The sequence below is a fragment of the Peribacillus sp. NPDC097198 genome, from assembly GCF_044762055.1.
Classification (GTDB): Bacteria; Bacillota; Bacilli; order Bacillales; family DSM-1321; genus Peribacillus.
This window is the reverse complement of record NZ_JBIWDO010000011.1, coordinates 57,672-111,515: the sequence shown is the minus strand read 5'-3', so window position 1 is coordinate 111,515 and position 53,844 is coordinate 57,672. Positions and strand designations below refer to the sequence as shown.

Sequence of the window (53,844 nt, the reverse complement as noted above, 5' to 3'; positions counted from 1 at the left end):
AACCCTCATAAATTAAACCCTGGAGAAAAGAATATGCTTTTTCTAAATTCGGGACATTTTCAAATCCATAATTCCAGTCACTAGTATTATCTAAAGAAAATCTAGATATTATTTGATTTTCTTTAATTGAAAATGTAGGACCTATATTTTGATCATTATTAATATAACTATACCTACGAAGACTACTATCGTTTAGCATTGACCAGCCGATATTAGAGCAATTTATAAGCATATCATAAAAAGCTCCAACTGAATTAAATAAAGTATTCTCTCCTCCACTTAAACCTTGAGACTCACAAAACAATAAAGAAGTTTTTATAAATCCAATCGGTTCCAAAGTACCATCTGAATGGAGTTCTTGTTCTGAAGAAGTATTAAAAGCTTTATGACTTTGATCATGTTTATTTTTAGTTATGAGGTTAAATCCTTTTTTTGAGTAAAATGATTTATTATTGTAAGTACTAGGAATGTAGGCAGCTCCCAATCCTAAAGAGTCAGTAAATTGCTTTAAGGTTTCCTGGTTTACCTCCATATCCATTAACTCAAAGATTGCAAAACCATTATTTGAATAATCATGAATTAATTGATTTAAAGTAGAAGCATTGAAAATATCATAGACTTTCACTATATTTATATCTTTATTAGAGTATTTTTTTGTATATATATTTTCATGTGTTAACTTTTTAATAGTCACATCCATCTACAAATCTCTCCTTATTTGATACATAATTGTTTTCTACGTTACTTATTTTTATGTTTGCTATGTCTAAAAGATCTTTTTAAGAGTTTACATGATACACGTTATAAACACTCACCAAGAATAAGGTGCTGTCCCAGGTGTCATGAAAATGACTTTTGGGACAGCACCTTTATAATAATACAATTTTTTCTTTAGAACCATTAGTAATATAGTGAAGAGAAGAGAAGGTTACTGCAACCGCCAAGTAGAAATGAACACTTGCTTAACTAAAAATGCTGAATAAGACTGAACACTATTTTCCAGTAATGACGTGTCCTTTATTTGGAGAGGCGGGCATGATAGCCTATTTTGGCTGAGCCAGATAAACTTTTGGTGCATCTGGCTTCATGCTGATCATCTTGCCCGTAGAGGCTCCGTGTTAAGTGATAATGTGCATGTTCTAATTTCCAGTAAAGTTTTCATCTCAAATTAGCAAAAAGTCTTCGAATTTATCTGACAGTTACAGTTAGTTCACTTACATAGACATTAATATGGCTATTATGACGATGTTTTTTGCAACCACCTCTGTATATTTACAGAGAAAGATACTCGGTTGAAGTTTTAAAAATAGTTATATCATGAACTAATTCATCATCACAAAAGAGCATCCTACGATGCTCTTTTGTGATGATGCTAATTGTTAACTAATGCTAGTTCTTCAAAAGCTTTAATAGCTGCCTCGGCAACTTGAATATCATTTGGTACGCTACTGCCACTTACGCCGACAGCACCAATGACTTTTCCATCTTTAACGAGTGGGATTCCTCCACCAAAAACGACTATTCTTCCATTATTGGTTGTATTTAAGCCAAATAGTTCAGCATTAGGCGTAGTGGCATTAGCTAATGCTGATGTTGGCATTTTTAATGCTACAGAAGTCCAAGCTTTGTTTTGAGCTATACTTATACTGGCTAGCCAAGCGTCATCCATACGATGAACAGCAAGTAAATTTCCACCTTCATCTACAATAGAGATTACCATAGATAGATTAAGGTTATTTGCTTTTTGTTCTGCTGCGGCAATTAAATGCTTTGCTAATTTTAAATTTAATTTTTTCATGAGAATCCTCCTATTAATTCTTAAAATATAATGGATTGTTACACTAGTTCTTGATCAATCTTAAGGATGCTTTGTAACATTAGGTTACCGGCTTTTTCAATGTCATCAGCATGACTATATTCTTCTGGACAATGACTTTTTCCATCAATACTTTTAACGAAAATCATGACTGACTTTGCAATTGCTGACATATGTGCAGCATCATGTACGGCCATGCTCGAGAAAGTCATATATGGTTCAGACATTTCCTGTGCTGTTTTCTGGAGAATCTTAACAAGGTCGTAATCTAAAACAACGGGTTTTTGATTCAGGAAAACTTCCTGATAAACGTTTACTTTTCTTTTTTTAGCGATGGATTGCCAAATCTCTTGAATTGTTTTTATTGCTTTCTCTATTTGTTCTTCTGAACTTCCTCTTATTTCAAAGATAAAGTTAACTATTCCAGGGATAATGTTCGCTGTATTTGGAAATACATTCAATGTTCCGACTGTTCCGACTACACCATTGTCAATGTTATTACAATAACGTTCAATTGAAAGAATCATTTCTGCTGTAGCTGTTAGTGCATCTTTCCGATCTTCCATCATTGTTGTTCCAGAGTGATTGGATTCTCCAATCACTTTTACCTTACTTCGATACGTCCCAACCACTTTATCTATTACTGCCACGGCCATGTTGTTTCTTTCTAATCTCTTACCTTGTTCGATATGAAGTTCAATAAAAACCTTTTTACTTCTTCGCATTTCCTCCATTTTTGCAAATTGATTAAGATTCCCGCCAACTTTTTTAAGTTCCGAATGAAGTGAATTTCCTTTTGTGTCATAGATATTCTGTAATTTGTCAGCTGTTAAGCTCCCCACAAATGATCGACTACCAAAAGTGGATAGATTAAAATCGTTTGTTTCTTCTGCAGTAAAAGAGACAATTTCAACATCATGATTAAGCGTAATATTATGGTCAATCAATGTTTGTATTATTTCTTTTGCCATAAGAACACCTAAGGGTCCATCATATTCCCCTCCATTGGGAACAGAATCTAAATGGGAGCCGATAACAATGCTGCCTTTTTTCTTTTGATTTCCTTTTTTTATTCCCCATATATTGGCGGCACCATCTATGTTTACTTCTAATCCAATACTTTCCAATTCTTGGATAAATAAAGTTCGTACATCTTGGTCAGCTATAGAGAAACTAGGTCGTGTCACACCACCTTGAAGGTTTTTTCCATATTGTGCATATTTATGGATGTCAGACAATAATCTATTACTATTTATCTGAACATCTACTTTGTTTGTTAAATTCCTCAAGTGTTTCACCTGCAATTCTCCTAATCTATTTATCACCTATTACACCGTAGGAAGGGGCTTGTTCTGGTTGGATTGCTCTTGTTTTATAGTCTTCGGCTTGATGTTTATAAATATCCCATAGCTTTTTTAAATCATTAAGAGGATGGTCGCTGTCATCGACACGTAAATCTATATAAGCAAAAGGGATATCCGGTAGATAAACAAGAAGGGAGATGGAGCGTTCTTGATCTAACTCACCCCCCATGTCAAAACCAACTTCGAGTGATGCTATTAAGCGATCGGCTAGAGAAAGGTCTGTCCTTTTTATAAAGTAATTCCCCATCGCTGTTGGTATTACCGCAACACTTAAAAGATTTCCAATACATGCTACGTTTTTTGCATAAAATTCTCCGTGAATCCCGAGGGCTTTTTCACCAGTAAACACACTAGCTTCGCCATTAGAGTCTACGACAGCTAGTTGTCTAAACTCTGGAAAATCTGAGGCAATTTTCATTGTTCGAATTGCGGCATGTGCATTATAACCTTGCTCTAAAGTTGAAAGTCCAATGTCCGCTAGACGAGGGTCTGTTACATTTTGGGTTAGTACTATTCCTACATTGGATTTAATCCAAGGACATCTGGCTCCAACAGCTGGACTACTTGAGGTAACGATAGCGCCTAAAGCGTTTGTAGACTCGCAACGTCCTGCAATTGAAAATGTGCTAGTTATTTTCATGGAAAATCCTCCTTCCAATAGAAGCAAGAAATGATTACTTCTCTTTTATTCGTAAGTTCTATAAAATTTTTCTATTTTACTATTCTTTATCGCTAATTACGGCTTCAACATCAATTTCTACCAACATTTCTGGAAGTGCTAGGCCTTGAACGACAAGGCCAGTACTAACTGGATACACACCTTTAAAGTGTTTGGCAATCACACTGTATACTTCTTTTCGATAAGAACGATCTGTTACATAGGTAGTTAGTTTACAAACATCTTCCATCTTTCCGCCAGCTTCTTCAAGAAGCTGCTTTATACAACGACAGGCGTTTTCTGTTTGTTCTACAACATCATTTTCCCCATGAAAATTACCTTCTAAATCAAAAGCTGTTTGACCTCTCATATAAATATGATTTCCAGCACGGACGACCATACTAAATTCATTTGTTACATGGTGAGATTCTTCACCCATGTTGGAAGGATAAAATTTATTTGTCTCGAATTTATGGTATCGTTTAATTTCCATTAGATATTCTCCTTTCTATTTTCAGAGGCTATAAGTTTTTATAGGATAATGCGTAAAGTATCCCATCCAAGCAAATCTTGAGCTTGAGAATATCGACCTTCATCTAATAGCTGACGGATACGTGATGAAGATATCATTTTATTATCTATACATTTAAGAGGGGGTAGAACTTCCACTCTAAAATAGCGTCGTAAAACGTCATTATTTCCTTTTCGATCTTTACCGAACATAAAGTTAGGTCCTTCCCATATTTCAATTGGATGAAGTCGTTTTACTTCTTCAATAAATATGGGAACTTCCTGTCTAGTAAAAGCCTCGTTAAATTTTCCGATTATGACATGCTCAGCTCCTAAATGTTCAAGGAGCTGAAGTTTTTCTTCTAACGTAGTTAAAAGTGAACAATCGGTAAAATAGACTTTCGGAGGTGGATCAAAGGTATATACAACAAAGGGAACGCCAAGTTTTTTGGCGCGTTCTTTTGCTGTGTTTAATAGTAATTGGTGCCCTTTATGGATACCATCTAGCGCACCAATAGTAAGAATGGATTCGGGAAGCTTGATATTGCCTGGATCATGAATTTCCACTGGACACCGTCTCCTTTCGGATCCCATTCGATTCCTAGGCGCTAGTCACGGGGATAGAGGGGGTTAAGTCTGCTGCTTTACGAACTAATTCACGTTGTTTCTCCATATCGAAATTAGTGAAAGCTGCTAGTTGTTGTGCGAATGGAGGACTTTGAGCAAATAGTTCAAAGGTTGTTCTGTGACCTGCATAAGAGGAATTTAATAAGTCTCTCGCAAAGTACAATAACTTCCCTCTTTCTTGTGCACCCCAATCGCCCACAGCGTAATATTCATCGATATAATCTTTGATGACGGGATCAGACATAGTATTGTAGTCCGGTGTAACAGCTAATTGGCCGCCTACTAGTTCTCTAGTTAAATGTGCCATGGCAGGGAATTGTGATAAAGCGAATACTCTACCGTTATATAGGAGTGATTGATTTGGCATCATTAATCCGCCAGGACTTTGTTCTGCATTTGCGACAGCTGCTGTTAGAAAAGCATTGATTCCTTCTCTATAGCCAATTAGTTGAGAGAGCTTTTCTTTTACTGCTTGCAATTGTGTGAGCCCTGTTTGTTCTACATTTAATGCAGCTGTCCCAATTAAATAATCAGCTCTTCGCAACATTCTAAGGACGTAGTTAAAAGCTGAGTAACGATGTAGCGTGGAACGGATATAGGCGGCAGATGCTAATGAGCGATGAAATAAGACATTTTCCCAAGGGATTAGGACGTGATCAAAAATGAGTAATGTGTCGATTTCTTCAAATTTTGTAGAGATTGGATAGTCTGTAGGGTTTTTATCTTGACCAAGAGAGGTACGACAAATATGTTTTAATCCAGGAGAGCCCATGTCGCAAATGAAGCCGCATGCAAAAGGTGCCATTGTATCTTCACCGGCATTCCAATCTAATATAGTGGGTTTGACGAATGCTTGATGAGCATAGGCAGCAGCAGTCTCAAATTTAGCCCCTTTGACGATAATCCCTTTATCATTTTCTTCCACGACATGAAGGAGTGTACCGCCATTTTTTCCAGCAAATAATTTACTTCGATCCCCTTTTGGATCTGTATTGGCTGATACATGGAATAAATCTTTTCTTGCTACACGATCGATATGGTATTCGATATTTTTAGCGTAGGTCGGATCAATTTCATTCAATTTATCCTTAGCATCGTATAATGACCACATTTCGCCAATTGTTTCATCACCGACTCGATAAACAACTCCACCAAGGTCATCAAGAATGGTTTCTACATGTGTGCGGATGGCTGATAGATCATCTTTTGTCGTTGGGGCTTTGTACGCCCGTGAAACTATTTCGCCGTCTTTTAATGTAGTGGTTAAGATGTTTTTATGATGTGGCTCATATGCCATGTCATACATTCTGGCTTTTACATCAACAATTGGTTTAAATGCTGGATGTTCAGCTACGTTTGTAACCTTTTCGCCGTCTATGTAGACTTCACGGCCGTCATTTATAGTTTCTTTGTAATCTTTTCCTGTCATTAAAGTCATACTGTCTCCTCCTTCGGTTTAAAAGTTTCTTGTTTTAGATGTGTAAATTCACCAAATTGACCTTTAAGGTAGAGTAATGGATTTTCTGTTATCGACTTAGCTGAATGAACTTTTCCTAAAAAGACAGAATGTGTACCTCCAGACATCTCTTTATGCAGTTGACATTCAATTTGAGCTACTACGTTAGGTAAAAGAGGATTTCCCAAATCGCTATATGAGTATACAAGGTCTTCAAACTTGTCAGTATGGGATTTTGAGAATTTTAATGCTAAGTCTCCTTGTTGCTTTCCTAAAATATGAACATTAAACGATCCGGCCTCCATAATAGCTTTTTGTGTTCCGGTATTTTGATTGACACAAATAAGAAGCATGGGAGGATCCAATGATACGGAACAAACAGCGCTTGCTGTTAGACCGTAATCTTTTTTATTATGTCGTACTGTAATAATAGAAACACCAGTTGCGAAATTACTTATTATGGGTTTAAAAGTTTCGGAAGTAACATTGCCTGTTGCTTGGTTAGCACTCATGTACGTTTTTCACCACTCTTTCCATTTATAATTATTTAAGGAATAATTCTCTAATTGTTCCTTAAATTAAATATATAAAATTCTGAAAATACAGTCAATATAATTCGTGTTAAGTTTATTAATTTTTAAATGTCATAAAAATTAACAAAATTATTTTATATGTTATAAAACATTACAAATATGATTGACAAAGCAGTTTTGAAGAAGTATAAATAATTTAAGAATATTTCCCTTTATGTTCCAATATTGGAATATACAATCTGGAAAATCTGCATCAACAGTACTTATAGCCTATTTGTAAAGGAGGTTGTTTATTTTCCTGTTTTGTAAATAATGTTATTAAATATTACATGTTTAGAGTGACGCTAGTTAATACAGCAGTTTGTGAAGAATTCTACTAAATCTAATGATTTTCAACCTTCTCTGTATTTCAGCTATAGTAAAAAGTGGATTCGTGGTCGGTATATTTCCTTTTACGAATGATTTAATTTAGAGGGGGATGAAAGAATGAATAAATCTTTTCTATTCATAACATTGATTGTATTACTGCTAATTAGTGCCGGTTGTCAATCTAGTAGCTCTTCAACAGAAAAAAAGACTGAAAATTCAGTCAGTCATGAAGAGGAGCTTAGTATCGCTTTCTCAACGTGGGTTGGGTATGCTCCTTTCTATATTGCAGAGGAAAAAGGATTTTTTGAAAAAAATGGTGTGAATGTTAAGATAACGCGGATTGAAAGCTCATCAGATCGTTTGAGTGCATTAGCAGCTAATAGAATACAAGGAATTGGTGGAACGATTGATTCTCAGGTAGTAGCTGCGGCACGTGATATCCCACTGGTGCAAGTAATTAGTACGGAAGAATCAAGTGGTGGTGATGGTATTGTTGCCAAGAAAGAGATTAAAAGTTTTAAAGATTTAAAAGGTAAGAAGGTAGCTGTACAGACAGATGGAGGAGCTAGTTTCTTTTGGTTTAATTATTTGCTGAAACAAGAAGGTATGAGCATGGGTGATATGGATATCCAAAGTATGAGTAGTGGCGATGCGGGTGCAGCGTTTATCGCAAATAAAGTAGATGCAGCTATTACTTGGGAACCGTGGTTAACGAATGTAAAGAATACAGATTTTGGCCATGTGTTAATGACTAGTGCAGAAACACCTGGAATCATTGCTAGTTCCTTTGCTCTTCAGCAAGATTATGTAGAGGAAAATCCAGATCAGGTAAAAGGTTTTGTGAAATCTTGGTTTGATGCCATTGAATACTTCAAGAAAAATGAAGAAGATGCTATTTCGATAATGGCAAAAGCAATGGGACAAACTGATGGGGAATTTAAGGAAGCTTTAAGTGGCGTTACTCTATACGATAAAGAGAAAGCACGCGAATACGTTGGTACAAAAGAAAATCCAGGTCAACTTTACGAATTAACAAAATTGGGCGCTGAATTATGGACAGAACAAAAGATTATTGATAAAGAGCCGAACATTGAAGATTTAATAGATTATTCTTTTATTGAATGAAGGAGGTGGTAGACATGCAAAGGAACAAGATCTTGGACATGGATACTGTCATATTAGAGGAATCTGTGAAGACGAAAAAGAAGAAAAAGAAAAAATTCCGTTATTTTGAACCGCAAAAACCGATACCCAAAAGCTTATATTTTAAATTGACTATGAGTAGCTTCATCTTATTGCTAGGCATCTGGTCTTTATTGACCTATACAAATATTGTAGATGCACTGTTTTTACCAACACCCACAAGCATTATAACCTCTGGTATTACTCTTTTTACACAATTTAACTTTGTAAATGATATCTTCGTAACGTTTAGTCGGGTACTTGTAGGATTTGGATTAGCGTTACTAATTGGTGTCCCCCTTGGCATCTTCGTGGGAAGCTATAAAGTAGTAGAAGCCTTTTTTGAACCTATCATTTCATTTGTGCGTTATATGCCTGTTTCAGCATTTATCCCCCTCTTCATCTTATGGATTGGTGTAGGTGAATTAGAAAAAATATCCGTCATCTTTTTCGGTAGTATCTTTTCCATTGTGTTAATGGTTGCAGTAGAAGTTAGTGGTGTTCGCCGTGAATTATTAGAAGCTGCGTATACACTGGGTTCTTCTAATATAGGTGTTTTACGATCCGTCATATTGCCAGCCTCGATGCCCGGTATTTTAGATGCAATTCGCCTCGTTTTAGGATGGGCATGGTCCTATATCATAGTTGCTGAATTAATTGCGACGGCTTCAGGTATTGGTAGTGTCATCATTGAATCACAAAGGATGTTTCGAATTGGCAATATCATTTTTGGGATATTAACAATTGGTATGCTTGGACTACTATCGGATTTAATCTTGAAATTTTTTGGTAAAAAAATGTTTTCTTGGAATTACGGGAGGTGAGGAGATATATGGAGATTTTAGTGGATGTAAAAGATGTTAGAAAAGTGTATGAAGGAACTGGTAAGAAACCCGATGTCCTCGCTGTAGATACCATTAACTTAAAAATAATCAAAAATGAATTTATTACAATTTTAGGACCTTCTGGTTGTGGGAAATCGACATTGTTACGGATGATTGGAGGGTTAGAAGAACAAACAGAAGGTGCAATCTACTTGCAAGGGGAAGAAATTATTGGACCTTCTGCTAATCGAGGGATGGTGTTTCAGGCGTATTCCTTGTTCCCTTGGCTCAACATAGAAGAAAACATTCAATATGGTTTAAAGATCAAAGGAATGGATCCTCAGGGAAGAAAAGATATTACCAAACGATATATTGAGCTAGTAGGCTTACAAGGTTTCGAGCATCACTATCCAAAACAATTATCAGGAGGGATGCAACAACGTGTGGCTATTGCTCGTGCCCTTGCAAATGATCCCGAAATCTTACTATTAGATGAACCATTTGGGGCACTTGATAATCAAACGAGATTGATTATGCAAGAGCTACTCCTTGAAATATGGGAGAAAACACATAAAACGATTTTATTCATTACACATGATGTAGAAGAAGCTATTTTTCTTGGTAGTCGTGTTATCACAATGACATCAAGACCAGGAAGCATTAAAGCAGATATTCCGATAAATTTAGAGCATCCTCGTTCTTATAAGATTAAAACAGAAGGAGAATTTCTTACTTTGAAAGCACAACTGACAGAATTAATTCGAGATGAAAGTTTGAAAGCAATGGAATTAGAAGTTAAATAATAAGGGGGAATATACATGGTAACGAAAGAGGATTTTATGGTTGAGTTTAATCAAATTAAACAAGAGCTTAAGGAACATGCACACGTGAGGGCTTTGGAATTCTGGACAAGGGAAGATCTTACGCATGAGGAAGTATTTGAAGCTATTAGGGAGAGAGATTGGCTTGAAATGCAGTATGTTATATTCCTCGGAACAGAGATCATTAAATACTGGAACGAGTTTGATAGAGAGATTGTTACAGCTTTATGTAGACATATGCTAGAAGAAGCAAATCATTATGAAATTCTTAGTCGTGTTTTAGAAAAACATGGTTATAAAGCACCTGTTGCAACTTCAGAATTGAACAAAGGGTGGGAGGAAATACATTGGGCAGCCCTTGAGAAAGATGCAGTTTGTGCGATTGCTGTTTGGAACTGCTCAGAGACATCCACGACAACTACACATGATGTCGTTATTGAAAGTTGCAGACGGATTGGTTTGGAGGATTTAGCGAAGTGTTATGAAAAGATAAAAAAGGATGAAAATTTCCATGTGGGATTAGGAGAAACCATCATTGCAAAGTACATGGTTACAGAAGAACAAATTATAAACGCAACGGAAGGAATTCGTAGTTTTCGAGATGAAATGATGAAGTTTTATAATGATATTTATGAAACCAATAATCAAACTGTTTGAGAATTTTTAAATACTAAGTAACTCTAAATGGTTCAATCTGTTGAAACCCTTTAGGTATAAATAATATGAAAAGGAGAAATGTGTATGTCGAATGTTACGTATTTAAATCCCATAAAGTTTGAAAATATGGAAGCGGAACGTAAGCATCGGAAAGAAAGACTTGCAGGTGCTTTTCGACTGTTCTCAAAGTTTGGTTTTAGTGAAGGTGTGGCAGGACATATTACTGTACGAGATCCAGAATATACAGATCATTTTTGGGTAAATCCGTATGGTAAGCATTTCAGTGAGATTACTGTATCTAATTTGATTCTTGTAAATGAAAATGGTGATATTGTGGAAGGAGAAAAATCATTAAATGGAGCAGCATTTGCTATTCACTCTGAAATTCATAAAGCTAGACCAGATGTTATAGCTGCAGCTCATGCACACTCCTTATATGGAAAAACGTGGGCTTCTTTTGGAAGATTATTAGATCCAATCTCTCAAGATGCGTGCCAGTTTTACAACGATCACGCGCTCTTTGATGACTATACAGGATTAGTGTATGAAACGGAAGAAGGGAAGCGCATTGCAGAAACATTAGGCAAGTATAAGGCGCTTATCCTGAGAAGCCATGGCTTACTTACAGTGGGGGAATCTGTTGATTCAGCAGCTTGGTGGTTTATTACAATGGAACGATTATGTCAGTCGCAAATATTAGCAGAATCAGTTCAAAAACCAATATTGATTGATGAAAAAAGTGCTTTAATAGCTGCTGAGCAGACTGGAACAGAGTATGAAGGATGGCTTAATTTCCAACCTTTATGGAACAAAATTGTAAAGGAAGAACCTGATTTATTGTTGTAAAGTAAGTTTCGTGAAAATGGTGTGTTTTTAATTTTTTTGTATATTTTGGTATAATAATTTAAATGAGAAGGCTTCTTTCTAAATGTATTTCAAGTAATATTGATATACATTCAAGAGAGGGTGCCTTTTTTAACTATAATGACTATGTGAATGTTGATATGCATAGTGATTAGAGGAAGGCAGGGAAAGAAAATTGATAACAAGAGCCGGGATAGTTGGTCCATCTAGTACAGTAAAAATGGTAGTAGAACTTGCAGAGGATTATAAGGACCGTTTACAGGTCATTCCTTTTATTTATAAGAATCCTGAAGAAACAACATCCATAATACAACAAAAACAAAGTGAAGTTGATATTTGGGTGCTTGGTGGACCAGTTCTTTATCCTTTTGTAAGAGCAAGTGGGTCTAACCAACCTTTTTTCTTTCTTCAATTGGATGGTGCGAGTTTGACAAAGGCAATGATTGAAATCGGTTATAGTGATCAGCGACATTTGCAAAATATGAGTATAGATATTATACCTAAACGTGATGTATATGAGACTTTTGAAGATCTTAATTTGTCGAGTCAATCTATTTATTCTCAGGAATTTCATGAGGGTATTTCTATAGAAGAGCTACTTGATTTTCATAAAAAATTATATAACGAAAATAAAGTAGATACTTGTTTAACATGTTTGTATGCTATATTTGAAAATTTACAATCGGAAGATATACCTTCATATTGGATCACACCTACACGTACTAATATTCGTGAAACATTAACAAATGCGATTCAATATTGGGAAACAAAGTATTTTAAGGAATCTCAAATTTCCGTTATTTTGATTAAGATTACTGATGGAGAAGAAAATGATAAACTTACATTATCTTATAATCAGTATCGATTGAATTTACAATTACAGTCAGTCATTGTTAATTTTTCTGAATCTCTTTCAGGTTCAATTGTAAACCTTGGAATGGGTAGCTTTATCATTTTTTCAACGAGAGGCTCTTTACAGGAGTCATCAGAACATGTAGTAGACTTATTGGATAAGGTCTCATTAGTAACCGACTATCCTACACATATTGGTATTGGATATGGTGATACAGCCTTAGCAGCAGAGAAGCACGCAAGAATAGCCTTACTTAATGCGCAAACGTATGCTTCTTTTTGTGCATTTCTTGTTGACGATCAAGGAATGATAGAGGGACCCCTTCAGGAACAGGAAAGCATCTCTTTTAGTTATAGAATAGAAGACCGAGAAATGAGTGGAAAACTTAAACTGTGTGGGGTGACAATTACTACATTTAATAAGATATTGTCAGTTCAAAAAAGAACCGGTAATCATTCTATAACAGCATCACTTCTTTCAGAATGGCTAAAAATGACGCCAAGAAATGCACGACGTATACTTAATAATTTGGTAGAACAAGATATGGCTGAAATAATTGGAGAAGAAGCTCCCATATCAAAAGGACGACCACGGAAGATATATAGGATTAATAGTATGTAAACTATAATTTTCAAAACTACTAGGCTACTTGAAGAAGTTGACCTTTATATTCTCTTCTTACCGCTTTCATATATAAGAGTGCCCCGGCAAGTCGCCGGGGGGGGGGATATGTCTGGAAAAAATATAAATAAAAGTAATGAATTGGAGATAGAAAAGCTGCTTATCCCGTATGATGCGACAATTCCATGGTTTACGCTATCTTTAGGTTGGGATATTTTTAAAGAATAGCAGAGACATTCATATAGTAGTTACTTATAAATGCAAATGTCGTTTGTTTAGACTCATATGGGTACAAATTCAGATTGCTGGCTGTTTCTTGGCAGGCCGATGTCAGCCATGGTAAGTAACCCTGGTTTTCGAATCGCATCAATTTGTTTAGCTGTATTAATAACCATGGAGGCAGTAGCAGTATCACCGAATACTCCATTTGGTATGATTAATCTTTGTGTTTCGTTTCCTTCAATTATAATCTCATCCTCTTGGTTAATTCCTACAGACATGTTCAAGTCCAAGCAGATTTCCTTTCCGGTAGAGGTCAAAGCTCTTGATACTTGGTGTAGCCCACTAACCGCCCCTTTTTTTAGAGACGTAAGTGGAACGGTTATATCTTCGGTGGCAATTGTTGGCTCAATGGTATTATTTATACTGGTAAGTTCCCAATCTAGCCCATATGCAATTAATCTAACAGATTCTTCAAGCCCAACATGCCCGATCTTATCCTGTTCAGCCAGTGCCTCAAATTCTCCTTTTGTCATACCGATTCCAACTTTTCTTTGTAAGGGGAGGCGGCGTTTCGAAACATCCACTTTACGATTGACAAGGACTCTGTTTACCGTTGTAACAACCGTTGAAAAACAGATTGCCATGGTATCCATGATGAAACCTGGATTAATGCCAGTCCCGATGACACTGAGCCCTTTGCTCTTTGCATATATATCTATCTCCTTTGCCAGCTCAGGATAGCGCTGCCACGGGAAAGAAAGCTGTTCACAGGTAGAAACCACTGAGAACCCATGATCTAAAAGTTCCTTGATTTGTGGCCAAACGTGGTTTGCATTGGAACCGGTCGCATGAAGGGCAATTGGATGCTCTACACTGGTTTTTACTTCATGAATACTGGAGACCACATGTACATCCATTTTATTTTCATTTATGATCAGCCCAATATCCTTTCCAACCTTTTGGGGATCAATATCTACAGCACCAATAATCGATTGAGGATTTGTAAGATATGCACTACGCAGAATTTCCATGCCGATAGGACCCAAGCCAAATACGGAAAATTTCGAAATACCACTTACCATTTATTTATCATCCTTTCAAATGTTGTATAACCAAATGCTAACATTGAAGGGAACATAACAAAAATAGTAAATTTTTATATACATATAAACCTTGATTATAAAAGGGACAAGTTGTACTTACTTTAGTTCTTTATCCTTATAACTCACAACGAAGCATTGGATTGGAGGGTATGTATGATTTGATTTATCAAGAAAGGTGTATGTTCGCTACTTTTCCAAACAGCTGATATTGAGCTAGACAGATTCATATTTTCGATGTTTAAGGCCTTCACCTTTTTAGCCCCTAACAAATCAATCATATCTTTGGGCATGAGGGCAACACCTAAATTATTCGAAACTAGGTTTGCAATCGTTAATAGCTCAGATCCTTCACATAATTTTTTTGGAGAAAACCCAGCAATCGAACATGCCTTTTCCAAAAGAAATTGAAGAGAGTGGGCTTGTACTGCATGATAATGAATAAAGGGTTCATTCTTTACCTCAGTTAAATGTATGGATTCTTTTTGAGCTAACCGGTGTTCAAAAGAAACGACTAATTGCAATGGAGATTTGTTGAATTCAATCATATTTAGCCCTTCATTTGTCAGTATATTGGCATGTATGGGTGTTCGGATAAAACCAATTTGATATTTTTGCTGTTTGACTAGCTTGACTGCTCTTGCGGAGGTTGTCTCTTGAAGATCCACTTCTACTTCAGGAAATTCAATACGTATCTTTTTCAATAAATTTGGTATATAAATACTTGCTGCTGATGGTATTGTGGCAATTTTTATTTTTGGTTTGGGGACAATTTTGTTTTCAACGATATTGCTAACTGTTTTTTCGATGTCATCGAAGGAAGGAGCGAGCTTCTTGTAGATATATTCCCCTTCTTCAGTCAATGTGATTTTTCTTGTTGTGCGATTTAGAAGCTTAAAACCTAATTGTTTTTCAAGTGATGAGATTTGTTGGCTTAAGCCAGGTTGGGAGATATGAAGGACCTTGGAGGCTTTGCTGAAACTAAGGTGGTTTGAAACCTCAATAAAATAACGTAGGGATAGGAAATTGATAAAATCACTCCTTTTGTTTAAGTGGTATCAGAATAACTGGATACAGCCAATAAGAAGGTATTTTATAATCAATAGTTATAAGTTTATAACAATAATATATTTCTCAAATGCAAGAGTCAATATTATCTTTAAAGAAGGATGTAAAAAAACTGAAAATTTAGTAAAATATAAAGTTGGTTAAAAAACGCGCGTTTATGACTGTAAGGATATGGGTTAAATTCCCATATGTAAAATGAAGGAAATTAGAGTTGGTCACAGAATACTATTAATATCGTCGCATTTAAAGATGATGAAATTGAAAAAGGAGGGATTTTTGTGAAGGGATGTAAAAGCCTTTTTTTATTCGGAATGATCATGTCCTTACTACTTATTACTGCTTGCAGTAAGGGGAATGAAGGGGCCTCTGGAGACGAAAGACAAAACTTGAGTCTATTAACAGGTGGGACTGGTGGTACATATTACCCACTCGGTGGTCAGATCGGAAATATCATCACGGATAATACCAATGCGAATATTACACCACAAACCTCCGGGGCTTCTGCAGAAAACATGGAAACCTTAAGAGCTGGAGAAGCTGAGATAGCTTTCTCGCAAACGGATATTGCTGCATATGCAGTTGAGGCCAAAGAAATGTTCAAGGGGAACCCAATTGATAATATCCAGGCAATTAGCTCTTTATATCCAGAAACTGTACAGCTTGTAACAACAGCTAAAAGTGGGATTAAATCAGTGGAAGATTTAAAAGGAAAGAAAGTATCGGTCGGTGCCCCTGGATCAGGTGCATATATTAATGCCATGCAAATTCTAGCACTTCATGGGTTAACGGCTAAAGATATAAAAGCCCAAAACCTCTCCTTCGACGAGTCAACGGACGGAATACAAGCTGGGAATATTGATGCAGCATTTATAACAGCAGGTACTCCAACTGGTGCAGTAGAGGCACTTTCTGTTCAAAATGATATTGTTGTCCTACCAATTGCGGATGAAAAGATTAAAGAGTTGGTTAAGAAATATCCTTATTATGCGGAAGATACCATTCCGAGCGGCACGTATAAGATTAAATCAGATGTAAAGACCGTTGCCGTGAAAGCCATGTTGGTTGTAAGAAAAGACATGGATAAAGACTTGGTGTACGAAATGACTAAGGCTATTTATGACAATACAGACAAAATCACGCATGCAAAAGGAAAATTAATTACGGCAGAGACGGCACTTGAAGGATTAGGGGAAATGGAGTTGCATCCTGGTGCAGCTAAATATTTCGAAGAAAAGGGAATTACCAAATAAATGCTACGATAATCGATAGTTCGCTATCGATTTCGTTGTTTCTTGAAGTTTGGAGGTTTCGATGAGCAGCAATTTTTTTAAGAGATTCGTGTTTTTTATTATCCCTCTATTTCTGTTCAGTGCTTTACTTGGTTTCATACCATATAAACAAGTCCTTGCGTTTTCCTATCAAGATCAAGAAGAGTTGTTGGCTTATTTACCTTTGAAAAGAGAAAAGACGTTTCAAATAGAGTATACACATTCCATTCACCTCTCGGACGTTCTTGAAACCTATCAGCTATCAAGGGACTCCATTAAGCAAACCGAGCTGGCATATGAAGACTTTGCTGTAGGCATGCCTTCTAATGCAGAGGGAGAGGAAGTCTTTGAAGAAAAAGACGGTGTATATCATATCAAAAATATGAATCGAACATTTGAATATATTGATTTAAGAATAGGGCAGGTTGGAGCCAATCATCGCTTAATCTATAGAAAACAAACTGTATTATTATCACGATTTATTAAGCCGGGAACATGGATCAGAATTTCAACGAAAAAAATTTCCTTTTGGGAGCAATTGGATGGGGTGAATATCAATGGATGATGATAAAGGAAAAGTGCAGTACTTAACGGAGGAAGAGCAGCAGAAACTTTTAGAGAAATACGATCCTGAAGCAGGGACGAGGAAATTAAAAGGCATATTGGGGTATATTGCTTTTTTTGGTCTCTTAGCATTTTCTTTATTCCAATTGTATACAGCCATCTTTGGGGTTTTTACAGCACAAATTCAACGGACGATTCATTTAGGTTTCGCGCTATCTTTAATCTTTTTATTATTTCCTGCAAATCGGAAGAAACGCCAAAAAGGCAAGCTTCAAATAGCATGGTACGATATGATTCTAGCAGTATTAAGTATCGGAGTCGGAGCGTACTGGCCCTTGTTTTTCGACGATTTGGTCATGAATGTCGGTCGTTTAGGTACGTTGGATTTCACGGTTGGTTTACTGGCCATTTTACTGGTGTTAGAGGCAACGAGGCGTGCAGTAGGGATACCTATAACGACAATAGCGGTGCTATTCATTTTATATGGTCTATTTGGTCAATATATGCCTGGTTTCCTTTCGCATCGCGGTCTAACTTTTGAACGGATGGTCCAAACGATGTTTTTCTCTACAGAGGGGATTTTAGGAACACCGCTGGCGATTTCATCTACCTTCATTTTCCTATTTTTACTATTTGGTGCCTTCCTTATACGAACCGGGGTTGGTCAATATTTCAATGATCTCTCAACTGCGATTGCAGGTAGAAGAGTCGGCGGACCTGCGAAGGTTGCCATTTTTTCAAGTGCATTACAAGGAACAATCAGCGGTAGCTCGGTAGCGAATGTTGTCACTTCAGGGTCATTTACGATTCCCATGATGAAAAATCTGGGTTACAAAAAGGAATTTGCTGGGGCAGTAGAGGCATCTGCTTCAACAGGTGGACAATTAATGCCACCGATAATGGGAGCGGCAGCGTTTCTAATGGTGGAGTTTATTGGGAATGGCATCACGTATTGGGATATAGCAAAAGCAGCCACCATTCCAGCCATTCTTTACTTTACAGGGATTTGGATCATGACCCATTTTGAAGCAAAAAGGCTTGGATTAAGGGGATTGACGAAAGAAGAAATGCCGAACAAGAGAGAAGTGATAAGAAAAGTTTATTTATTGATACCAATCGTTGCTATCGTTCTCCTACTGATGTCGAATATAACAGTTACACATGCCGCATTGTATTCCATTCTTATCTCGATTATTGTAGGGTTCATTAACAAAGATGTACGGATGAAATTTAGTGATATCATTCATGCCCTAGTAGATGGGGCTCGAACGGCATTGGCAGTAGCGGCTGCAACGGCTAGTGCGGGTATTATCGTAGGGATTGTCACAAAGACAGGGCTAGGTCTAAAGCTGGCGAATGGATTAATCGATTTGGCTGGTGGCTACTTAATACCAACACTTATGCTTACAATGGTCGCGGCCTTAGTATTGGGAATGGGGTCACCGACAACTGCTAACTATGTAATTACCTCTACCATTGCGGCACCTGCCATCATTTTACTGGGTGTACCGGATTTATCCGCGCATCTATTCGTTTTCTATTTTGGGATTATTGCAGATATAACACCACCAGTGGCATTAGCCGCTTTCGCAGCAGCCGGGGTTTCTGGTGGAGATCCCTTAAAGACGGGGATCCAATCGTCTAAATTAGCCATAGCGGCCTTTATTATTCCTTACATTTTCGTACTATCCCCACAAATGCTGATGATTGATTCAACTTGGATGGAAGTGGTATGGGTCGTTTTTACGGCAATGACTGGAATGATTGCTATCGGGGCCGGGGTCATCGGTTATTGGATACGCGGAATGCATTGGTTAGAAAGATTCCCAGCCATTATTATCGGCTTACTATTAATCTATCCTGAAACCATTACGGATATCATTGGATTAGCTTCCTTTGCCGTCTTGCTTGCTTTCCAATATTTCAAGAAGCAAGACAAAAGGAATATGCCGACCATTTTAGATAATAATCATAATATTTAGGTAATGGACTGAAGACACTAGACGGTGGCTTTTACCCAACTACATCATTTATCAGTTAAGGAGGTGAGTGTGTAATATGAGGTTGAGCCACCGTCTTTAATTTATATAGTTTATAATTTTGATGTTTAAAAAGTCTGAAGTCTACTTGAGTTATCTCCATGATAAACATAGGAACTGTCTCCAACTTTAGAATCTTAACCAGAAGAAAGGTATAGGTTTTTCTAAGTGAACAGGATTAATATCCGTTTTGAAAGGGGACTTTATATGACCTATTTTAAGAGTTTAATTATAGCTGTTTTCAGTATCTTTTTAGTTGTCTCTACCGTTATTGCAAGTGTGCCCGGGGTAGATAAGTCAATGAAGCAAGGAACAAAAAAGGGAATCGTTTCGGTTTCCCATCCCATAGCAGCGGAAGCTGGTAGAAAGATTTTAGAGCAAGGCGGAAATGCTGTTGATGCAGCAGCAGCCATTCAGCTGTCATTAAATGTAGTGGAACCGATGATGTCGGGAATTGGCGGAGGGAGTTTCATCATGATTTACAGTAAAGAGGAAGATAAAATTACGATGATTGATAGCCGTGAAACGGCTCCAAAAAACGTTACACCTAAACTTTTTCTAGATAAAAACGGAAAAGTTGTACCTTTCAGTAAACGTCATATTACAGGAAAGGCGGTAGGGGTCCCTGGAACTTTAAAGGGAATGGAAATGGCTCTTGAGAACTATGGCACGATGAGTTTATCAGAAGTAATAAATCCTGCAATCAAACAAGCGGAAAAAGGAGTGAAAGTAAATTGGTCCGCAGCTCAATATATTGATGAAAATAAAGCGAAGCTTCTAAATAATCCTGCAGCTGCCAAAGTGTTCATTCCCGGGGGAGAACCATTAAAAGAAGGTGATAAGCTCATCCAACCGGATCTTGCCAAGACATTCAAAATTATTCAGAAACAAGGGCCGGATGCACTTTATTCAGGGGAAATCGGTGAAGCGCTTGTCAAGGAAGTTAAAAAACGAGAGGGCGTCATGACCACGGATGATTTGAAAAGGTATGAGGCGAAAGAAAGGGAACCGATTCGATCGAATTATAGGGGATTTGAAGTCGTGGGTGCCGCTTCGCCGAGTTCAGGTAGTTTGACGGTCCAACAAATTTTAGAATTGATGGAAGGGTATGATGTGAAGAAGATGGGAATTAATTCCCCTGAATATCTTCATTATTTAACGGAAGCCATGCATTTGGCATTTGCTGACCGTGCAGCATACATGGCTGATGAAGATTTTTATGAAGTTCCTAAAAAAGGGCTTTTAGATGAGGAGTATATAAAGGAAAGAAGAAAACTAATTAATCCTAATAGATCAACTGCAGAAGTAAAAGAAGGAGATCCATGGGAATATGAAGGAAAAGAACCTTCTTCCATGCCAACTGTGGTGGAGAATCATCCTGAAGGTCAAACCACCCATTTCTCGGTGATGGATAAGTGGGGGAATATGGTGTCATATACGACTACGATTGAACAAGTGTTCGGTACTGGCATAATGGTACCGGATTATGGTTTCATGCTAAATAATGAAATGACAGATTTCGATGCTACACCGGGGGGCGTTAATCAGGTAGAAGCAGGAAAACGCCCTAGAAGCAGTATGTCACCAACTTTTGTCTTAAAAGATGGAAAACCTTTTCTTGCCTTGGGCTCTCCTGGGGGAGCTACCATTATTGCATCCGTGTCTGAGACCATCATGAATGTAATCGATCATGGGCTACCAATCCAAGAAGCCATCTTATCACCTCGTATATACTCAGCGAACTATCCCACTGTTCGATGGGAGCCGGGAATTGAACAAAATACAAAATTGGAGTTAATGGCAAAAGGTCATGTCTATGAAGAAAAACCTCAGCATATTGGAAATGTGCAGGCCGTCGTATTCGATTATGAAACGGGAAAAATGTATGGTGCGGCGGATAATACGAGAGAAGGAACAGTTCTTGGAGTAGATAAGGGATACTATAAGTCGAAAAAAGCTCCAGAAATTAAAGAAGAGAAGCCAGGTCCATTCACATTAAAAGTAAATGGTGTACCTTTTCCGTATACAGCTAAACAAATGAAGATAATAGATGGTAAGCCTTATATTCAATCGGATAAATTGCTACTTGGTTTAGGCGTAATAGGCACAAAAGATTTAAAGACCTATAAACCAGATCAAAAATCATTCCTACCCGTTTTAAGGGTCGGAAAAGTAACAGGATTTAAAGTGGAGTGGAACGAAGAAGATAAAGTAGTATTATTGGAAAAGGATCCAACTGATTACGAGGATATAGACGATGATGGGTCCATCACCAACTAAGTTTATTAAGAAACCCTCCATTAAAGCCAGCCATGCTTTTATGGAGGGCTTTTTCATGCCCAATGATAAGGAATGGGTTCTAGTAACATGGTCATATAATTGTCCAATTTGAAAAGGAACAAGGAGCAATGAAACAAGGGGGACGATCACTAATTCGTTTTGTTTTTACCTTTGGTGGATAATGTATATAATACGGGTAACAACCAATTGAAGGGAGACTTATTATGAATGAATATAAAGTGACAGTGAAGAATGGAAGTATGGTAATTCTGACGGATGTTATCAAAGCTGAAGATGAAAGGGAAGTTCTAGGTACACTATTGATTAACAGTGAATTGTTCAATCAATCATTTACCGATATTAATATTCTAGAGCGTTAACATAAAATACAGTAGGTGATAGTATGTGTGGACGGTTTACCCTTTTTACGGGCATTGAAGAAATCATTGATCGCTTTGATATACAGGCTGCTTTTAATGAAGAGTACCATGCAAGCTATAATGTAGCTCCGACGCATTCCGTTCTATCTGTCATTAATGATGGTAATAAGAACCGGTTAGGGTATCTCCGATGGGGATTAATTCCGTTCTGGGCTAAGGATGAAAAAGTTGGCTACAAGATGATAAATGCCAGGGCCGAGACAATTGCCGAGAAAGTCAGTTTCAAGAATGCTTATAAAAAGAAACGGTGCTTGATTCTTGCCGACTCCTTTTATGAGTGGAAGAAGGATCCTGAACGTAAAATACCAATGCGGATTAAACTTAAGAATAATGATCTATTTGGAATGGCAGGTCTATGGGAATCATGGAAATCACCGAAAGGTACGGTTTATTCTTGTTCAGTTATCACCACGACGTCAAATGAATTGATGACAAGCATTCATGATCGTATGCCTGTCATTCTTAATCCTGAAGATGAAAAGGTTTGGCTGGACCCAACCATTCAGGATACGAACTATCTCCAACAATTCCTAAAGTCTTTTGATGCCGAACAAATGGAAGCGTTTGAGGTATCATCAGATGTGAATTCTCCTAAAAACAATTCTTCCAACCTAATAGAACGGATTTGTTGAGAACTTTTATTATGTAAAACAATATACGGCATATTTTGATAGAAATCGGTCCATAACAATTCTAGCCTATTGAATTGCTGAAAAGTTGATATAGTTGACAGAAAAAATAAATAATTATCATGCGACAATCCGGTTTAAACCGGTAGTGTTTTCTGTTTCAATAAGATAAATGGGAGTTTAGATCATTACTACATTCATCATTCATATCTAGTTAATTCAACCTTAACTCTTGCAGTTAGGGTTTTGTTTTCGCCTATGTAGTAAAATTCAAATCAAGGATGTTCACTGTAATTTAGATACCACACACATATTGAAATGAGTTGTATATGGGACAAGCCTTTAAAATACACTTAGGGAGAACCTCATTAGAATCTTCAAGTGTAACTCCTTTACTTTTGTTAGAGGATGGAAGAGGAGACGGGGCTATTTCCAGTGATGGTAAAATCATGGGCACCTATCTTCATGGCATCTTTCATAATCGTCTGTTTACTAGGTCTTTATTCGATCAAATTTGTCGGGAAAAAGGGTTGGATGGTGTAGAGGATAATGTGCAAAGTGATTCAGAGTGACGAGAGGAAGCGTATGACCTCTTGGCTGCCCATTTGGAAGAAGATATTGATATGGATACAATCTATCAATGGCTGCAAATCGAAAATTAAAAATGACACCTGGAAATATAGATGGTTACATACTCTAGCAGAAGAGAGTCTAGAGTATGTAATTTTGTAATGGAAAGAGCTCTGTTGCCTATACATAGATATAAAACGTTTTATTTTACTGATAGCTTAGTGGTTCTTGGTTATGTAAAAGTAAGTTATGCAGCTTATCAAGTTCTTGGCTTATATGTAAAGTTTTTGGAGCGGTGAATCCATGGTTTAAAGCTGTATAGATTAATTCCTTCCTCAAAATTTCTATTTTTGTATGTAGTAGTTCCATACTTTCCAATGAAAATCCCTCAAGTTCTTATACTTTTTTGTCATGTATCTATTATTACATAAATTAGGATGACTTGCCGGTATTTTGCTTCAAATTGATTTCTACCATCAAAATGCATAAAATAAGGATTAAATTTCCTTTTTTCGGCCATATTAAGTGACAGACCTTTAGTTAATATGGTATGGTGTGTTTTCTACATACTTTATAGAATTAAAAGGATGAGGTGTTTTAATATGAATAAAACAGAATTAGTCACAACTGTAGCAGCACAAGCAGAATTAACAAAAGACGACGCTAAAAAAGTAGTGGATGCATTGTTTGAGACAATCACGACTACGCTAGCTAAAGAAGAAAAAATTCAATTAGTTGGATTTGGTACATTTGAAGTACGCGATCGTGCAGCACGTACTGGTAGAAATCCGCAAACAGGTGAAGAAATACAAATTGCAGCTAGCAAAGTTCCTGCATTCAAAGCGGGTAAAGAATTAAAAGAAGCCGTAAAATAAGGGGTTCCCTTTATTTTCAAATCTCTGGAGTTAGTTAGTCTCCAGAGATTTTTTTGTTTTTTAATTGCTACATAAGTGGATTTTATTGATTTAGAGCATAAAAACAGGCCCTGATTTTCAGGGCCTGTTTATTAGTTTAATTAAAGTTTGTTTACGTTTGTTGCTTGAGGCCCACGTTGACCTGATTCTACTTCAAATTCAACTTCCTGGCCTTCTTCAAGAGATTTATACCCTTCCCCTTGAATAGCTGAGAAATGAACGAATACGTCGTCTCCATTTTCACGCTCGATAAATCCAAATCCTTTGTCACTATTAAACCATTTTACTTTTCCACGTTCCATTTAAGTACCTCCTAGCATGGTAAAACCTGCATTATTATCTTACATCATTATAATATCCATTTTAAAAGCATTTAAACTTAAAAAATAAATTTCCTTCAAATAAAGGTAGATCATTTCTTTACTTTTTCTTCTTATGATGAAGTATTTTTTTGAACGTTATAAAATGAAATGTAATAAATTCCATTCGTAACTGATTTGATAAGTGGTTTAACACCATTATAAAATGTAAACGTTGCCTTGGTATTAGATATTAATAGCGATTCTTGGCAATGGAACAGTGACATTAGCAGGTGACGTCTTATTAAATGCTGGAGATTTCGTCGGATTATTTTATGAATCTGATGGGGTAACTTTAGGAATTGATTTAGGCCGAGATGATAATAGTATTGTTTGGTCAGCTCATCGCCTCATTCAAATTAGAGAAAGACCTTGTTAATAAGCTTCTAATGTTAGGATGATATCCCTTAGTGGGCGATCTTCCTTTTTGTATTTAGGCTAGATAGTATTGGAAAATAGCTATGAATGTGAAAAATGAATGACAATATATAAAATATAAGCAGGAGAAGTAACCCTCTCATTTTGCTTACATATTATACATAATTCAGAGAAATTCAAATTTGCTCTTTCTATATCAGAAGAGGTAAATTGTCATATCAATGTGAAACGTTTTACACTAAATGTCTATAGGAGTGAAAGATTTGCGCCTTATTTTATTATCTGGAGGTTCGGGAAAGCGCCTCTGGCCTTTGTCGAATAGTTCCCGTTCTAAACAATTTTTAAGACTATTGCCATCTGAGCAAAAAACAAATTCAAAAGTATCTATGATTCAACGTGTGTGGAACCAACTGGAAAACGTCAATCTAGCTGATCGTACGATTATCTCCACAAATAAATCTCAGGTTGATATGATAATTAGCCAATTAGGTAATGATGTACCTCTGATTATGGAACCAAGTCGAAGAGATACTTATCCGGCTATTGTTTTAGCCTCTCTATATTTATATTCAGTAGAAAGTGTAGACCCTGAGGAAGTGGTTGGAGTTATGCCCGTCGATCCTTTTGCAGGAGATGAGTTTTTCGAGCATATGATTACTTTAGAGAAGGTTTTGCAACAATCAATGGCTGATTTAGCTTTAGTAGGTATTGCACCTACTTACCCATCAGAAAAGTATGGTTATATAGTTCCTATTGCCTCACAAAATACAAAACATGAAGAAGCTTTTCAAAGAGTGAGTTATTTCACAGAAAAGCCAAATCATGACAAAGCTAAGCAATTGATAAAAGAGGGAGCATTATGGAATGGTGGGATTTTTGCCTTTAAGCTGGGATTTTTATTAAATTATATTAAAACGCAGGGACTTCCACTTAGCTATGCTGAAGTATTTAACCAGTTTAATCGGTTACCGAAAAATAGTTTTGATTATGAAGTGGTTGAAAAATCAAATAATATTATTGTTGTCCCTTATAACGGTGAATGGAAAGATCTTGGAACCTGGAATACTCTTACAGAGGAAATGAAAACGCCGATAGTTGGCAAAGGAAGTATTGGTCCGGATTGTCGAAATGTCCATGTGATTAATGAATTGGATATACCTGTATCTGTTTTGGGTGTTTCAGATCTTGTTGTGGTGGTTAGCCCTGATGGAATTCTTGTTACAGATAAAGAGGCCAGCCAAAGAGTCAAGGAAATTTCTCTTCAAATTGAAGAGCGTCCGATGTATGAAGAGCGTCGATGGGGTTGGTACCATGTATTGGATTATACAAAATTTGATGAAGCCAATGAAGTTCTAACTAAGAGAATTGGTATAACAGCTAATAAAAACATCAGTTATCAGAGACACTTCCATCGTAGCGAAGTCTGGACAATTATCAATGGAACTGGGTTATTTGTTCTTAATGATATAATCCGGGTAGTGAACCCGGGCGATGTTCTTGAAATTCCTTTAGGGGCTGCCCATGGTATTAAAGCACTTACTGATTTGGAAATTATTGAAGTGCAGTGTGGTACGGAACTCATCGAGGAAGACATCCTCCGTATTTTTATGACTTGGGAGGAAGTGGAGGCCAACTGTACACACCTAGAAAAAGAATGACCTCTCAGTTTTGTACAAGTAAATAAACTTCAGATTAATAAAAACGTTAATGGAAGGCTGTGTTTTATTAAATGGAAACTAATGAATTTGTAACCATTGCCATTCTAGCCAAAGAGAAAGCTCACGTTTTGCCCATGTACTTGGACTTAATTGAGAAACAAACTTACCCAGCATCTAAAATTAAACTTTATATACGTACAAATAACAATCGAGATCAAACAGCGGTATTACTAGAACAGTGGGTAGAAAAAGTAAAAGACAAATATTCAGAAATCCATATCGACTCGAGTGATGTAGTGGAGCGTGTACAGGATTTTAGACCACATGACTGGAACCCGGTGAAATTGAGTGTGTTGGCACGTCTCCGACAAGAATCGATTGAATGGGCTTTAGCTAGAGGGACGCATTACTTTGTAGTGGATTGCGATAACTTTATTATCCCGGAAACACTTCAAACGCTTCTAGATACGAGATTGCCAGTAATAGGTCCCCTGTTAAGGAATGGCGATGACCAATTAAGCAATTATTCAAATTACCATTACCTTGTAGATGAAAATGGTTATTACAAACATTCCCCTTTATACTACGATATATTAACTGGGTCAATTAAAGGACTTATTGAGGTCGAGGTAATTCATTGTACGTACTTGGTTCGAAAGGAAGTATTGAATCAAGTCAGTTATTTGGATAATAGTGGACGATTTGAATATGTAATATTTAGTGACAATTTAAGAAAAGCAGGAATCCCCCAGTACATCGATAACCGTCTGAATTACGGAAAACTCACTTTTTGTGATACTGAAGAAGAATTCAAATCAAAAAACATTTCTTTATAGTCCTACTTCCATTCAAAGCAGAAGGTTAATGGTTAGTATGGACGTCTCCCCTCTCCTTAATTAAACTCCAGATATTCAACAGTAATAAATTCATATATAAAGGTTACCTTCTGCTTATTTTTATTGACTGTTATCGTTAAAGCCGAATGATTTTTTTATGTAAACTAAAAAAGCATACGATTTGTAGAAGAAGCAGATGAAAAGTGCAATAATTACTGGGCAGGATGGAGCTTATTTGGCTCGCTTTTTATTAAACAAAGTATATGGGCTAATGGCTCGGAGAAGTACAAGTACAATTTGGAGATTAGCATTTCTGGAAATTCAAGACGAAGTGGAATTAATTGAAGGAGATATGACTGACCTAGCTTATTTAATAAAGGCGATGGAAATTTCCAAGACAGATGAATTGTATAATTTAGCAGCATAGAGTTCTGTTGGAAAATAATGGTAATAACCTATGCTTACAGCAGATGTAACAGGGGTGGTGTCGTCAATTTATTGGAAGCGATATGGTTTACCAATCCTGCCGTAAAGTTTATCAAGCATCGACAAGCGAGATGTTTGGATTGATCCAAGAAGAAAAACAATCCGAATCCACTCCTGATTGCATCTAAATCCACCTTATTTAAAATTTCTTCGATACTATTTGAATCCATGAAATCCAATGACTGTATAGCTTTGCTAATCCGTAAGGACTTCTCGGATAGAAAGCTGGTGAAGTGGGGCTGCAATTAGCGAAGAAAAACAAACTAGCATTAGTACATGTTAGACCCTTTAATCGTTTTGGGACTGGTCAAGCGGAAGGGTTTGGTGTGAGCGATTTTTCAGCTCGAATTTCCAAATAGAATATGGTCTAGCCTAGCCTGTTATTTATGTAGGGGATCTATCTTCACGACGGGATTTCACCGATGTTCGGGATATTGTAAGGGCCTATGCATTATTATTGGAGAGCGAAGTGGAAACAGGAATTTATAATGTAAGTTCAGAGATTCCAAGAAAGGTTGAGGACATTTTGTTGAACTTAATAAGTATTTCGGTACGTGACAACAACATTCAAGTAGATCCAAACAAGTTCAGACATTCCGAAGTACCAATCTTTATTGGCGATTCTTCGAAAATAAATAACTCTGTTCATTGGAAACAGGAACGTGATTTTTATGCTAGTTTGAAAGAGACTTTAGATTGGTGGAGAGCTAAAATTAGGGGGAAAACTGACTTTCCATGGGTTTTCTAAGTGTTCTAATATATCCGCCAAAATAATCGTATCAAAGGTAGCGGTTGGATATGGAAGGTCCGATGATTCAATATTTAGCGTATCGACACGTTCATAATGATTCTTGGCAGTACGAGATTAACAATTTCAGGTCTTGGATGAACGTAATAAGTTAGATCAACTTTCCACTTATCAAGAAATCTCTGCCGATTTAAATGATATAAATGTTGGATGTTGATATCTTGATTTGCTGTAAAGGTGGCATGGCCATGATGATGTACAAATGAATCATAGGCTATTCTCAATTGATAACCTTCTATAAGTGTACGAAGACATAAATCGTCATCTTCAAAGGACCCATATTCAAACCGTTCGTCAAAACCACCGATTTTATCAAGCACTTCTTTTTTCACTAGTAAGCAAAATCCTACTAAACGCATGACTTGCTTAGACTTGCCAACATTTTTTTGACAGAAATCCGCTGAAAAATCATCGATACCGTCAATGTCGCTATAATCCACTGCAATTTGCTGTGGGCCACTTACATAATTACTTACGGGTCCGACCATGCCTATTTTTTTGTCACTATAAAGCAAGGTGAGCATGGATTGTAGCCAATTTTGTGTCACGATTGTATCATTATTTAAAAATAAAACCGTATCGCCCGTTGCGATATCAAGCCCTTGGTTACAGCCTTTTGCAAACCCGGCGTTCTTTTCATTGAAGATGGTCTTTAAAGAGGGAATACTTTTTAAATGGTCGACTGTCCCATCTGAAGAGCCATTATCAACGACGATAATTTCTATATCTTTGTCATCGGTATGTTCTTTAATGCTGGTAAGGCACTGTTTGGTTAAAGGTAATTCGTTATATGTGAGAATAACAATACTGGTTTTCAGTATTACCTCCACCTTTCATAGTTAATATTCAATTAAATATATGTGGGCGTTAAAGATTTAGTGAATCCTTCCAGGTGTTCGTTAAGCGATATAGGTGGAAAAGATAGAAATTTCTTAGGGCAAGATTCATGCATCCACCTATAATTCGCACTTGACAAATGGGTTTAATGAGCTTAGTATTTACTTACAATTACTAAGACTGCTGACCAGATTACTGGAGGCTTCCCATTCAAGTGGATGGAAAGCCTTTTACATTTTTATGCCTTTGAATGATTAAATTCATATGGGAACAAAGGACGAATCAAAGGAGGAAAGAAATATTGGGGATATTGCTTGAAAAGACTTTAGAAAAGAAAAAGTTTCTAATTGATCAATTAATAAGTAAAGGCATTTATAAAAAAAATAATATACATCTATATGAATTAAGGTTATGTGAATTAGAAGAAGAGTATCTTAAAATTCAAATCCAAGAAAATAAATAGATTATAGACGTGGAAATACATGTAGGTATTTTAAATATGTGATAAAAAAGGAGAGGGTTGTGTGGGGGATACGATAAGGAAGGGTATGGAAGAAAGACGAAAAAAGTTAATTAATAAACTGAGTATCGCTTATCAAGATGAAAGCATGGAGAAACTGTTGAAGTTACCTTTAACTGAATTAGAAAATATGCATAGCAAACTTTTGTTAGAATACCATCCACATAATGATGTAGGTTCTCTTCGCTGGTCGAAAAAGAAATAAAGTCATTTTTGTAAACGCTTTCTTACTGTGCCTGGATAGGTAGCATCCATTAAGGATGCTGCTTTATTATTTGTTCGGAACGTTGTAATTTGCATTCTATTTCGGCTTTCCTTTGTTTTTAAAACCATGTATAGTTATCGTTATATATAATTGAATATTATGAAAGTTCAAATAGAAAGAAGGGGAAGTATGAACTTATCGATTTCTGAAATGTTCATCGGGCAGATTGCAAGGTTGCAACGTACATTTAGTATTTCAGACGTAAGGATATGTAGTGAATTAACAAATGACAATAGCCCGATTTATCAATTGAATAAAGAGGAGTGGAAAAGCAATTACGACCAGCCAGTCATTCCTGGTCTGCTAACGGAAGGGTTAATCACCCAAGTGATTAGTGAAAAACTTCCGGGTAGTGCCTGTGTTTTATTACAAAAGGAATTAATCTTTTATCATCCAGTGCACGTTGGTGATTTAATTACGGCGGAACTTGAAGTAATTGATATTAATATCGATAGAAATTGGGTTACACAAAAGGTCACTTGCTATAATCAAACGGGAATCGAAGTGATTAAAGGACAAGTTGTGATTCTACTCTTAAAAAACGATCAAGTTGTTTTGTGATGTATATGGAAAAAGTGATACATGAATTAAAAAGTTGGGGCTCAATAGAAGTGAACCTAAAAGGGAAAGTACTTGGTGTTAGTCCAGATTTTTTAGAACATTTTAGTGTCATGAAGGATGATGTAATAGGTAAATCAATCATGAATATCATTCAAACCTCTCCGAAAAGTCCTCTAGAAAGTCGTGATTCGAGGAATGTCTTCTCTGGTGTCATTTTTGGCCAGGCGTGTTTTATTAGGATCACTAGAAAAGATCAAAATAACGTTTATCACGTCATCATACGGCAAGAAGAGTTAGAGCATGCCGATTTATCATTTTATGCAAATGCATTGGAAAAGTATAAAAATAGGAAAAAATCCAGTATTGAAACAAATAAGTATGACTTCGAAGGGATTATAGGAAATAGTCCTGCAATCGAACGGATTAAGGAACTGGCGGCTAGAATTGCAATAAGCAATTCAACTGTACTCATAACTGGGGAAACGGGAACAGGAAAAGAACTGTTTGCTCAAGCAATACACGGTTTGAGTACAAGAAAGGCCCACCCTTTCATACCCATAAATTGTGCTGCCATTCCGGACGAATTATTTGAATCTGAGGTCTTTGGGTACGAACCTGGTGCCTTTAGTGGAGCAAAAAAGGAAGGGAAGCCAGGGAAAATAGAATTAGCTCAGAACGGTACGCTTTTCTTGGATGAAATATCAGAGCTTCCTTACCAGGCCCAAGGAAAGCTTTTACGTGTTTTGCAGGAACGGGAAGTAGAAAGACTGGGTGGAACAGGGAGTAAAAATATCGATGTTCGTATTATTGCGGCAACGAATAGGGATTTAAAAACGCTCATACAAGAAGGAAAGTTTCGTCAGGATTTATATTATCGTTTGTATGTGTTTGAATTGAAACTTCCATCATTGAGAGAGCGAAAGGAAGATATTCTTCCATTAGGCTATTATTTTATCAATCACTTCAATAAGATTTTAGGATGTGATGTAAGGGAGATAGATCCCACGCTTCAAGAATGGTTGACTTCCTATAATTGGCCTGGGAATGTCCGTGAGTATCAAGCATTTATCGAACGCGGGATGAATTTTGCTGAGGGGGCGACATTGAAAATGGATTCTTCACTTCTGGCTCCTCACATGAATGTGCGAGACTCATATGACGGCTCAAAAGAAAACGCTTACTTTGGGAGTTTGGATGAAGTGGTAAGAAATGCTGAAGCATTGGCTATCCGGCGTACATTAAAGGAGTGTGGCGGAGATCGTTCTTTAGCCGCTCAAAAACTTAAGATTCATATTGCGAGCTTATACAGAAAAATATCGAAGTATAACCTGAAATAGCATGGTTATTAAATGGTTTTTACACAAAGGGGCTGTCTAATAAGTCCTTATGCCAGTGAATTTCGCAAAAACAAAAAGGCAGAAATGTTGTTAAATCAACGTTTCTGCCTTTTACTATTTATTCAATTTCGGTGTAATTACACCTTTTGGGACAGCCCCTTTGTGTTTCAGTTTTGTATTTCGCATTTCTGTTTTGCAAGTTTGCGAAAAGTAGTAAAACTGATAAAATACTTTTCTTTTAAAACCCTCTAAAGCACAAATCCATCTTGGCACGCATCTTGCAATATAGAATAACAACAAGGGAGAATTCCCTCTTCCTTTTAAGAGGCATGAAACGATATGTAGATTCGTTTTGAACAGTTGATGTTCTTCACCAGACTTACAATTCTGAAAAAAAGGGAGGAATAAGATGATGGATTTTACATTTACGGAAGAACAAGAGCATTTTCGAAAAATGTTGAAGGAATTCGCCAAAGAAGAATTGCTGCCACACTATACTAAGTGGGACCGAGAAGAAGTCACGCCAAGGCATTTGTGGAAGAAGCTTGGTGAATTAGGGGTAAATGGTTTGCGCATCCCCATTGAGTATGGGGGTAGCGGAGCTGACTGCGTCACCACCGGGATTGCTGCTGAAGAGATAGGGCGTGGGGATTTCAATCTAACCTATGCAGTCATGCTGAATGCATTGATTGGCGAAATTATAACCAATCATGCTAGAGAAGAATTGAAAAACGAATGGTTACCCAAGATTGCAAGTGGGGAGAAGATTGTTGGCATTGCCATTACGGAGCCTTCAGCGGGTACAGATGCCGGGGGAATCAAAACAACTGCGGTACATAATGGAAATGTATATGTCCTTAATGGTGAAAAGTCGGGAATAAGTGTAGCGACTTGTGCAGATGCTTTCGTTTTATTCGCCAAGACAGAACCTGATTTGGGGAATCAAGGAATAAGTGCATTCATTGTTCCATCCGATCTTCCTGGAGTGGAATGCAAAGGGTACAAAGACATGGGGAATATACCAATTGGCAGGGGCTCCATTTATTTGAATGATGTTGAAGTTCCAGAGGAGTATATGATTGGACTTCAAAATAAAGGTTTTTCCCAAGTGATGAATGGGTTTGACCTAAGTCGTTTATTAATCGGGCTGCAATGTGTAGGGGCTGCTTCGCAAAGTCTCGATGAGACGATTGAACACGTTAAAGTAAGACAATCTTTTGGTAAACCATTGGCGACATACCAAGGGGTTTCATTCCCCATCGTGACTCATTTTACCCAATTGGAATTGGTGAAATGGCAGGCTTATCGTGGACTTTGGCTTCGTGATCAAGGTTTGAAACATAGTAAAGAATCTGCTTCAGTAAAGTGGTTAGGCCCCAAATATAGTGTGGAAGCCATTCATGAATGCTTATTGTTGAACGGGCACTATGCTTATACGAAGGAAATGCCCTTAGAACAACGTTTGCGGGATGTGATTGGATTAGAGATTGGTGATGGAACTGCACAAGCCAATATGATGGTCATTGCAAAAGACATTATCGGAAAAGAATTCCGGTCTTATTAGAATAGAGGAGGGAGGAATGGATAATTTAAATCGCTATTTTATTGGTCAAATCGCCAGAGTGCAAAAAACCTTTACAGAAGATGATGTGACAGGGTGGAGCTCTCTGACACATGATTACAATGATGTGTATGGTCTTGATATTTCTAAAAGGGATGGAAGGCCCTCAATGGTCCCAGGAATTTTAAGCGAGGGGCTCATCACGGAGGCAATCAGTAAGGAATTACCTGAAGGGCCATGTGTCATCATTCAAAAAGAACTGGTGTTCATTCAACCGGTACAAATGGATAGCACGATTACTGCCGAGATAGAGATCATTGATGTCGATGTACAGCGACATTGGATAACGATGAAAGTGAGATGTATGAATGAACAGCGTATTGACGTCATTCAAGGGAAAATCATGATAAAACTATTAAGTTAGGGAGGAATTAAACGATGGAATTAACTGATGTTTTATATGAAAAAACGGAGGGCATAGCAAAAGTTACGATTAACCGTCCTAAAGTCTACAACGCTTTTCGTGCAAGAACGATCCAGGAACTAATCTGGGCTTTCCGTGACGCATGGGATGATAACAGAATTGGTGCAGTAATTTTGACAGGGACCGGTGAAAAGGCGTTTTGTGTCGGTGGTGATCAAAAAGAAAAAGGAGAAGAAGGAGGGTATGATCATTCCGGTGGCTTAGGAGGTGGGATGGGATTAGAAATTGAAACCCTGCACCAAACCATTCGAAACATCCCAAAGCCTGTCATCGCGGCAGTGAATGGATATGCCATTGGAGGAGGCCATGTCCTACACGTCATCTGTGACTTGACAATTGCATCAGAAACGGCAAAATTCGGGCAAAGTGGCCCAAAAGTAGGGAGTTATGATGCAGGATTTGGTTCTGCGTATCTTGCCCGGATAGTCGGTGAAAAGAAAGCGAGGGAAATTTGGTATTTGTGTGAACAATATTCCGCACAGGAGTCAAAAGAGATGGGACTTGTGAATAAAATCGTCCCTGCAGATCAGTTGCAACATGCGGCAAAAGAATGGGCGATGAAGATTCTTGAGAAGAGTCCGACTGCATTGAAAATGCTTAAGTATTCCTTTAATGCTGATAGTGCAAACATCCAAGGGATATCCCAGTTATCGATGGGTAGTTTAGCGATGTTTTATAACACACCAGAATCAGAAGAAGGAAAAAATGCTTTTCTTGAAAAAAGGCCAGTGGATTTTAAACAATTCAGAAGATGATGAAGGGGATGAACTCTATTGAAATTCGATACGATTTTGAGTTAGGAATATGTGGAAAAATACCAATCTATTTGGCCAAATCGAACGATTCTGGATTATTTACATGATGTGATAGAGAACAATCCGGAGAAGACGGCAATCATTGATAAAAAAAGCCGTTATACGTATAAGGAGTTAGGAAAGCTGGTCGATCGGGTCGCTTTAGGTCTCATTCATATAGGAATGGGAAAGGGAGACGTCATCTCTTTTCAACTACCAAATTGGAATGAATTCATTATTCTCCATTATGCCGTCACTCGGATAGGGGCGATAAGCAATCCCTTGATTCCCATTTATCGTGATAGGGAAATTGGATTCATGGTGGAGATGGCGGAATCTAAGATGATTGTGGTTCCGGATCGTTTCCGTGACTACTATTATCCTGACATGATTGAGAGGCTAGCTCATCGGTGGCCTTCATTAGAGCATGTTTTTGTGGTCGGTGAAGAAGTACCGAATGGAATGAAAGCGTTCTCTTCCCTACTTGAGGAACCATGGGAAGAGCGGATGGATGTTTCCATTCTAGATGCCATCAAGCATGATCCGAACGATATTACAGAAATCATCTTCACCTCGGGAACGACCGGGAGTCCAAAAGGGGTCATGCATACACATAATACGCTTTGTGTATCAACAAATTATTGGATTGACCATCTGCGTTTAACATCGGATGACGTGCTCTTCATGGCATCCACCTTTGCCCATCAAACGGGATTTGGGTATGGTGTGCGGTTACCTACCCATTTTGGAGGTACTGGTGTCTATCAAGACATTTGGAACCCGAATGAGTTTATTGAGTGGATCGAGAAGGAGAAGATAACGTTTACTGCGGGTGCAACACCCTTCCTGCAAGATACCGTTCAATTGGAAGGGATAGAAAGGGGTCATATTCAATCTCTTCGAGCCTTTGTAGCTTTAGGTGCCCCAATTCCTAGACAGCTTGTGAGAGAAGCGAAAGAAAAAGTCCCATTCAAAATATTGTCGGGATGGGGACAAACGGAAAATGGTTTAGTGACATTGACAAGACTTGATGATTCGGAAGAAAAGTTAACGAGTACGGATGGAGCCCCTTTTCCCCATATGGAACTCAAGATAATCGATTTTAAAGGAGAAAGTTGTCCTCCTAATGTAGAAGGTGATTTACTCGCAAGAGGCCCTGCGATGTTTGTCGGGTATCTCAAACGAATGGAAGACACCATAGCGGAACATAAGAATGGTTGGTTCATTACCGGTGACCGGGCGGTAATGGACGAGGATGGATATATCCGAATTTCCGGTAGAAATAAAGACATCATCATTCGAGGCGGAGAAAATATCCCGGTTGCATATGTAGAAAACGTATTATACGAACATCCCGATGTTTCAACCGTACAGGTTATTGCTGTACCTGATACACGCCTTCAGGAAAAAGCATGCGCTTGTATCAGCATGAAACCAGGGAAGGTTCCCATTACAATGGATTCAATGAAGGAATTTCTCTCGAAGAAAGGCTTAGCTAAACAATATTGGCCAGAACAGCTAGAAATTTTGACGGAATTCCCACGTACCCCAAGCGGGAAAATTCAGAAGTTTCGTCTGAGGGAAATGATAAATGAAAAGATTGGAGATAACATTTAAGGCCAGGGTAAATGATCGATTAAAAGAAAATGAAAAAATGGAGGGATTGATATGACTAAACGAGTCGCTTTTATCACGGGGGCAGGAAGTGGCATTGGCAGAGAAATCGCAAAAAAACTGGCTTCAAGAAATATGAGAGTGATTGTGGCAGATATCAATAGTCAGAATGCGGATGAAACGGTTACTTTAATCGAGCGGGAGGGGAATGAAGCTAAATCCGTTTATTGTGATGTAACGAATTTGGATAGTGTAAAAAAAGCTGTGGAAGATTCGGTGGGCCATTATAAAAAGATTGATGTATTGGTCAATAACGCAGGGTGGGACAAGGTAGAACCGTTCTTAAAAAGTGATCCAAGCACGTGGAAAAGACTCATCGATATTAATTTACTCGGCCAAATTCATACGTGTAAGGAAATTTTACCGCTTATGATAGAAAATAATTATGGGAAAGTAGTCAATATTGCTTCAGATGCTGCAAGGGTCGGCTCTAGCGGGGAAGCGGTCTATTCCGCAGCAAAGGGTGGTGTCATTGCTTTCACGAAGACAATTGCAAGAGAAATGGCCCGTTATAAGCTTAACATCAATTGCATTGCCCCAGGACCAGCGGACACTCCATTATTTCAAGAGATTGGTTCGTACAATGAAGGGATCACAGGGGCCTTGGTAAAGGCGATACCATTCCGTCGTTTGGCTCAACCGGAGGATATTGCGGGTGCTGTTGCGTATTTTGTTTCGGATGAAGCGGGATACGTCACAGGGCAAACCCTATCTGTCAATGGAGGATTAACGATGGCTTAACAAGCCCAATGAGTAAGGGTTTTCCTTGTAGAGTTGAATGACCTATAAAGAATGCATGTTTCATAGAATGGAAGGAAACTAGATAGGGAATGACTTATGAAGGGAGTGGATTTTTTGGATTTTGAATTTTCAGACGATGTTACCTTATTAAAACAGGGTATCCGAGAGTTTATTGATAATGAGGTAGAGCCACATGCTATGTTAATTGAAGAAAGTGATGAAATTCCAGAAAGCATTTTACGGAAATCCAAAGAAATTGGTCTATTTGGTCTTAGTATTCCTGAGTCATATGGTGGACTGGGAATTGATATGGTGGGAAAATGTGCCATTCTGGAAGAGCTGGGGAGAACGCATAACGGCTATACCACTGTCATTGGCGGACATACGGGGATCGGTGGCGTCGGAATAGTAGAGATGGGAAATGATGCACAGAAACGAAAATATCTTCCCGATATGGCATCGGGTGAAAGAATCGGGGCTTTTGCTTTAACTGAACCCAGCGCAGGATCGCATGCTACCAATCTTAAAACGACCGCGATTAAAAGAGGTGATAAATATATCTTGAATGGGAGCAAGCATTATATTACCAATGCGCCTATTGCGGACATTTTTACAGTCATGGCAGTTACGGACCCATCAAAAGGGGCAAAGGGCATCACTTCCTTTATTGTCGAAAAAGATTTTCCTGGATTCCACATAGGAAAAATCGAGAAGAAAATGGGTCTTCATGGATCGCATTCTTCAGAGATTTTTTTCGAAGATTGTGAGGTGCCTGTTGAAAATGTTTTGGGTGATGTAGGGCAAGGGTATGTTAATGCATTGAAAATTTTAGCAAATGGACGTGCGGGAATGGCAGCAAGAAACTTAGGTTCGTGTGATAAGTTACTTGAGATGTCGATTGAATTTGCTCATATGCGAATTCAATTCGACAAGCCAATCTTTGAGCAGCAAGTCATTCAACATTACTTGGCCGAGATGGCATTGGATACGGAAGCTCTCCGTTCAATGACTTATCGTGTAGCGTGGATGGTAGATCAAAAAAGGAACGTTATTAAAGAAGCAGCCATGGTTAAATTATTAGGGTCGGAAACGTATAATCGGGTGGCAGACAAAGCTCTCCAAATACATGGAGGGATTGGCTATATATCTGAATATCCAATCGAACGTTTTTATCGGGATGCACGTATTACCAGGATTTATGAAGGGACTTCTGAAATTCAAAAAAATATCATAGCGGCACAGCTGCATAAGCAATACCAAAGAAAATCAGGGAGTCAAAGGATAGGGGTATAGAGCTATGGATCTTAACCTTAAGGGGGAAAATGTTTTAATAACGGGTGCAGCCAAAGGGATAGGTAAGGAAATTGCTTTAGCAGCGGCAAGAGCTGGTGCCAATATTGCTCTCCACTACCATGAATCACAGAAAGAGGCAGCAGAAACAGCAGAAAACATTAAAAAATGTGGAGTGAAACTTGTACTTGTACAGGCTGACCTTTCCAGGTTAGAGGAAGTCCAAGAAATGAAAGTGGTCACTAAACGTGAACTGGGAATCATTGATGGTGTCATTAATAATGCAGGATGGACACAATTTAAATCATTTTTTAAATATGAACCGGGTGAATGGAAAAAGGAAATGGAGGTTTGTTTTTATGGAGTCCTTCATTTGGCACATACATTTATGCCGGATATGATGGATAACAAACAGGGCAAATTCATTAATATAGTGGGAGACTCCGCCCGGACTGGTGATAAGAACCTAATCATATCAGGTGCAGCGAGAAGTGGGACTATCTCTTTTCTAAAATCCCTATCCCAAGAAGTAGGCAAGAGCAATGTTCAGTGCAATACCATTTCACTAGGATTAATCGATCAAGGTCAATCATTTGATACCGTCATGTTAGAAAAGCTAATCAAGCAATACCCGATGGGACGATTAGGAAAGGTGGATGACGTGATTGGAATTACCCTCTTTTTGTTGTCCAATTGGTCTGATTGGATAACCGGTCAGGTTATTCCTGTAAACGGAGGACATAGTATGATCGGTTAGAAAATATGCGGGTAACTCTGTATCCTTTAAAGGTGTTCATAAAAAGCAGGCTTCATCATTTTACTAGGGAAAAGAAAAGCTGTCGAGATTTTCTCGACAGCCTGACGAACTTGCTGGCATAGAAGTTCGTTTTTCTATTTAATGGAGTTATGATCCTGTTATTGTTACATGCTTTTAACTAGTAAATAAATAAAATAAGGTGCTCCCAAAATGGAGACAACGATACCTACTGGAAGTTCCATAGGGGCCAGGATGACTCTGCCTATCGTATCAGCGGATAACAGAAGAAGACCGCCCAATGCTGCCGTCATTGGCAGTAATCTCGTATGCCTTGGTCCCACTAATTTTCGGGCTATGTGTGGAGCAATCAAGCCTAAGAAAGTAATACCGCCACCAACGGATACACACGCGCCTGCTAAGGCCACTGAAATAAGCAATAATAGTCTGCGTTCTTTTTCGATAGGGAGACCAACCCCTATGGCAATTTGGTCACCTAAACCCATAACATCAAGTATTCTTGATTTATAGAAGGTTATCGGAATCAGGATGAGCAACCATGGTAATAAAGCCCAAACAAATGTCCAGTTCGTCCCCCAAATGGTCCCTGCCAGCCAAACGATGGTCTTCATGAAATCATTTGGCTCCATTTTCATCTGAAAAATGACCAAGCCTGCCCCAAATGCTGCATTTATACCGATACCGACCAACAATAACCTTACAGGTGTCACTCTTCCATTTTTCCACGATAGTACATAGATTAAGAAAGCGGCAAGAAATGCACCAAGTAAAGCGGTGAAAGGCATGATGAATATGGATGCCCAGCCCGTTAAGAAAGTAGTTCCCCGAAAGAAGAACATATACAATACAACGGCAAACCCTGCGCCTGAATTGATTCCGATAATCCCGGGGTCTGCTAAGGGATTTTGGGAAAGTCCTTGTAAAATGGCCCCTGAAATGGCAATTCCCATTCCGACAAGTATTGCCATGACTATACGCGGCAAACGAAATTCAAAAATGGTTAACTCGTTCTGAGGGGTGCCATCGCCCAATAGAGTTTTGATAACATCCCCTAAAGGAATTTTTATGTAGCCTGCATTAATGCTGATGAAAAAAACAAGTACGATTAAAAGGATGCTTGTAATAAGCAAAGACTTAAAGTGATTCCCCTTTTTGTACATTACATTCCGCTCCCTTCTTTACGAGCTAAATATAGGAAGAAAGGGACACCTATGATGGCCGTTATGGCTCCAACAGGTGTTTCAAACGGCGGGTTAACCAAGCGTCCTAAGATATCCGAAATTAGCAATAAGGTTCCGCCCAAAACAGCAGAGCAAGGAATGATCAAACGATAATCATTTCCTACTAAAAATCGCACAATATGCGGGATGACCAATCCAATAAAGCCGATCATTCCGGCAATCGATACTGCTGCACCTGTTAATAATAACACCACAATCGTACCAATGAACTTTATCAGGGGAATGTTTTGCCCAAGCCCTCGTGCCACTTCCTCACCCAGGCTAAGGATGGATATGGAACGTGAAAGGAATAAAGCCAACAAAAGCCCTCCCAGAATAAAGGGTAGAGCAAATGAAATGTGCTGTGGTTGGACGCTCGAGATGCTCCCTACAAACCAAAAGCTAATATCTTTTGAGACGTTAAATTTGATACCAATCGCTGTGGAAAGGGAACTTAGTAAGGAAGCAATGGCTGAACCGGCCAACGCCAACTTGACTGGAGTACTTCCACCCCTGGAAAGCGATGTGATTCCGAAGACAATGGCAGCACCCAATCCTGCACCAGCAAAAGAAAACATCATTAAACCTATATAGGTCATGCCAGGCAGAAAAGCGAGGGCAATCGCTATTAAAAAGGAAGATCCTGCGGTTACTCCCATAATGGAAGGATCGGCCAATGGATTTCTTGTCATACCCTGCATAATGGCTCCAGATACGGCTAAGGCAGCTCCTACGCATACTGCAGCAATGGCCCGGGGAAATCTTAATTCTCTAATGATGACATGAGATGAATTATTCTGATCAAATTCAAATAAGGCATTAAACACATCGCGATAATTTAAATCTGCAGCTCCAAAATTAACGGACAAGATAATGGAAATGGCCATACCGCCCAAACCTACTAGTAAGATAACCATACTCACAAAGAGATTCTTATTCGTATGAAGCAATGTGGTGTGTTCCTTTAGTTTTGAATCCATATTAACAACTACTCTCTAAAAAATGATTGACAATATTACCTTTCTATAATTAAATTAGTTGATAACAATTATCATTACCAAACAAATAATAGTCTATCATATCTCTAGGGGGATTCAAATGTATAATGTCATGAGTAAGAAAAAAATCATTCAATTACTAGGCGCCGGCCTATTAGCAATATCTTTAGCTGCATGTGGTGACGATGATGCAACTAAAGACGATGTTTCGACAAGTCAAACAGATGAAACATCAAGTAAAGAAGCAGTTAAATCAAAAACACTGACGGATGCCATGGGAAATGAAGTGGTCATTCCAGCTAATCCGAAACGTATCATCGCTTCATATCTTGAAGATAATTTGGTGGCTCTTGGTATCAAGCCAGCCGCTCAATGGAGTGTAAGTGATGGAGCAGAAGTTCAAGGATATCTACAAAGTGAACTAGAGGACGTTCCAACCATTCCATATGATCTTCCATTTGAATCCGTACAAAAAGTGGAACCGGATTTAATCATTATGGATTCTGCCACCATGGTTGAAGGCGGTAAATATGACCAATATAATAAAATTGCACCTACATATGTAATCGGAAACGAAGTTAATAATGACTGGCGAGATGAATTGAAACGCGTCGGGGAAGTATTCGGCAAAGAGAACGAAGCCAAAAAGGTTTTGACGGATTATGATAAAAAAGCAAAAGAAGCAAAGGGAACCCTTGAGGAAAAAGTGGGGAATCCTTCTGTAGCTGCAGTTTGGTTAGTTGGCGGGAAATTCTTCATTGTCAGCGATAACCTTTCAAGTGGAGCTGTCATGTACGGTGACTTAGGGTTAAAAGAACCGGATGTTGTGAAGGAAATCTCCGCTAACGCAACTGGGAACTGGAGTGAAATTTCTTTAGAGAAACTAGTTGAGTTGGATGCTGAACACCTATTTTTGATCAATAGTGATGATTCCGCTGGTTCAAAAGCTTTAAGCGATACGTTATGGAAAAGCGTACCTGCTGTCAAGGCTGGGAATGTTCATGAGTTCTCTCCTAATGAAAGCTGGTTGTATACAGGTGCCATTGCTAACGGGCAAATCATTGATAATATTTTAAAAAGTTTAGTAAAATAGTATAGTGTAATAAAGGCTATCACTTTTGCGAGGATAGCCTTTATTTTTTGCGGAAGTGTGTAATTGCTCTTCCTGTTTTTGTGAGTGAATATCTACTGAAAGAAGGTCATGATATGGGCCACTTATTAACAAAAGATTTGTATGTAGGCTACCAAGATCACATCATCGTCGATAATATGAATCTTCAATTCAAGAGTAACGAAATCACTACTATAATTGGGCCGAATGGATGCGGAAAATCTACATTGCTTAAGGCTATCACTAGAATCATTCCTCATATGAGAGGAAGTGTGTTGCTAGATGGTCAGTCGATAGCAAAGGAAAATACTAAAGAATTGGCAAGGAAAATGGCCATCCTGCCGCAAACCCAAGATGCTCCTGTTGGTTTAACTGTCCAGGAGCTCGTTTCTTACGGGCGTTTTCCATACCAAAAAGGGTTTGGTAAATTATCTTTAAGAGATTATGAAATAATAGATTGGGCCCTGGAGGCCACGAATACGGCAGAATTCAAATTTCGCCCCGTCGATTCTCTTTCCGGTGGACAGAGGCAACGTGTCTGGATTGCGATGGCATTAGCTCAGGAAACGGAAATCATCTTTTTGGATGAGCCGACAACATATTTGGATATGGCACATCAACTTGAGGTACTCGAGCTGTTGAAAGATTTGAATGAAAAGCAAAATCGGACGATTATAATGGTACTGCACGATCTAAACCATGCCTCGCGATTTTCACACAACATGATTGCATTAAAAGATGGTGTCCTTGTAAAAGAAGGGCTGAGTGAAGAAGTGATGAAAAAAGAAATATTGAAAGAAGTTTTCAATATTGATGCGGAGATCGTAGAGGATCCTCGTACAGGAAAACCATTATGCATGACGTATGATTTAATTCGGAATAAATGAGGTGATAGCATGTTTTTGGTCATCAAGCGTTTTTTTGCTTATTATAAACCCTATAAAGGATTATTCATCATTGACTTTTCAAGTGCCGTTTTCATCGCCCTTTTGGAATTGATATTCCCTTTGGCCGTAAACCAGGTTATTGATGAATTACTACCGAGCAATAACTGGAGGATCATCATCCTATCTTGTGTAGGGCTCCTTGGTATCTACTTGTTGAGTACAGGGTTGCACTATGTCGTAACATATTACGGACATAAACTTGGAATTAATATCGAAACGGACCTTCGGAAAAATTTATTTTCAAAACTTCAAAAACAATCTTTCACATTCTTTGATAATAATAAAACGGGTCATTTAGTTTCTAGGATGACGAGTGATTTAATGGATATAGGAGAAGTTGCCCATCATGGTCCTGAAGATTTATTCATTGCATTCATGACCATTTTTGGTGCATTCTTCGTCATGTTTCAAATCAATTGGCAGCTAGCGGTCATCGTATTTGCCGTTGTTCCTTTTTTAATCGTTTTGTCGGTATACTTCAGCCGTAAGATGACTAAGGCGTTCCATTCCATGTTTGGTGACATTGCAAATTACAATGCCCGTATTGAAAATAATATTAGTGGCATTCGTGTTGTTCAGTCTTTCACCAAGGAATCTCACGAAATAGAGTTATTTAACCGCTCAAACTCAGAATTCCGTCATACAAAATTGTTAGCCTATAAAATCATGTCATGGAGTACCTCGATAAATTTCCTTCTGATGAAATTGGTCGCCCTAACAGTATTGGGCTGTGGTGCGTGGTATGTGATTCACGGGAAAATGACGTACGGTGAATTTGTAGCCTTTATTATGTTATCCAATATTTTCGTAGCGCCGATTCAACAAATAAGCGCCATTATTGAAACGTTACCAAAGGGGTATGCAGGGTTCAAGAGGTACCTCGAATTGGTTGATATGCTGCCGGACATCCAAGACAGGGATGGGGCAGTAACCATCGAGGGGGTTAAAGGTGATGTGACATTTGAAAATGTTTCTTTTGGGTATGACTCAAATAGAAACATCCTAAACGATATTACCTTCAGTGTGCCAGCTGGGGAGACGATTGCCATGGTAGGACCATCTGGTGGTGGAAAGACCACGATAAGCAGTTTATTGCCTCGCTTCTATGATATTCAATCAGGTAGCATAAAAATTGATGGCATGGATATCAGGGATTTCACATTAAGTTCTTTACGAAAGCATATCGGAATCGTACAGCAAGATGTATTCCTTTTTGAAGGAACGATTCGTGAGAACATCATGTATGGGAACACGAATGCTACAGACAAACAATTGAACAAGGCAATCGAGGATGCTCAATTAATGAGTGTGATTGATAATTTGCCTGAGGGGTTGGATACGCTAATCGGGGAGCGCGGTGTGAAATTGTCAGGTGGGCAAAAGCAAAGGGTTTCAATAGCCCGTATCTTCCTGAAAAATCCTCCCATTTTAATACTTGATGAAGCCACCTCGGCATTGGATACCGAAACAGAGAAGGCCGTTCAAGAGGCATTGGAGCGTCTTTCTATAAATCGAACGACCATTATCATTGCACATAGGCTAGCGACGATTAAGCATGCTGATCGGATAATCGTCGTCCAAAACGGCCAAATAAAAGAACAAGGAACTCATGAAAAATTAATTCATCACGAAGGAGCATATAAGAAATTGATTCTTGCTCAAACCGTATAATATAGCGCTCTAAAAAAGGGTTCACCAGGATATTGGTGAATCCTTTTTTTTGATTGCAAAGAAAAAGCATTTTGTAGTAGAACATTTAAATGGGAATCACTTTGATTCCTATTAAATATGCGGATTATTGAAAATAAACAGAAATTAAGGTTGTAATTTTGAATGCAGTATAATAAAATAACTTAAAACCAACTAAACTAATTGGAATATTTATATATTTTAGGAGGATAGCTCTTGCAACAGCAAATCATTGAAGTAACCAATGTAAATAAATCGTTTTTAACTGATAAACAAACAATTCATGTTCTTGATCAAGTCTCTTTCCATGTGGAAAAAGGGGAAATCGTCACGTTACTCGGAAAAAGCGGATGTGGAAAAAGTACACTTCTCAATATGGTTGGAGGCTTTGAAAAGCCGGATGAAGGAAGCGTGATTCTAGATGGTAAATCTATAAATCGCCCAACTAAAAAGTGTGTCATGCTGTTTCAACAAATCAATCTCCTTCCGTGGCGTTCGGTTCTGAAAAATGTCGAGCTTGGTCTTACCGGAGAAAAGCTATCTAATGAGGAAAAAAACGAACGGGTGATGGAAGCATTGAAGTTAGTAGGGCTTGAAGCACATCTGCATCAGTTTCCACATCAATTATCTGGCGGGATGCAACAGCGTGTTGCGATTGCACGTGCACTTGCCATTGCACCTGATGTCATTTTAATGGATGAGCCTTTCGCGGCACTGGACACATTCAACCGGTATCATTTACAAGACGAACTTCTTCGAATACAAGAAAAGAAGAAGACGACGATTTTACTTGTTACTCATGATATAGATGAAGCTGTCTATTTGTCGGACAGAATATTGATCATGGAGTCACACCCAGGGAGAATATTTAAAGATATTCCTATTAAGCTTGTAAAACCACGTGATCGGGCACATGGGGATTTTCATTATTATCGAAAGAAGATTCTAGAAGAATTCAAGTTGAGTGGTAATCAATTCGTTCCGGAGTATAACATCTGAGAGGGAGTGGGGTTTTGAGCAAGAAAAGGTGGGGTGCTTCGATACTAATGGCTTTCATTTTGCTGTTTACGACTTCATGTGCACAGCCTACACAGCAACCAGAAGGTAAACCAACTATTAAAATTGGCTATCTTCCCATTACTCATGCTGGTGTTCTCTATATGGATAACCACCTGTATGGTGGGGAGTTTGCAGAGTACAATATCGAGCTTGTTAAGTTCAGCTCCTGGCCCGATTTAATGGATGCCTTAAATACGGGTCGGGTGGAAGGTGCCTCTGTTTTAGTGGAGCTAGCTATGAAGGCGAAAGTGAAAGGTATTGATTTAAAAGCTGTTGCACTCGGTCATAAAGATGGGAATGTTATCATTTCATCGAAGGAGATTGAAAGTACAAAAGATTTAATAGGTAAAACATTTGCGATTCCTCATAAATACTCGACTCAGAATATTTTGTTGAATAAAATGCTTAAAAAAGAAGGATTGAACTATGAGGATGTGGACGTTGTCGAGATGCCTCCTGCTGAGATGCCGGCAGCACTGTCCGAAAATCGAATTTCGGGTTATGCAGTAGCCGAGCCGTTTGGAGCGATGGCCGTTCAACTTGATAAAGGGAAAGTGCTACACCAATCGGATGAAATATGGCCTAATTCGTATTGTTGTGTACTTGTTTTGAGGAATGACTTTATTCAATCCAACCAAACCGCCACCCAATCACTGGTGACACAATACGTAAAAACCAGTGAACAGGCAGAACATAAAGATAAAGATTTATTTAATTCATTTGATCAATATATGAAGGTAGAGAAAGAAGTACTCGACTTATCACTTGAATGGATATCATTTGATGGATTACGCATTGAAAAAGATGAATACAATAAGCTCCGCAATTCAGTGATCGAGATGGATTTATTTGAAAACCCGCCATCTTTTGAAGAATTCGTGGACAATACATATATTGATAAAGCGATGTGATTATGATGATGGAACTATTAAAAAAACTAATGAATTTTTTTATCGGAATGGTTGTATTAGTTCTACTATGGCAATTGATCATTTGGATAGGGGGGTATGAAGAAGCCCTCTTACCTACACCTTTAAGTGTTGGTAAAGCGATCGTTGCTCTCATAGTTAATGGAACGTTATTTGTCCACCTAAAAGTGAGCCTCGGGAGGTTTATTGCAGGTTATTTATTGGCGGTCATTCCAGCGGTTCTTTTAGGAATGTTCCTAGGTAGATCTCCTCGTCTCTGGAATATAGTGGATCCCATCGTACAAGTGCTGAGGCCGGTTTCACCGGTAGCCTGGTCCCCATTTATCGTCCTATGGTTTGGCATCGGAAACATGCCAGCAATTGCGATCATTTTCATAGCAGCGTTTTATCCTGTACTATTAACGACTGTAGCGGGGGTCAAGAAAATTGATCGTTCTTATTTGAAAATCGCGGAAAACCTAGAAATCAAGAAGCTGCAATTAATGATGAAGATTATTTTTCCAGCGGCTTTTCCTTCCGTCGTGAGTGGTCTTCACCTTGCGCTTGGTACGGCCTGGATTTTCTTGGTTGCAGGTGAAATGGTAGGTGCCCAATCAGGTCTTGGTTATTTAATCGTGGATGCAAGGAATACATTAAATCTTGATTATGTATTGGCTGGAATTGTCTTCATCGGTATTTGCGGCTTTCTATTGGATCGATTGATTGGTTTGTTTGAGCTCTGGGTAGGCAAGCACTGGGGAAGCTTTTCAAATTAAACAGTGATTATAGTTCAAAAACTGAAAGAAACGCTAGCCCAGTGCTAAGCCTTTCTTTCAGTTTTTTCGTCTATGATATTCTTAGTGATGGTGCTGCTCAATCTTTTCCTTTTCGTCATACGTACCTAAAGTTGTAGCTACTGTGGATACGCCTAGTATTAATACAGCCAACGACACGGTCACAATAATTGTGGAAGGAATGGCTTTCCTGAAAATGGGGTATTCTTCTTTATTCCATAGCCCGATTGCCATGATTACGCTCGCAATATAGATTGTTGTAAAAAATACAATACTTAGTTCTAGATAATTTGTTGTCATAAAGCTAAGCATTGCTCCCATCATCGCTCCCATAAATAGTGCCCCTAGGCTTTCGATGAATATTTTTACAGGCAACTTATAGGTTAATGCTATAACTAAAACCAAGCTTCCTATCATAGCGATTATGGTGGATAGCACCATGTCTGGAATCCATATAGCTACTAAAATTCCGATAATTGTACTCATGGTCATTGTCACAAACATAGCTAAACAACTAGCCATATGATTTTGTTTATAATGTTGTCGAAAGGTGAAGCCAGTTAACACCGTTAAAATTACAACAATACTAAGACTGACTAGTCCTATCATAAACTTCCTCCATTCAGTTTGTGTAAGAAGTGAAATAATGGTTTCTTAATGTGAACAGGTTGAAGAAGTATTCTTGACGGAACATGAATTTTGTTTTGCGGCACGCGGTACATCAAGCGCGGGGTTACGATCAAAGAAGCCAACAGGTTTCAATTGGAAATTTATATAGGCAGTAGGCATAACCGGCCAGTCTTCCGGACGTGTAATATGATGATGTCCCATTGTATACCATACAACGATATCCTCATTATCGATCGATCGATTTGCTTGAATATATTTGGGAAGCCCGTCTCCACCTTTATGTTGATTGGGGTAATTTCCTGTTGCATACAATTCATTACGGTTAAATTGTGTTACATGTAAATGATTTTTGATAAATCCTGCGCGCTTGATGACGCTTGCGCTTTCATGCGCAAATGGAAGGCAGTTCTCACCAGCCATAATTTTATAACCAACCGGCTGATTAACGACATTCTTTGAGTTTTTATTGATGATTTTCCATGTACGCTGGGTTGGCATATCTAAAATACGTACAGCTTCTTTTTCATGTTGGAATGTACGTGATACTGGATAAAATGCATTTGAATATGGATTGTTCGGACCTTCTGGTTCAGCAAGTGTTTCGGTTTCCACCACTGAATTTTTCACACCATCGAGCAATGTATCCAACCGGAAGTTAAAGAAATGTTGATGATGTACAGCGTTTAAGCCAGGGGCAATTTCCGTACCGTATTTTGATTGCCCGGTTTCGTTAAATGTACCGGTATTTAATATACCTGTTAGCTTAACTTCAACCTCAATCGTACCATCTTGATAGAAGCTCCAATAGAAACCATAATCATAATTTCCTACTGTACAGAAGAATGAAATGACTAAGCGCCGTGAGCGACGTACCTCTACATGGTCAGTACGCCAGTCTGTATGTTTCCATCCGATTCCATAATCTTCTTCGTGTAGGCAAATTGCATTTTTAATCGTACGAGGACTGCCAGCCCCATCCGTTAATACCGCGTCGAAATAATGAATGTGTCCTAAACAATCACAACCTAGCTCAAGCGAATTAGCTAATTGACCCATTCCATATTCTCCGGCATCAAAAGCATTTTGTGTGTTATGTGCAAAGGATGCATCTCCATAAGGAACGACCATTTCAGACAATGCTCCGCGATATAGGATGGGCCGGTCCTTTCCTTTATCATTGTAATTCACAGTGTAAAGCACAAGTCCTTCGCGAGGGGTAAACCCGTATCGGAAACTCCATTTTTGCCATTTGATTAAATTTCCTTCTACCGTAAAACTTGCACCTTCTGGCTGAATGATCTCTAGTGGCTTCAGGTCCGTTCTAAACTCTATTGAATCACTTGTTTCAGGATAATAGTTAGCATCAACAGTAGGTATCTCACGTACACCGTAGTCTTCGATACGATCAACTTCCATTTTATTCAAATCAACGTACGCGACAATTCCTGTTAATGGATAAGCGTACCCATTATCATCCGCGAATTTTTTCTGCCAACAGATAGCACGAGCGATCCGTTTACCCTCATTTTCAGGAATATTAAAGTATCCTGCCGACCATGGGTCTACCATGATTAAATCTGGGTTATCAATTCCCCGTTTAGATAAAGCTACTTTAAAGTCAGGGTCTGCCTTAACCAAATTCTCGCATTCTAAGAACTCATCAAGCATTATTCCCGGCTGTACACCTGGGATTTCTTCAAATCGAACAATGGACGATGTATTTAATGAGACAACGACTTCAAACGTTGTCTTTAATTCGTTATCTAGTAATACTATAAAAACTTCTCGTTCGAAGTCATCTCCATCAGTGTAATTTAATACTACTTCTTTTAAAGGCTCATGTAATGTTACTGTTGGGAAGCGCACCTTTTCGCTTAAATTCTTCTCGATTTTCACTATGCTCACAGCTTTTTGAATCTCTTCAACGGTAAGTGGTGCTAACGGGTGATTTACCTTTAAAGTTTTTTCTTTTAAAATATCCACATGTAACATCTCCTTTCGTATATAAATTTATTCTATAGTCAGAATATTTAGTTTACAATGTAAAAAACGGAACTAATAGTATCTAATAGTAGATTGAAAATCCCAAAGAAAATAGTCAGTATTTTTGACATGAATATAAAATTTCCTTAAAAATATATTTCTAGAGGGGTATAACCTATGGATACAGTATTTAAGCCTATTCAACCTGAGTGGAATCAAAGATTACAACATATCAACTTGCTCGAACCTACATTATTTTTAAAAAGTTCTGTTGCATATGTATACCAATTTAAAGTGTCATCAAATGTAGAACCAACCGTTTTATTACCCGGAATACCTGATGGGTGTGTCGATATTATCTTTAATATGGAGGGGGATCAGGGCGATTGTTTCTTGATTCCAAGTCCCAAAATAAGGCAGGCCTATAGCTTTAAAACAAACACGACATACTTTGGCATTCGTTCACTTCCACTCCAGACATTGTTTTCTTTTGTATTATCTATGAAAGAAATCAACCAGTATATTCAGTTAGCCTTATTTGAGGTTGCCCCTTCCTTTTCCGTACTTTATAATCAACTCCTAGAAATTTCTACATTAAAGGAAAAACTACACACACTCGAATCATTTCTTCTAAGTAACTGTACTTCCCATTCACCTAATAGTGCTATTGTGAAATGTTGCATGGACATTAGCATACGTTCGAAAGGTAATATACACGTCAAGGATTTTGAAGCGCATACAGGGTACTCTGAGCGTTATTTGCGTACGCTTTTTCAAAATGAGGTCGGGATACCACCAAAACTTTTTTTGGAACTGTTGAATTTCCAATACACGCTTCAAGAAATCTATAGTGGCACATTTAATCTAGAAACGCATATTGTCGAAAGCGGTTCCTATGATACTTCTCATTTCTATAAGAAATTTAAAAAATTCACCCAAATGACGCCTTTCGAATATAGAAAGCTACTAAAAGAAGTTATTTCTTAAAGTGGTTCTTTCAAAGTGTTCTATTATTCTTTTTTTATGTAAATGAAGTCTAGCGTGTTATACAGCACTTAAGTGTTGTAGAAGAAAGATAAATTGAATGTATAGCGGGAAAATAAAGGTTGGATTAAGCCAACGAGAGATTGGCTATTTGGGGAAGATAAAAAGAGAACGTCCTGATACTTTTCAGGTGTTAGGACGTTCTCTTTTTTATGGTGATGGATAGGTGCTTACCTTTGAAATTCTTTCTCTACTGGAACAACTTTTATGTCCTGAACTAGTTCTCCCGTTTTTTTAGAATAATAGCCTATGCTCACTTCGTCGCCTGTTACAGGGTCGATTAGTTGTTTATAGCATTTTTGCAGATGGTGGCTTCCCCAAATGATAAGTGAATTGAAGACATCTTCTAACTCTTCGCCACTTTTAGTCAATGTATAACGGTAACGAGGAGGGTGGTCCGTATAAAGTTCTGCTGTAACGAGACCTTCCTTTTCTAAGTACTTCAACCGTTCTGATAAAAGATTGGAAGAAATTCCATTTAGCGCTTTTTTTATTTCGTTAAACATGGTATGCCCGTTTAGTATTTCATGTACTACCAATAAGGTCCATCGATCACCGATGATATTAAGTGACTGTGCGATATTACAAGGCAAATCGTACCTAGTTTTCATAAGTATCCCTCCAATGTTTGATTTGATTTTACCATAGTTAGTTAAAAAACAACAAAGTTGCTTTTTTTAACTAAGTATAATAAAATAACCTTATAAAGATTTCCACTTAAAAAATACAAAGCGAGGGTTTTATCATGGGACTATTTTTAATTGAATCATCATTGAAAGATATCGTGTCAAGTAAAGAAGAACTGGATCAAAAGGTGTCAAAACTTCAAGCGGATTTAAAGGAGAGCAACGCTTCATTAGTGGAGCTTCAACTATCGAAAGATTTCTCCCGTTCATTCTTCATTATTGAAGGGGAAGACCAAAATGCTGCAACTGAGACATTAAAAGGTTCAAGTATTCCTGTGGAACTTGTGAAAGAAGTTCGCCTAGTTGGTAAGGAATTAGAAGATGTGAAGAAAAACAATGAAGTCGTCAATTATTTAGTTGAATGGAATATCCCGGAAAATCTTACGATGGATCAATACTTGGCAAGAAAGAAAAAGAATTCCGTACATTATCAAGAGGTGCCTGAAGTGGCATTCTCAAGAACGTATGTGTGTGAAGATATGACTAAATGTCTTTGCTTCTATGATGCACCTGATGAAGCTGCAATTAAGCGTGCTCGTGAAGCAGTACAAACACCCATTACTTCCATTACCGAAATTCATACAGAAACTAAATAATTTTATTTGAGAAACGAGGGACGCCTAAACTTTAAGTTTGGGTGTCCTTTTTTACTTGGAATTATAATCTGAAAATTTTGATTAGATGGTTGCAATTTTATATACAGTATAATAAAATAACCTTAAACCGACTAAACTAATATGAATAAGTGTTTTTCCAAAGCATTTAAAAAATACAGGTTAATATAGTCGTCCGATCCTATACATAAAAGAACCATCATTAAAGTCATTACTTTTAAGGTTTTATACAAAGGCGGAATGAAAATAGGGGAGTTGTGGTCATGGAATCATGCGTAGTGGATAAAAAACCTATGATCGAACAATTAATTGAAAAGGAGTTAAGACCATTCGTAAAGAAAATAGATGCTGAGGCTTTTTATGCTGAAGGATTTTTGAAAAAGCTCGGTGAGGCCGGTCTGTTTTCTTCTACTAATAAAACGGAAAAAGAAATTTTATTAGATGAAATGTATGTAGTTAAAGAAACAGCTAAAGTATGCATGACAACAGCGTTTTGTCTCTGGTGTCATTTGGCTGCCTTAACCTATATCCGAAAAACCGATAATGTA

Annotated in this window: 56 protein-coding genes and 1 pseudogene (1 of these 57 cut by a window edge); 39 read left to right on the top strand and 18 right to left on the bottom strand. The window is 38.0% G+C overall.

The window, feature by feature from the left end; translation table 11 throughout:
- The 8 genes from ACIQXQ_RS17590 to ACIQXQ_RS17555 form a co-directional block, all read right to left on the bottom strand.
- Positions 1 to 700: TauD/TfdA family dioxygenase (locus ACIQXQ_RS17590; RefSeq protein ID WP_402959201.1), on the bottom strand; the 700-nt coding region annotated here is incomplete at its 3' end.
- Positions 701 to 1,372: 672 nt separating this feature from the next.
- Entirely contained in the window at positions 1,373 to 1,798 is a 426-nt protein-coding gene (locus ACIQXQ_RS17585; protein WP_402959199.1) for a GlcG/HbpS family heme-binding protein, read from the bottom strand.
- A 38-nt stretch (positions 1,799 to 1,836) separates the two neighbouring features.
- A complete protein-coding gene (locus tag ACIQXQ_RS17580) occupies positions 1,837 to 3,114 on the bottom strand; it encodes a Zn-dependent hydrolase (protein ID WP_402959197.1) in 1,278 nt (425 codons plus the stop codon).
- A 16-nt stretch (positions 3,115 to 3,130) separates the two neighbouring features.
- Positions 3,131 to 3,820 carry a DUF1028 domain-containing protein gene (locus tag ACIQXQ_RS17575; protein ID WP_402959194.1) on the bottom strand — a complete coding sequence of 230 codons (690 nt, stop codon included), beginning with the start codon at positions 3,818 to 3,820 and terminating at the stop codon, positions 3,131 to 3,133.
- Between the two features lie 79 nt (positions 3,821 to 3,899).
- A complete protein-coding gene (locus ACIQXQ_RS17570; RefSeq protein WP_402959192.1) occupies positions 3,900 to 4,331 on the bottom strand; it encodes a RidA family protein in 432 nt (143 codons plus the stop codon).
- 38 nt (positions 4,332 to 4,369) lie between these two features.
- Positions 4,370 to 4,915, bottom strand: a complete 546-nt coding sequence (locus tag ACIQXQ_RS17565; RefSeq protein WP_402959190.1) for an FAD synthetase — start codon at positions 4,913 to 4,915, stop codon at positions 4,370 to 4,372.
- A 34-nt stretch (positions 4,916 to 4,949) separates the two neighbouring features.
- The gene (locus tag ACIQXQ_RS17560; protein WP_402959188.1) at positions 4,950 to 6,413 is read right to left on the bottom strand and encodes a 4-hydroxyphenylacetate 3-hydroxylase family protein; all 1,464 of its coding nucleotides are present in this window, start codon (positions 6,411 to 6,413) and stop codon (positions 4,950 to 4,952) included.
- Positions 6,410 to 6,943, bottom strand: a complete 534-nt coding sequence (locus tag ACIQXQ_RS17555) for a flavin reductase family protein (protein ID WP_402959184.1) — start codon at positions 6,941 to 6,943, stop codon at positions 6,410 to 6,412. Before ACIQXQ_RS17555 ends, ACIQXQ_RS17560 begins: the two co-directional genes overlap by 4 nt.
- A 507-nt stretch (positions 6,944 to 7,450) precedes the next feature.
- Between ACIQXQ_RS17555 and ACIQXQ_RS17550 the strand changes: the two genes are divergently transcribed.
- The 6 genes from ACIQXQ_RS17550 (at position 7,451) to ACIQXQ_RS17525 (ending at position 13,155) form a co-directional block, all read left to right on the top strand.
- Complete coding sequence (locus ACIQXQ_RS17550) at positions 7,451 to 8,458, top strand: ABC transporter substrate-binding protein (RefSeq protein ID WP_402959182.1); 1,008 nt, start codon at positions 7,451 to 7,453, stop codon at positions 8,456 to 8,458.
- Between the two features lie 14 nt (positions 8,459 to 8,472).
- Positions 8,473 to 9,339 carry an ABC transporter permease gene (locus tag ACIQXQ_RS17545; protein WP_402959180.1) on the top strand — a complete coding sequence of 289 codons (867 nt, stop codon included), beginning with the start codon at positions 8,473 to 8,475 and terminating at the stop codon, positions 9,337 to 9,339.
- Positions 9,340 to 9,347: 8 nt separating this feature from the next.
- Positions 9,348 to 10,142 (top strand): ABC transporter ATP-binding protein, encoded by a 795-nt coding sequence (locus ACIQXQ_RS17540; protein ID WP_402959178.1) that lies wholly within the window; start codon positions 9,348 to 9,350, stop codon positions 10,140 to 10,142.
- Between the two features lie 15 nt (positions 10,143 to 10,157).
- Complete coding sequence (locus ACIQXQ_RS17535) at positions 10,158 to 10,817, top strand: hypothetical protein (RefSeq protein WP_402959175.1); 660 nt, start codon at positions 10,158 to 10,160, stop codon at positions 10,815 to 10,817.
- Positions 10,818 to 10,901: 84 nt separating this feature from the next.
- A complete protein-coding gene (locus ACIQXQ_RS17530) occupies positions 10,902 to 11,663 on the top strand; it encodes a class II aldolase/adducin family protein (protein ID WP_402959173.1) in 762 nt (253 codons plus the stop codon).
- A 193-nt stretch (positions 11,664 to 11,856) separates the two neighbouring features.
- Positions 11,857 to 13,155: a hypothetical protein gene (locus tag ACIQXQ_RS17525; RefSeq protein WP_402959171.1), complete on the top strand. Its 1,299-nt coding sequence runs from the start codon at positions 11,857 to 11,859 to the stop codon at positions 13,153 to 13,155.
- Positions 13,156 to 13,436: 281 nt separating this feature from the next.
- Here the strand turns inward: ACIQXQ_RS17525 and ACIQXQ_RS17520 are convergent, their stop codons facing one another.
- Complete coding sequence (locus ACIQXQ_RS17520) at positions 13,437 to 14,459, bottom strand: NAD(P)H-dependent amine dehydrogenase family protein (protein ID WP_402959169.1); 1,023 nt, start codon at positions 14,457 to 14,459, stop codon at positions 13,437 to 13,439.
- A 143-nt stretch (positions 14,460 to 14,602) separates the two neighbouring features.
- Positions 14,603 to 15,508 carry a LysR family transcriptional regulator gene (locus tag ACIQXQ_RS17515; RefSeq protein ID WP_402959210.1) on the bottom strand — a complete coding sequence of 302 codons (906 nt, stop codon included), beginning with the start codon at positions 15,506 to 15,508 and terminating at the stop codon, positions 14,603 to 14,605.
- 315 nt (positions 15,509 to 15,823) lie between these two features.
- Between ACIQXQ_RS17515 and ACIQXQ_RS17510 the strand changes: the two genes are divergently transcribed.
- The 7 genes from ACIQXQ_RS17510 to ACIQXQ_RS17480 all read left to right on the top strand — a co-directional run bounded on the left by ACIQXQ_RS17510 (position 15,824) and on the right by ACIQXQ_RS17480 (position 23,337).
- Positions 15,824 to 16,795: a TAXI family TRAP transporter solute-binding subunit gene (locus ACIQXQ_RS17510; protein WP_402959167.1), complete on the top strand. Its 972-nt coding sequence runs from the start codon at positions 15,824 to 15,826 to the stop codon at positions 16,793 to 16,795.
- A 61-nt stretch (positions 16,796 to 16,856) separates the two neighbouring features.
- The gene (locus ACIQXQ_RS17505) at positions 16,857 to 17,378 is read left to right on the top strand and encodes a DUF1850 domain-containing protein (protein ID WP_402959164.1); all 522 of its coding nucleotides are present in this window, start codon (positions 16,857 to 16,859) and stop codon (positions 17,376 to 17,378) included.
- Positions 17,371 to 19,359: a TRAP transporter permease gene (locus ACIQXQ_RS17500; protein ID WP_402872552.1), complete on the top strand. Its 1,989-nt coding sequence runs from the start codon at positions 17,371 to 17,373 to the stop codon at positions 19,357 to 19,359. Before ACIQXQ_RS17505 ends, ACIQXQ_RS17500 begins: the two co-directional genes overlap by 8 nt.
- A gap of 264 nt (positions 19,360 to 19,623) precedes the next feature.
- The gene (ggt, locus tag ACIQXQ_RS17495; protein ID WP_402872555.1) at positions 19,624 to 21,696 is read left to right on the top strand and encodes a gamma-glutamyltransferase; all 2,073 of its coding nucleotides are present in this window, start codon (positions 19,624 to 19,626) and stop codon (positions 21,694 to 21,696) included.
- A 224-nt stretch (positions 21,697 to 21,920) separates the two neighbouring features.
- Positions 21,921 to 22,076, top strand: coding sequence for a hypothetical protein (locus ACIQXQ_RS17490; protein ID WP_402959161.1), 156 nt, complete (start codon positions 21,921 to 21,923; stop codon positions 22,074 to 22,076).
- Between the two features lie 23 nt (positions 22,077 to 22,099).
- Entirely contained in the window at positions 22,100 to 22,768 is a 669-nt protein-coding gene (locus tag ACIQXQ_RS17485; RefSeq protein WP_402959159.1) for an SOS response-associated peptidase, read from the top strand.
- Positions 22,769 to 23,094: 326 nt separating this feature from the next.
- Positions 23,095 to 23,337 (top strand): hypothetical protein, encoded by a 243-nt coding sequence (locus ACIQXQ_RS17480; RefSeq protein ID WP_402959157.1) that lies wholly within the window; start codon positions 23,095 to 23,097, stop codon positions 23,335 to 23,337.
- A gap of 205 nt (positions 23,338 to 23,542) precedes the next feature.
- Here the strand turns inward: ACIQXQ_RS17480 and ACIQXQ_RS17475 are convergent, their stop codons facing one another.
- On the bottom strand, positions 23,543 to 23,704 hold the full coding sequence (locus ACIQXQ_RS17475; protein WP_402959208.1) for a Spo0E family sporulation regulatory protein-aspartic acid phosphatase: 162 nt from the start codon (positions 23,702 to 23,704) through the stop codon (positions 23,543 to 23,545).
- Between the two features lie 233 nt (positions 23,705 to 23,937).
- On the opposite strand from ACIQXQ_RS17475, the gene ACIQXQ_RS17470 reads away from it, so the two are divergent.
- Positions 23,938 to 24,210, top strand: a complete 273-nt coding sequence (locus tag ACIQXQ_RS17470; RefSeq protein ID WP_402872569.1) for an HU family DNA-binding protein — start codon at positions 23,938 to 23,940, stop codon at positions 24,208 to 24,210.
- 140 nt (positions 24,211 to 24,350) lie between these two features.
- Here ACIQXQ_RS17470 and ACIQXQ_RS17465 read toward each other — a convergent pair whose 3' ends face one another.
- Positions 24,351 to 24,551, bottom strand: coding sequence for a cold-shock protein (locus tag ACIQXQ_RS17465; protein ID WP_402872572.1), 201 nt, complete (start codon positions 24,549 to 24,551; stop codon positions 24,351 to 24,353).
- Positions 24,552 to 25,249: 698 nt separating this feature from the next.
- On the opposite strand from ACIQXQ_RS17465, the gene ACIQXQ_RS17460 reads away from it, so the two are divergent.
- From ACIQXQ_RS17460 to ACIQXQ_RS17440, 5 genes are all read left to right on the top strand, one after another.
- Positions 25,250 to 26,644, top strand: coding sequence for a sugar phosphate nucleotidyltransferase (locus ACIQXQ_RS17460; protein ID WP_402873178.1), 1,395 nt, complete (start codon positions 25,250 to 25,252; stop codon positions 26,642 to 26,644).
- 71 nt (positions 26,645 to 26,715) lie between these two features.
- The gene (locus ACIQXQ_RS17455) at positions 26,716 to 27,480 is read left to right on the top strand and encodes a glycosyltransferase family 2 protein (protein WP_402872575.1); all 765 of its coding nucleotides are present in this window, start codon (positions 26,716 to 26,718) and stop codon (positions 27,478 to 27,480) included.
- A 196-nt stretch (positions 27,481 to 27,676) separates the two neighbouring features.
- Entirely contained in the window at positions 27,677 to 27,907 is a 231-nt protein-coding gene (locus ACIQXQ_RS17450; protein WP_402872577.1) for a GDP-mannose 4,6-dehydratase, read from the top strand.
- A gap of 82 nt (positions 27,908 to 27,989) precedes the next feature.
- Positions 27,990 to 28,094, top strand: a complete 105-nt coding sequence (locus tag ACIQXQ_RS17445; protein ID WP_402959154.1) for a GDP-mannose 4,6-dehydratase — start codon at positions 27,990 to 27,992, stop codon at positions 28,092 to 28,094.
- 254 nt (positions 28,095 to 28,348) lie between these two features.
- Positions 28,349 to 28,714 carry a GDP-mannose 4,6-dehydratase gene (locus tag ACIQXQ_RS17440; RefSeq protein WP_402873184.1) on the top strand — a complete coding sequence of 122 codons (366 nt, stop codon included), beginning with the start codon at positions 28,349 to 28,351 and terminating at the stop codon, positions 28,712 to 28,714.
- Here ACIQXQ_RS17440 and ACIQXQ_RS17435 read toward each other — a convergent pair.
- A pseudogene (locus ACIQXQ_RS17435) lies at positions 28,694 to 29,592 on the bottom strand (glycosyltransferase); the annotation flags it as partial. The gene ACIQXQ_RS17440 and the pseudogene ACIQXQ_RS17435 sit on opposite strands and share 21 nt — an antisense overlap.
- Before the next feature lie 320 nt (positions 29,593 to 29,912).
- Here ACIQXQ_RS17435 and fbpA point away from each other — a divergent pair.
- From fbpA to ACIQXQ_RS17380, 11 genes are all read left to right on the top strand, one after another.
- Positions 29,913 to 30,074, top strand: a complete 162-nt coding sequence (fbpA, locus tag ACIQXQ_RS17430; RefSeq protein WP_402872581.1) for a Fur-regulated basic protein FbpA — start codon at positions 29,913 to 29,915, stop codon at positions 30,072 to 30,074.
- Between the two features lie 61 nt (positions 30,075 to 30,135).
- Positions 30,136 to 30,336 (top strand): Fur-regulated basic protein FbpA, encoded by a 201-nt coding sequence (locus ACIQXQ_RS17425; RefSeq protein ID WP_402872586.1) that lies wholly within the window; start codon positions 30,136 to 30,138, stop codon positions 30,334 to 30,336.
- Positions 30,337 to 30,525: 189 nt separating this feature from the next.
- A complete protein-coding gene (locus ACIQXQ_RS17420; RefSeq protein WP_402872589.1) occupies positions 30,526 to 30,957 on the top strand; it encodes a hotdog family protein in 432 nt (143 codons plus the stop codon).
- Complete coding sequence (locus ACIQXQ_RS17415) at positions 30,957 to 32,294, top strand: sigma-54 interaction domain-containing protein (protein WP_402959152.1); 1,338 nt, start codon at positions 30,957 to 30,959, stop codon at positions 32,292 to 32,294. The genes ACIQXQ_RS17420 and ACIQXQ_RS17415 overlap by 1 nt, the downstream gene beginning before the upstream one ends.
- Positions 32,295 to 32,703: 409 nt before the next feature.
- Complete coding sequence (locus ACIQXQ_RS17410; protein ID WP_402959150.1) at positions 32,704 to 33,858, top strand: acyl-CoA dehydrogenase family protein; 1,155 nt, start codon at positions 32,704 to 32,706, stop codon at positions 33,856 to 33,858.
- 16 nt (positions 33,859 to 33,874) lie between these two features.
- Positions 33,875 to 34,279 (top strand): hotdog family protein, encoded by a 405-nt coding sequence (locus ACIQXQ_RS17405; protein ID WP_402872598.1) that lies wholly within the window; start codon positions 33,875 to 33,877, stop codon positions 34,277 to 34,279.
- A gap of 14 nt (positions 34,280 to 34,293) precedes the next feature.
- Positions 34,294 to 35,094, top strand: coding sequence for a 1,4-dihydroxy-2-naphthoyl-CoA synthase (menB, locus tag ACIQXQ_RS17400; protein ID WP_402872601.1), 801 nt, complete (start codon positions 34,294 to 34,296; stop codon positions 35,092 to 35,094).
- A gap of 51 nt (positions 35,095 to 35,145) precedes the next feature.
- On the top strand, positions 35,146 to 36,750 hold the full coding sequence (locus tag ACIQXQ_RS17395) for an AMP-binding protein (protein WP_402959148.1): 1,605 nt from the start codon (positions 35,146 to 35,148) through the stop codon (positions 36,748 to 36,750).
- A gap of 51 nt (positions 36,751 to 36,801) precedes the next feature.
- The gene (locus ACIQXQ_RS17390) at positions 36,802 to 37,548 is read left to right on the top strand and encodes an SDR family NAD(P)-dependent oxidoreductase (protein WP_402872605.1); all 747 of its coding nucleotides are present in this window, start codon (positions 36,802 to 36,804) and stop codon (positions 37,546 to 37,548) included.
- Between the two features lie 114 nt (positions 37,549 to 37,662).
- A complete protein-coding gene (locus ACIQXQ_RS17385; RefSeq protein ID WP_402959146.1) occupies positions 37,663 to 38,841 on the top strand; it encodes an acyl-CoA dehydrogenase family protein in 1,179 nt (392 codons plus the stop codon).
- Positions 38,842 to 38,845: 4 nt separating this feature from the next.
- On the top strand, positions 38,846 to 39,595 hold the full coding sequence (locus ACIQXQ_RS17380; RefSeq protein ID WP_402959144.1) for an SDR family NAD(P)-dependent oxidoreductase: 750 nt from the start codon (positions 38,846 to 38,848) through the stop codon (positions 39,593 to 39,595).
- A gap of 164 nt (positions 39,596 to 39,759) precedes the next feature.
- On the opposite strand, the gene ACIQXQ_RS17375 is transcribed toward ACIQXQ_RS17380, so the two are convergent.
- Together ACIQXQ_RS17375 and ACIQXQ_RS17370 are read right to left on the bottom strand one after the other, a co-directional pair.
- A complete protein-coding gene (locus ACIQXQ_RS17375; RefSeq protein WP_402872616.1) occupies positions 39,760 to 40,773 on the bottom strand; it encodes a FecCD family ABC transporter permease in 1,014 nt (337 codons plus the stop codon).
- The gene (locus ACIQXQ_RS17370; protein ID WP_402959142.1) at positions 40,773 to 41,813 is read right to left on the bottom strand and encodes a FecCD family ABC transporter permease; all 1,041 of its coding nucleotides are present in this window, start codon (positions 41,811 to 41,813) and stop codon (positions 40,773 to 40,775) included. Before ACIQXQ_RS17370 ends, ACIQXQ_RS17375 begins: the two co-directional genes overlap by 1 nt.
- Positions 41,814 to 41,931: 118 nt before the next feature.
- Between ACIQXQ_RS17370 and ACIQXQ_RS17365 the strand changes: the two genes are divergently transcribed.
- From ACIQXQ_RS17365 to ACIQXQ_RS17340, 6 genes are all read left to right on the top strand, one after another.
- A complete protein-coding gene (locus ACIQXQ_RS17365) occupies positions 41,932 to 42,924 on the top strand; it encodes an ABC transporter substrate-binding protein (protein ID WP_402959140.1) in 993 nt (330 codons plus the stop codon).
- A 113-nt stretch (positions 42,925 to 43,037) separates the two neighbouring features.
- A complete protein-coding gene (locus ACIQXQ_RS17360) occupies positions 43,038 to 43,829 on the top strand; it encodes an ABC transporter ATP-binding protein (protein WP_402873187.1) in 792 nt (263 codons plus the stop codon).
- A 9-nt stretch (positions 43,830 to 43,838) separates the two neighbouring features.
- Entirely contained in the window at positions 43,839 to 45,560 is a 1,722-nt protein-coding gene (locus tag ACIQXQ_RS17355; RefSeq protein ID WP_402872621.1) for an ABC transporter ATP-binding protein, read from the top strand.
- Between the two features lie 234 nt (positions 45,561 to 45,794).
- A complete protein-coding gene (locus tag ACIQXQ_RS17350) occupies positions 45,795 to 46,577 on the top strand; it encodes an ABC transporter ATP-binding protein (protein WP_402959138.1) in 783 nt (260 codons plus the stop codon).
- A 47-nt stretch (positions 46,578 to 46,624) separates the two neighbouring features.
- Positions 46,625 to 47,548: an ABC transporter substrate-binding protein gene (locus tag ACIQXQ_RS17345; protein WP_402959206.1), complete on the top strand. Its 924-nt coding sequence runs from the start codon at positions 46,625 to 46,627 to the stop codon at positions 47,546 to 47,548.
- 8 nt (positions 47,549 to 47,556) lie between these two features.
- A complete protein-coding gene (locus ACIQXQ_RS17340) occupies positions 47,557 to 48,321 on the top strand; it encodes an ABC transporter permease (RefSeq protein WP_402873195.1) in 765 nt (254 codons plus the stop codon).
- An 81-nt stretch (positions 48,322 to 48,402) separates the two neighbouring features.
- Here ACIQXQ_RS17340 and ACIQXQ_RS17335 read toward each other — a convergent pair whose 3' ends face one another.
- Entirely contained in the window at positions 48,403 to 48,825 is a 423-nt protein-coding gene (locus ACIQXQ_RS17335; protein ID WP_402959136.1) for a hypothetical protein, read from the bottom strand.
- A gap of 168 nt (positions 48,826 to 48,993) precedes the next feature.
- Positions 48,994 to 50,952 (bottom strand): primary-amine oxidase, encoded by a 1,959-nt coding sequence (locus ACIQXQ_RS17330; RefSeq protein WP_402959134.1) that lies wholly within the window; start codon positions 50,950 to 50,952, stop codon positions 48,994 to 48,996.
- 177 nt (positions 50,953 to 51,129) lie between these two features.
- Here ACIQXQ_RS17330 and ACIQXQ_RS17325 point away from each other — a divergent pair, with 177 nt between their 5' ends.
- Entirely contained in the window at positions 51,130 to 51,939 is an 810-nt protein-coding gene (locus ACIQXQ_RS17325; protein ID WP_402872630.1) for a helix-turn-helix domain-containing protein, read from the top strand.
- A gap of 227 nt (positions 51,940 to 52,166) precedes the next feature.
- On the opposite strand, the gene ACIQXQ_RS17320 is transcribed toward ACIQXQ_RS17325, so the two are convergent.
- On the bottom strand, positions 52,167 to 52,607 hold the full coding sequence (locus ACIQXQ_RS17320; RefSeq protein ID WP_402872632.1) for a winged helix-turn-helix transcriptional regulator: 441 nt from the start codon (positions 52,605 to 52,607) through the stop codon (positions 52,167 to 52,169).
- Between the two features lie 134 nt (positions 52,608 to 52,741).
- Here ACIQXQ_RS17320 and ACIQXQ_RS17315 point away from each other — a divergent pair, with 134 nt between their 5' ends.
- Complete coding sequence (locus ACIQXQ_RS17315) at positions 52,742 to 53,278, top strand: DUF4242 domain-containing protein (protein ID WP_402872634.1); 537 nt, start codon at positions 52,742 to 52,744, stop codon at positions 53,276 to 53,278.
- Positions 53,279 to 53,559: 281 nt separating this feature from the next.
- Positions 53,560 to 53,844 carry the start of an acyl-CoA dehydrogenase family protein gene (locus ACIQXQ_RS17310; RefSeq protein WP_402959132.1) on the top strand. The gene runs 774 nt beyond the window's last position, so the window shows 285 of its 1,059 coding nt (coding positions 1–285); the start codon lies at positions 53,560 to 53,562; the stop codon falls past the right edge of the window.

Coding starts and splice junctions, on each gene's coding strand:
- ACIQXQ_RS17585 (WP_402959199.1), bottom strand. CDS start 1,798: ATGAAAAAATTAAATTTAAAATTAGCAAAGCATTTAATTGCCGCAGCA.
- ACIQXQ_RS17575 (WP_402959194.1), bottom strand. CDS start 3,820: ATGAAAATAACTAGCACATTTTCAATTGCAGGACGTTGCGAGTCTACA.
- ACIQXQ_RS17570 (WP_402959192.1), bottom strand. CDS start 4,331: ATGGAAATTAAACGATACCATAAATTCGAGACAAATAAATTTTATCCT.
- ACIQXQ_RS17560 (WP_402959188.1), bottom strand. CDS start 6,413: ATGACTTTAATGACAGGAAAAGATTACAAAGAAACTATAAATGACGGC.
- ACIQXQ_RS17555 (WP_402959184.1), bottom strand. CDS start 6,943: ATGAGTGCTAACCAAGCAACAGGCAATGTTACTTCCGAAACTTTTAAA.
- ACIQXQ_RS17550 (WP_402959182.1), top strand. CDS start 7,451: ATGAATAAATCTTTTCTATTCATAACATTGATTGTATTACTGCTAATT.
- ACIQXQ_RS17545 (WP_402959180.1), top strand. CDS start 8,473: ATGCAAAGGAACAAGATCTTGGACATGGATACTGTCATATTAGAGGAA.
- ACIQXQ_RS17540 (WP_402959178.1), top strand. CDS start 9,348: ATGGAGATTTTAGTGGATGTAAAAGATGTTAGAAAAGTGTATGAAGGA.
- ACIQXQ_RS17535 (WP_402959175.1), top strand. CDS start 10,158: ATGGTAACGAAAGAGGATTTTATGGTTGAGTTTAATCAAATTAAACAA.
- ACIQXQ_RS17530 (WP_402959173.1), top strand. CDS start 10,902: ATGTCGAATGTTACGTATTTAAATCCCATAAAGTTTGAAAATATGGAA.
- ACIQXQ_RS17520 (WP_402959169.1), bottom strand. CDS start 14,459: ATGGTAAGTGGTATTTCGAAATTTTCCGTATTTGGCTTGGGTCCTATC.
- ACIQXQ_RS17505 (WP_402959164.1), top strand. CDS start 16,857: ATGAGCAGCAATTTTTTTAAGAGATTCGTGTTTTTTATTATCCCTCTA.
- ACIQXQ_RS17500 (WP_402872552.1), top strand. CDS start 17,371: ATGGATGATGATAAAGGAAAAGTGCAGTACTTAACGGAGGAAGAGCAG.
- ggt (WP_402872555.1), top strand. CDS start 19,624: ATGACCTATTTTAAGAGTTTAATTATAGCTGTTTTCAGTATCTTTTTA.
- ACIQXQ_RS17490 (WP_402959161.1), top strand. CDS start 21,921: ATGAATGAATATAAAGTGACAGTGAAGAATGGAAGTATGGTAATTCTG.
- ACIQXQ_RS17485 (WP_402959159.1), top strand. CDS start 22,100: ATGTGTGGACGGTTTACCCTTTTTACGGGCATTGAAGAAATCATTGAT.
- ACIQXQ_RS17480 (WP_402959157.1), top strand. CDS start 23,095: ATGGGACAAGCCTTTAAAATACACTTAGGGAGAACCTCATTAGAATCT.
- ACIQXQ_RS17475 (WP_402959208.1), bottom strand. CDS start 23,704: ATGGAACTACTACATACAAAAATAGAAATTTTGAGGAAGGAATTAATC.
- ACIQXQ_RS17470 (WP_402872569.1), top strand. CDS start 23,938: ATGAATAAAACAGAATTAGTCACAACTGTAGCAGCACAAGCAGAATTA.
- ACIQXQ_RS17465 (WP_402872572.1), bottom strand. CDS start 24,551: ATGGAACGTGGAAAAGTAAAATGGTTTAATAGTGACAAAGGATTTGGA.
- ACIQXQ_RS17455 (WP_402872575.1), top strand. CDS start 26,716: ATGGAAACTAATGAATTTGTAACCATTGCCATTCTAGCCAAAGAGAAA.
- ACIQXQ_RS17450 (WP_402872577.1), top strand. CDS start 27,677: ATGAAAAGTGCAATAATTACTGGGCAGGATGGAGCTTATTTGGCTCGC.
- ACIQXQ_RS17445 (WP_402959154.1), top strand. CDS start 27,990: ATGGTTTACCAATCCTGCCGTAAAGTTTATCAAGCATCGACAAGCGAG.
- ACIQXQ_RS17420 (WP_402872589.1), top strand. CDS start 30,526: ATGAACTTATCGATTTCTGAAATGTTCATCGGGCAGATTGCAAGGTTG.
- ACIQXQ_RS17415 (WP_402959152.1), top strand. CDS start 30,957: ATGTATATGGAAAAAGTGATACATGAATTAAAAAGTTGGGGCTCAATA.
- ACIQXQ_RS17410 (WP_402959150.1), top strand. CDS start 32,704: ATGATGGATTTTACATTTACGGAAGAACAAGAGCATTTTCGAAAAATG.
- ACIQXQ_RS17405 (WP_402872598.1), top strand. CDS start 33,875: ATGGATAATTTAAATCGCTATTTTATTGGTCAAATCGCCAGAGTGCAA.
- menB (WP_402872601.1), top strand. CDS start 34,294: ATGGAATTAACTGATGTTTTATATGAAAAAACGGAGGGCATAGCAAAA.
- ACIQXQ_RS17390 (WP_402872605.1), top strand. CDS start 36,802: ATGACTAAACGAGTCGCTTTTATCACGGGGGCAGGAAGTGGCATTGGC.
- ACIQXQ_RS17380 (WP_402959144.1), top strand. CDS start 38,846: ATGGATCTTAACCTTAAGGGGGAAAATGTTTTAATAACGGGTGCAGCC.
- ACIQXQ_RS17375 (WP_402872616.1), bottom strand. CDS start 40,773: ATGTACAAAAAGGGGAATCACTTTAAGTCTTTGCTTATTACAAGCATC.
- ACIQXQ_RS17370 (WP_402959142.1), bottom strand. CDS start 41,813: ATGGATTCAAAACTAAAGGAACACACCACATTGCTTCATACGAATAAG.
- ACIQXQ_RS17365 (WP_402959140.1), top strand. CDS start 41,932: ATGTATAATGTCATGAGTAAGAAAAAAATCATTCAATTACTAGGCGCC.
- ACIQXQ_RS17360 (WP_402873187.1), top strand. CDS start 43,038: ATGGGCCACTTATTAACAAAAGATTTGTATGTAGGCTACCAAGATCAC.
- ACIQXQ_RS17355 (WP_402872621.1), top strand. CDS start 43,839: ATGTTTTTGGTCATCAAGCGTTTTTTTGCTTATTATAAACCCTATAAA.
- ACIQXQ_RS17345 (WP_402959206.1), top strand. CDS start 46,625: ATGGCTTTCATTTTGCTGTTTACGACTTCATGTGCACAGCCTACACAG.
- ACIQXQ_RS17340 (WP_402873195.1), top strand. CDS start 47,557: ATGGAACTATTAAAAAAACTAATGAATTTTTTTATCGGAATGGTTGTA.
- ACIQXQ_RS17335 (WP_402959136.1), bottom strand. CDS start 48,825: ATGAGTACAATTATCGGAATTTTAGTAGCTATATGGATTCCAGACATG.
- ACIQXQ_RS17325 (WP_402872630.1), top strand. CDS start 51,130: ATGGATACAGTATTTAAGCCTATTCAACCTGAGTGGAATCAAAGATTA.
- ACIQXQ_RS17320 (WP_402872632.1), bottom strand. CDS start 52,607: ATGAAAACTAGGTACGATTTGCCTTGTAATATCGCACAGTCACTTAAT.
- ACIQXQ_RS17315 (WP_402872634.1), top strand. CDS start 52,742: ATGGGACTATTTTTAATTGAATCATCATTGAAAGATATCGTGTCAAGT.